The sequence below is a fragment of the Actinoplanes sp. NPDC051861 genome, from assembly GCF_040681145.1.
Lineage (GTDB): Bacteria > Actinomycetota > Actinomycetes > Mycobacteriales > Micromonosporaceae > Actinoplanes.
In genome coordinates, this window is record NZ_JBFAYE010000014.1 from 202,713 (window position 1) to 260,383 (window position 57,671).

The 57,671-nt window shown below is 67.3% G+C and carries 50 protein-coding genes and 4 tRNA genes (1 of these 54 only partly in view); 35 read left to right on the forward strand and 19 right to left on the reverse strand.

The annotated features are described in order from the left end of the window. Positions 1 to 192: 192 nt before the first annotated feature. Positions 193 to 1,386: a histidine kinase gene (locus tag AB0M02_RS30955; protein ID WP_364233153.1), complete on the forward strand. Its 1,194-nt coding sequence runs from the start codon at positions 193 to 195 to the stop codon at positions 1,384 to 1,386. After that, a complete protein-coding gene (locus AB0M02_RS30960; RefSeq protein WP_364233156.1) occupies positions 1,383 to 2,123 on the forward strand; it encodes a LytTR family DNA-binding domain-containing protein in 741 nt (246 codons plus the stop codon). Before AB0M02_RS30955 ends, AB0M02_RS30960 begins: the two co-directional genes overlap by 4 nt. A 629-nt stretch (positions 2,124 to 2,752) precedes the next feature. On the opposite strand, the gene AB0M02_RS30965 is transcribed toward AB0M02_RS30960, so the two are convergent. Then, a tRNA-Ser gene (locus AB0M02_RS30965) sits at positions 2,753 to 2,837 on the reverse strand. A 68-nt stretch (positions 2,838 to 2,905) separates the two neighbouring features. Between AB0M02_RS30965 and AB0M02_RS30970 the strand changes: the two genes are divergently transcribed. The 4 genes from AB0M02_RS30970 to AB0M02_RS30985 all read left to right on the forward strand — a co-directional run bounded on the left by AB0M02_RS30970 (position 2,906) and on the right by AB0M02_RS30985 (position 6,751). Next, positions 2,906 to 3,868 carry an NAD(P)H-quinone oxidoreductase gene (locus AB0M02_RS30970; RefSeq protein WP_364233157.1) on the forward strand — a complete coding sequence of 321 codons (963 nt, stop codon included), beginning with the start codon at positions 2,906 to 2,908 and terminating at the stop codon, positions 3,866 to 3,868. Between the two features lie 263 nt (positions 3,869 to 4,131). Continuing rightward, a complete protein-coding gene (locus tag AB0M02_RS30975) occupies positions 4,132 to 4,608 on the forward strand; it encodes a DUF4352 domain-containing protein (RefSeq protein WP_364233159.1) in 477 nt (158 codons plus the stop codon). A gap of 237 nt (positions 4,609 to 4,845) precedes the next feature. Then, the gene (locus tag AB0M02_RS30980; protein ID WP_364233161.1) at positions 4,846 to 5,943 is read left to right on the forward strand and encodes a C40 family peptidase; all 1,098 of its coding nucleotides are present in this window, start codon (positions 4,846 to 4,848) and stop codon (positions 5,941 to 5,943) included. A gap of 277 nt (positions 5,944 to 6,220) precedes the next feature. Next, a complete protein-coding gene (locus AB0M02_RS30985) occupies positions 6,221 to 6,751 on the forward strand; it encodes a YbhB/YbcL family Raf kinase inhibitor-like protein (protein ID WP_364233164.1) in 531 nt (176 codons plus the stop codon). Between the two features lie 331 nt (positions 6,752 to 7,082). On the opposite strand, the gene AB0M02_RS30990 is transcribed toward AB0M02_RS30985, so the two are convergent. Next, positions 7,083 to 7,796, reverse strand: a complete 714-nt coding sequence (locus AB0M02_RS30990; protein WP_364233166.1) for a class I SAM-dependent methyltransferase — start codon at positions 7,794 to 7,796, stop codon at positions 7,083 to 7,085. A 312-nt stretch (positions 7,797 to 8,108) separates the two neighbouring features. After that, a complete protein-coding gene (locus tag AB0M02_RS30995) occupies positions 8,109 to 8,573 on the reverse strand; it encodes a hypothetical protein (RefSeq protein ID WP_364233168.1) in 465 nt (154 codons plus the stop codon). On the opposite strand from AB0M02_RS30995, the gene AB0M02_RS31000 reads away from it, so the two are divergent. Then, positions 8,574 to 10,064 (forward strand): hypothetical protein, encoded by a 1,491-nt coding sequence (locus AB0M02_RS31000; RefSeq protein ID WP_364233170.1) that lies wholly within the window; start codon positions 8,574 to 8,576, stop codon positions 10,062 to 10,064. A gap of 164 nt (positions 10,065 to 10,228) precedes the next feature. On the opposite strand, the gene AB0M02_RS31005 is transcribed toward AB0M02_RS31000, so the two are convergent. After that, positions 10,229 to 10,951 (reverse strand): hypothetical protein, encoded by a 723-nt coding sequence (locus tag AB0M02_RS31005; RefSeq protein ID WP_364233318.1) that lies wholly within the window; start codon positions 10,949 to 10,951, stop codon positions 10,229 to 10,231. A 333-nt stretch (positions 10,952 to 11,284) separates the two neighbouring features. On the opposite strand from AB0M02_RS31005, the gene AB0M02_RS31010 reads away from it, so the two are divergent. Then, positions 11,285 to 12,820 (forward strand): peptide deformylase, encoded by a 1,536-nt coding sequence (locus tag AB0M02_RS31010; RefSeq protein WP_364233173.1) that lies wholly within the window; start codon positions 11,285 to 11,287, stop codon positions 12,818 to 12,820. On the opposite strand, the gene AB0M02_RS31015 is transcribed toward AB0M02_RS31010, so the two are convergent. Next, a complete protein-coding gene (locus tag AB0M02_RS31015) occupies positions 12,817 to 13,926 on the reverse strand; it encodes a globin domain-containing protein (RefSeq protein WP_364233176.1) in 1,110 nt (369 codons plus the stop codon). The two genes, AB0M02_RS31010 and AB0M02_RS31015, sit on opposite strands and share 4 nt — an antisense overlap. A gap of 75 nt (positions 13,927 to 14,001) precedes the next feature. Between AB0M02_RS31015 and AB0M02_RS31020 the strand changes: the two genes are divergently transcribed. Then, entirely contained in the window at positions 14,002 to 14,775 is a 774-nt protein-coding gene (locus AB0M02_RS31020) for a CPBP family intramembrane glutamic endopeptidase (protein ID WP_364233177.1), read from the forward strand. On the opposite strand, the gene AB0M02_RS31025 is transcribed toward AB0M02_RS31020, so the two are convergent. Further along, positions 14,733 to 15,623 (reverse strand): hypothetical protein, encoded by an 891-nt coding sequence (locus tag AB0M02_RS31025; protein ID WP_364233179.1) that lies wholly within the window; start codon positions 15,621 to 15,623, stop codon positions 14,733 to 14,735. The genes AB0M02_RS31020 and AB0M02_RS31025 overlap by 43 nt on opposite strands. A 397-nt stretch (positions 15,624 to 16,020) precedes the next feature. Between AB0M02_RS31025 and AB0M02_RS31030 the strand changes: the two genes are divergently transcribed. Together AB0M02_RS31030 and AB0M02_RS31035 are read left to right on the forward strand one after the other, a co-directional pair. Beyond that, positions 16,021 to 16,111 (forward strand) — tRNA-Ser (locus AB0M02_RS31030). 35 nt (positions 16,112 to 16,146) lie between these two features. Further along, positions 16,147 to 16,219 (forward strand) — tRNA-Arg (locus AB0M02_RS31035). A gap of 250 nt (positions 16,220 to 16,469) precedes the next feature. On the opposite strand, the gene AB0M02_RS31040 is transcribed toward AB0M02_RS31035, so the two are convergent. The 5 genes from AB0M02_RS31040 to fxlA all read right to left on the reverse strand — a co-directional run bounded on the left by AB0M02_RS31040 (position 16,470) and on the right by fxlA (position 22,973). Next, the gene (locus AB0M02_RS31040) at positions 16,470 to 17,180 is read right to left on the reverse strand and encodes a hypothetical protein (protein ID WP_364233182.1); all 711 of its coding nucleotides are present in this window, start codon (positions 17,178 to 17,180) and stop codon (positions 16,470 to 16,472) included. Between the two features lie 171 nt (positions 17,181 to 17,351). Further along, positions 17,352 to 18,578, reverse strand: a complete 1,227-nt coding sequence (fxlM, locus tag AB0M02_RS31045) for a methyltransferase, FxLD system (protein WP_364233184.1) — start codon at positions 18,576 to 18,578, stop codon at positions 17,352 to 17,354. Positions 18,579 to 18,594: 16 nt separating this feature from the next. Further along, complete coding sequence (locus AB0M02_RS31050) at positions 18,595 to 19,743, reverse strand: lanthionine synthetase C family protein (RefSeq protein WP_364233186.1); 1,149 nt, start codon at positions 19,741 to 19,743, stop codon at positions 18,595 to 18,597. Further along, entirely contained in the window at positions 19,740 to 22,742 is a 3,003-nt protein-coding gene (locus AB0M02_RS31055; RefSeq protein ID WP_364233187.1) for a lantibiotic dehydratase, read from the reverse strand. The genes AB0M02_RS31050 and AB0M02_RS31055 overlap by 4 nt, the downstream gene beginning before the upstream one ends. Before the next feature lie 66 nt (positions 22,743 to 22,808). After that, positions 22,809 to 22,973 carry an FxLD family lanthipeptide gene (gene fxlA, locus AB0M02_RS31060; RefSeq protein ID WP_364233190.1) on the reverse strand — a complete coding sequence of 55 codons (165 nt, stop codon included), beginning with the start codon at positions 22,971 to 22,973 and terminating at the stop codon, positions 22,809 to 22,811. Between the two features lie 176 nt (positions 22,974 to 23,149). On the opposite strand from fxlA, the gene AB0M02_RS31065 reads away from it, so the two are divergent. Together AB0M02_RS31065 and AB0M02_RS31070 are read left to right on the forward strand one after the other, a co-directional pair. Next, the gene (locus AB0M02_RS31065; RefSeq protein ID WP_364233192.1) at positions 23,150 to 24,478 is read left to right on the forward strand and encodes a hypothetical protein; all 1,329 of its coding nucleotides are present in this window, start codon (positions 23,150 to 23,152) and stop codon (positions 24,476 to 24,478) included. Then, on the forward strand, positions 24,475 to 25,008 hold the full coding sequence (locus AB0M02_RS31070) for an NUDIX hydrolase (RefSeq protein WP_364233194.1): 534 nt from the start codon (positions 24,475 to 24,477) through the stop codon (positions 25,006 to 25,008). Before AB0M02_RS31065 ends, AB0M02_RS31070 begins: the two co-directional genes overlap by 4 nt. Positions 25,009 to 25,189: 181 nt before the next feature. On the opposite strand, the gene AB0M02_RS31075 is transcribed toward AB0M02_RS31070, so the two are convergent. Then, a complete protein-coding gene (locus AB0M02_RS31075) occupies positions 25,190 to 25,666 on the reverse strand; it encodes a GNAT family N-acetyltransferase (protein WP_364233195.1) in 477 nt (158 codons plus the stop codon). 9 nt (positions 25,667 to 25,675) lie between these two features. Continuing rightward, the gene (locus tag AB0M02_RS31080; protein WP_364233197.1) at positions 25,676 to 27,097 is read right to left on the reverse strand and encodes a helix-turn-helix transcriptional regulator; all 1,422 of its coding nucleotides are present in this window, start codon (positions 27,095 to 27,097) and stop codon (positions 25,676 to 25,678) included. Positions 27,098 to 27,378: 281 nt separating this feature from the next. Here AB0M02_RS31080 and AB0M02_RS31085 point away from each other — a divergent pair, with 281 nt between their 5' ends. From AB0M02_RS31085 to AB0M02_RS31110, 6 genes are all read left to right on the forward strand, one after another. Beyond that, positions 27,379 to 28,041 carry a hypothetical protein gene (locus AB0M02_RS31085; RefSeq protein WP_364233200.1) on the forward strand — a complete coding sequence of 221 codons (663 nt, stop codon included), beginning with the start codon at positions 27,379 to 27,381 and terminating at the stop codon, positions 28,039 to 28,041. A 59-nt stretch (positions 28,042 to 28,100) separates the two neighbouring features. Then, positions 28,101 to 28,877, forward strand: coding sequence for an SAM-dependent methyltransferase (locus AB0M02_RS31090; protein ID WP_364233320.1), 777 nt, complete (start codon positions 28,101 to 28,103; stop codon positions 28,875 to 28,877). 34 nt (positions 28,878 to 28,911) lie between these two features. Continuing rightward, on the forward strand, positions 28,912 to 30,111 hold the full coding sequence (locus AB0M02_RS31095) for an SAM-dependent methyltransferase (RefSeq protein WP_364233202.1): 1,200 nt from the start codon (positions 28,912 to 28,914) through the stop codon (positions 30,109 to 30,111). Between the two features lie 1,026 nt (positions 30,112 to 31,137). Continuing rightward, positions 31,138 to 31,893, forward strand: coding sequence for a hypothetical protein (locus AB0M02_RS31100; protein WP_364233203.1), 756 nt, complete (start codon positions 31,138 to 31,140; stop codon positions 31,891 to 31,893). 49 nt (positions 31,894 to 31,942) lie between these two features. Then, positions 31,943 to 33,421 (forward strand): APC family permease, encoded by a 1,479-nt coding sequence (locus AB0M02_RS31105; RefSeq protein WP_364233205.1) that lies wholly within the window; start codon positions 31,943 to 31,945, stop codon positions 33,419 to 33,421. 24 nt (positions 33,422 to 33,445) lie between these two features. Continuing rightward, complete coding sequence (locus AB0M02_RS31110) at positions 33,446 to 34,066, forward strand: GNAT family N-acetyltransferase (RefSeq protein WP_364233207.1); 621 nt, start codon at positions 33,446 to 33,448, stop codon at positions 34,064 to 34,066. A gap of 14 nt (positions 34,067 to 34,080) precedes the next feature. On the opposite strand, the gene AB0M02_RS31115 is transcribed toward AB0M02_RS31110, so the two are convergent. Then, entirely contained in the window at positions 34,081 to 34,572 is a 492-nt protein-coding gene (locus AB0M02_RS31115) for a hypothetical protein (protein WP_364233209.1), read from the reverse strand. Positions 34,573 to 34,918: 346 nt separating this feature from the next. Here AB0M02_RS31115 and AB0M02_RS31120 point away from each other — a divergent pair, with 346 nt between their 5' ends. Further along, entirely contained in the window at positions 34,919 to 35,479 is a 561-nt protein-coding gene (locus AB0M02_RS31120) for an HD domain-containing protein (protein ID WP_364233211.1), read from the forward strand. Positions 35,480 to 35,573: 94 nt separating this feature from the next. Here the strand turns inward: AB0M02_RS31120 and AB0M02_RS31125 are convergent, their stop codons facing one another. From AB0M02_RS31125 to AB0M02_RS31135, 3 genes are all read right to left on the reverse strand, one after another. Then, the gene (locus tag AB0M02_RS31125; RefSeq protein ID WP_364233213.1) at positions 35,574 to 36,737 is read right to left on the reverse strand and encodes a site-specific integrase; all 1,164 of its coding nucleotides are present in this window, start codon (positions 36,735 to 36,737) and stop codon (positions 35,574 to 35,576) included. A 166-nt stretch (positions 36,738 to 36,903) separates the two neighbouring features. Beyond that, positions 36,904 to 38,361 (reverse strand): tyrosine-type recombinase/integrase, encoded by a 1,458-nt coding sequence (locus AB0M02_RS31130; RefSeq protein WP_364233216.1) that lies wholly within the window; start codon positions 38,359 to 38,361, stop codon positions 36,904 to 36,906. Further along, entirely contained in the window at positions 38,358 to 38,690 is a 333-nt protein-coding gene (locus AB0M02_RS31135; RefSeq protein WP_364233218.1) for a hypothetical protein, read from the reverse strand. The genes AB0M02_RS31130 and AB0M02_RS31135 overlap by 4 nt, the downstream gene beginning before the upstream one ends. An 893-nt stretch (positions 38,691 to 39,583) precedes the next feature. On the opposite strand from AB0M02_RS31135, the gene AB0M02_RS31140 reads away from it, so the two are divergent. The 11 genes from AB0M02_RS31140 (at position 39,584) to AB0M02_RS31190 (ending at position 52,856) form a co-directional block, all read left to right on the forward strand. Continuing rightward, positions 39,584 to 40,411 (forward strand): replication-relaxation family protein, encoded by an 828-nt coding sequence (locus tag AB0M02_RS31140; protein ID WP_364233221.1) that lies wholly within the window; start codon positions 39,584 to 39,586, stop codon positions 40,409 to 40,411. 225 nt (positions 40,412 to 40,636) lie between these two features. Then, positions 40,637 to 41,692 carry a beta family protein gene (locus tag AB0M02_RS31145; RefSeq protein ID WP_364233224.1) on the forward strand — a complete coding sequence of 352 codons (1,056 nt, stop codon included), beginning with the start codon at positions 40,637 to 40,639 and terminating at the stop codon, positions 41,690 to 41,692. A gap of 391 nt (positions 41,693 to 42,083) precedes the next feature. After that, the gene (locus tag AB0M02_RS31150) at positions 42,084 to 44,093 is read left to right on the forward strand and encodes a site-specific DNA-methyltransferase (RefSeq protein WP_364233226.1); all 2,010 of its coding nucleotides are present in this window, start codon (positions 42,084 to 42,086) and stop codon (positions 44,091 to 44,093) included. Further along, positions 44,090 to 46,600: a DEAD/DEAH box helicase family protein gene (locus AB0M02_RS31155; protein WP_364233229.1), complete on the forward strand. Its 2,511-nt coding sequence runs from the start codon at positions 44,090 to 44,092 to the stop codon at positions 46,598 to 46,600. The genes AB0M02_RS31150 and AB0M02_RS31155 overlap by 4 nt, the downstream gene beginning before the upstream one ends. A gap of 413 nt (positions 46,601 to 47,013) precedes the next feature. Then, complete coding sequence (locus tag AB0M02_RS31160) at positions 47,014 to 48,060, forward strand: hypothetical protein (RefSeq protein ID WP_364233231.1); 1,047 nt, start codon at positions 47,014 to 47,016, stop codon at positions 48,058 to 48,060. A gap of 53 nt (positions 48,061 to 48,113) precedes the next feature. Continuing rightward, positions 48,114 to 48,998 (forward strand): hypothetical protein, encoded by an 885-nt coding sequence (locus AB0M02_RS31165; protein WP_364233234.1) that lies wholly within the window; start codon positions 48,114 to 48,116, stop codon positions 48,996 to 48,998. A gap of 43 nt (positions 48,999 to 49,041) precedes the next feature. Next, the gene (locus tag AB0M02_RS31170; RefSeq protein ID WP_364233237.1) at positions 49,042 to 50,019 is read left to right on the forward strand and encodes an ImmA/IrrE family metallo-endopeptidase; all 978 of its coding nucleotides are present in this window, start codon (positions 49,042 to 49,044) and stop codon (positions 50,017 to 50,019) included. 157 nt (positions 50,020 to 50,176) lie between these two features. Further along, entirely contained in the window at positions 50,177 to 51,166 is a 990-nt protein-coding gene (locus tag AB0M02_RS31175) for a hypothetical protein (protein ID WP_364233239.1), read from the forward strand. A 218-nt stretch (positions 51,167 to 51,384) separates the two neighbouring features. Next, positions 51,385 to 51,618 carry a hypothetical protein gene (locus tag AB0M02_RS31180; RefSeq protein WP_364233240.1) on the forward strand — a complete coding sequence of 78 codons (234 nt, stop codon included), beginning with the start codon at positions 51,385 to 51,387 and terminating at the stop codon, positions 51,616 to 51,618. Further along, entirely contained in the window at positions 51,615 to 52,367 is a 753-nt protein-coding gene (locus AB0M02_RS31185) for a hypothetical protein (RefSeq protein ID WP_364233242.1), read from the forward strand. Before AB0M02_RS31180 ends, AB0M02_RS31185 begins: the two co-directional genes overlap by 4 nt. A gap of 404 nt (positions 52,368 to 52,771) precedes the next feature. Next, positions 52,772 to 52,856 (forward strand) — tRNA-Arg (locus tag AB0M02_RS31190). Between the two features lie 426 nt (positions 52,857 to 53,282). On the opposite strand, the gene AB0M02_RS31195 is transcribed toward AB0M02_RS31190, so the two are convergent. Together AB0M02_RS31195 and AB0M02_RS31200 are read right to left on the reverse strand one after the other, a co-directional pair. Beyond that, entirely contained in the window at positions 53,283 to 53,966 is a 684-nt protein-coding gene (locus AB0M02_RS31195; protein WP_364233244.1) for an SDR family NAD(P)-dependent oxidoreductase, read from the reverse strand. A 132-nt stretch (positions 53,967 to 54,098) separates the two neighbouring features. Next, the gene (locus AB0M02_RS31200) at positions 54,099 to 55,202 is read right to left on the reverse strand and encodes an ROK family transcriptional regulator (protein WP_364233245.1); all 1,104 of its coding nucleotides are present in this window, start codon (positions 55,200 to 55,202) and stop codon (positions 54,099 to 54,101) included. A 56-nt stretch (positions 55,203 to 55,258) separates the two neighbouring features. Between AB0M02_RS31200 and AB0M02_RS31205 the strand changes: the two genes are divergently transcribed. The 4 genes from AB0M02_RS31205 to AB0M02_RS31220 form a co-directional block, all read left to right on the forward strand. Next, a complete protein-coding gene (locus tag AB0M02_RS31205) occupies positions 55,259 to 56,320 on the forward strand; it encodes a Gfo/Idh/MocA family oxidoreductase (RefSeq protein WP_364233247.1) in 1,062 nt (353 codons plus the stop codon). Next, positions 56,320 to 56,469 (forward strand): hypothetical protein, encoded by a 150-nt coding sequence (locus AB0M02_RS31210; protein ID WP_364233248.1) that lies wholly within the window; start codon positions 56,320 to 56,322, stop codon positions 56,467 to 56,469. The genes AB0M02_RS31205 and AB0M02_RS31210 overlap by 1 nt, the downstream gene beginning before the upstream one ends. A 288-nt stretch (positions 56,470 to 56,757) precedes the next feature. Then, the gene (locus tag AB0M02_RS31215) at positions 56,758 to 57,168 is read left to right on the forward strand and encodes a DUF6153 family protein (RefSeq protein ID WP_364233251.1); all 411 of its coding nucleotides are present in this window, start codon (positions 56,758 to 56,760) and stop codon (positions 57,166 to 57,168) included. A gap of 86 nt (positions 57,169 to 57,254) precedes the next feature. Then, positions 57,255 to 57,671 carry the 5' portion of a DUF305 domain-containing protein gene (locus tag AB0M02_RS31220; RefSeq protein WP_364233253.1) on the forward strand. 222 nt of this gene lie beyond the right edge of the window, so the window shows 417 of its 639 coding nt (coding positions 1-417); its start codon is at positions 57,255 to 57,257; its stop codon lies beyond the right edge, outside the window.

Sequence of the window (57,671 nt, forward strand, 5' to 3'; positions counted from 1 at the left end):
GCTGCGCACCCCAACTTCACACGCTGGGCGTGGCGGGACGTTGCGTGGGGAGTTCGGCCGCGCTGCGCGCCTCAACTTCACACGCTGGGTGTGGCGCGATGTTGCGTGGGGAGTTTGGCCGCGCTGCGCGCCTCAACTTCACACACCGAGCAATCCTTGGCATTTGGGGGCGGAGCGGCGAGTATCTCCAGCGTGGCTGGTCAGGTGGGTAGCGTGCTGGCGGTGGTGGCTGTTCTTGTCGCGCTTGCCGCCGCCGTTGTCGCGGTGCTCAGGTTGCGGGCTCGGCGGGGGATTGCGACGGCCATGCAGCGGGCCACCTACGACGTGTTGCACACGGCTGAGCTCGCCGCCGAGCCGCTCCGAGCCGGGCTGACCTCGGCGACGGCCGGAAAGGCTGTTCGCCACCTGCGGACTCTCGTCGGCGCGACGGGGCTGGCGATCGTCGACGGGCGGACCTGTCTGGCGTTCGACGGGCGGGGGACACACCACGAGGAGCAGCTGACCTCGGCCGCGCGCAGGGCCATGAAAGCGCGGCGTTCCGTCGTACTCAATGGCTCTGATCTTCCTTGTGATCGCATGGATTGCGTGGTCCGCGGAGCTGTTGTGGCACCTCTTGCCGGTCCCGATGGCGCAGCCGAGGCGGCCCTCGTGGCCGTGAGTGACGACCAGCCGGCGCCGGGGCTGGTGCAGGCGACGCTGGAGGCCGCGCGCTGGGCCGGATCACAGCTTGCCCTCGCCGAGCTGGACTCCTCCCGGGAGCGGCTGGCCCGCGCTGAGGTCCGTGCCCTGCGCGCCCAGATCAGCCCGCACTTCATCTACAACGCGCTGACCGCGATCGCCTCGTTCGTCCGCACCGACCCGGAGCGCGCCCGCGAGCTGATCCTGGAGTTCGCCGAGTTCACGCGGTACTCGTTCCGCGCGCACGGCGAGTTCACCACGCTCGCCGAGGAACTGCGCTCGATCGACCGCTATCTGACCATCGAGCGGGCACGGTTCGGTGACCGGCTGCAGGTCAGGCTGCAGATCGCGCCCGAGGTGCTGCCGGTCGGCCTGCCGTTCCTCTGTCTGCAGCCGCTGGTGGAGAACGCGGTGCGTCACGGACTGTCGCGTAAGCCGGGCGTCGGTATGGTGAGCATCGAGGCGCGCGACGCGGGCGCGGAGTGCCACATCACGGTCGAGGATGACGGTGTCGGCATGGATCCGGAGGTCTTCGGGCGGGACGGCCACGACAGTGAGGACGGCCAGCACGTCGGTCTGGTGAATGTGGACGAGCGGTTGCGGTCGGTCTTCGGCGACCACAACGGTCTGGTGGTGGAGACCGCGCTGGGCGCGGGGACGAAAGTGAGCATGCGAGTGCCGAAATTCCATCCGCAGGTCCGGGCATGAGCAGCCTGGTCGTGCTGGCCGTGGACGACGAGCCACCGGCCCTCGACGAGCTCGCCTACCTGTTGAACGCGGACGGCCGGGTGGCGCACGTGCACCGGGCGGGTGACGCGACCGAGGCTCTGCGGGTGCTGCGCGACACCGAGGTGGACGCGGTCTTCCTGGACATCCGGATGCCCGGCCTGGACGGCATGGAGCTGGCCCGGATACTGCGCCGGTTCGCCCAGCCGCCGGCGATCGTCTTCGTGACCGCCTATGACGACGGTGCGGTGGACGCGTTCGACCTGGGTGTCACCGACTATGTGCGCAAGCCGGTGCGGGCCGAGCGGCTGGGCGAGTCGCTGCGGCGGGTTGCGGGCCTGCGTTCGGCGCCGGCTCCGGCCGTGCCGGCCGACGAGCCGGCGATTCCGGTGGAGCTGGCGGGCACGACGCGCATGCTGCCGCGGTCGTCGGTGCGGTGGGTGGAGGCGCAGGGCGATTACGCCCGGCTGCACACGGGGGAAAATTCGCATTTGGTACGCGTATCGCTCGCAACCTTGGCGGAGCGCTGGGCCAATGCCGGTTTTGTCCGCATCCATCGCTCGTATCTGGTCCAGTTGAGGCTGGTCACCGAGCTGCGCCTCACCAACTCGGGTTACGTGGTGGCCGTCGACGGCGTCGAGCTGCCGGTCAGCCGGCGCCACACCAGGGAGCTCAAGGACCGCCTGATCCGTGCCGCCAAGCACGACTGGACCCGCTAATCCACACCGTCATCCACAGGCCCAGGCCCTTCTCCACAGAGTTATCCACAGGGCCTGCAACTTGCACGAAACATCAGCCCGTCTCGGGCTGAGGGTGGCAGCGGTACCGACCGGCTGGGTCGGCGGCGAGGCCCGGAGAGAACGAAGATCTGACATGGGGCAGGCTACCGATGCGGCCGGCATCAAACGTCGTCGAGACGCCCGGCGCCGGCTACACCGTTTCACATAGCGGCTCGCATGGTCACCGGCCATCCGGAGCCTGCGGCATGCTTGGCGGGCTGTCTCTGCTGTTGGACGGCGCCTGCTGACGGCTCACCCGAGGGATCATGTCCAATCGGTCAAGCCGAGCTCGAATGACCCCGGCCAGGTGCTCCGCATGCTCTCGGTCGTCGCGGAACAGTCTGAGGGTGCAGGCGAAGTGCATCGAAGACCAGGGCGAAGCGCGCGGCGCCGGATCGAGGCGGCGTTGAGCAGGGGTACGAACTGGCCGGCTGACCCACTCGTTGCCGCGCATTTGTCGCAGCGAACGAGATCGAGCGGGCTGCCGTGAGACTCCAGATCTGACACCACGAGCCCCCGCTGGCCTGCTTTGCGCAGTTCAGCGGGGGTTTCTGCTGCTCGTGACCCTGCGGAGGGCGTGGGATTCGAACCCACGATGAGTTTCCCCATACCGGTTTTCAAGACCGGCGCCATCGGCCACTAGGCGAGCCCTCCCCGTAGTGCCGCTCCAGTCTGCCACCCGCCGACAATTCGTGTCGTACCGGTGGGGCAGAGTCGGGGGCATGCGCGCGATCGTGATCGAGGACAAACAGCTCATCTGGGCCGAGGCCCCGGATCCGGAGGCCGGCGACGGTGAGGTCGTGGTCGATGTGACCGCGGCCGCCGTCAACCGGGCCGATCTCATGCAGCGGCAGGGGCTCTATCCGCCGCCCGCCGGCGCGCCGCCCTATCCAGGGCTGGAGTGTTCCGGGGTGATCAGCGCGGTCGGGCCGGGCGTGACCGGTCATCACGTCGGTGAACGGGTGTGTGCGTTGCTTGCCGGGGGCGGTTACGCGGAGCGCGTTGCGGTGCCCGCCGGCCAACTGCTGCCGGTGCCGCCCGGCCTGTCGCTCGTTGAGGCCGCGGCACTGCCCGAGGTGGCGTGCACGGTGTGGTCCAACGTGGTGGATCGGGATCGGCTGCGGCCGGGTGAGACGTTGCTGGTGCACGGCGGCGGCAGCGGGATCGGCACCTTTGCGATCCAGCTGGGTGCGGCGCTGGGCGCGTCGGTGCTGGTCACGGCCCGTGCGGGAAAGCATGAGCGGTTGCGCGCGCTGGGTGCCGACCTGACCATCGACTATCAAGAGCAAGATTTTGTACGGGTGGTGCACGACTTCACGAGAGGTCGCGGAGCCGACGTCGTGCTCGACATCATGGGCGCGAAGTACCTGGACCGGAACGTCGACGTGCTCGCCGTCGAGGGGCGGATCTCGATCATCGGGATGCAGGGCGGCCGTAAGGCGGAGCTGGATCTCGGAAAGCTGATGGCGAAGCGGGGCCGGGTCTCGTCCACGTCGTTGCGGGCCCGTCCGCCGGCGGACAAGGCGCGGATCGTCAGCGGTGTGCGGGAGCAGGTGTGGCCGCTGGTCGCTGCCGGACTGGTCAAGCCGGTCATCCACACGACGTTTTCGCTGGCTGAGGCGGCTCAAGCGCACCGTCTCATGGAGTCGAGCGACCATCTGGGAAAGATTCTCCTGCTGCGCTGATCACTCGTTCGGGGGAACAATTCGGGAGGCAATGGTCCGATAAGTCCGTATATGCGGCGAGTCGCAACCGTCTGTGGCCGTCGCGAACCCAGCATGGACGGACAGTGCGGCCGGGTCCCGGCCGTGACGCCGCAAAAGGATCGCTGGGGGACACCGTGACCTACACACCGCACCGTTCCGCGCCCACCCGGACTCTCGTGCCGCTGGACGACGAGAGGGACAACCGCTGGCGGACGCGGATCTGGATCGCCGGTGGTGTGGTCGTGGTGCTCGCGCTGGTCGCTTTCGGCGTCTGGGGCGTGACGACCGCCGACCGTCGCCCGATGGCGGTGGGCGACGCGGTCCCGGGTGGAGCGCTCGCCGGCAACTTCGAGTTCGCGGCCGGCGATCTGCGCTGCGGGGTGGAGTCGGTCGGCCCGGACGGACTGGATCAGCGCGCTTCCGGGCAATTCTGCCTTCTTCACGTCACGGTGAAGAACATCGGTGGTGAACCGGAGCTGTTCGACAGTGGTGCACAGCGGGTCTACGACGCCAACGGCGTAGCCTACGCCGTCGCCGATCAGGCCGCGGTGTTTCTCAACGATCGCAACCCGACGCTGCTCAACGAAATCCCGCCCGGCGACAGTGTCGAAGGTGTTCTTCCGTTCGACGTACCCAAGGATGCGCAGCTCACAGAGGTCTCGGTGCACGGTTCGATGTCCACACCGGGCGTACGGATCCCGCTTCCTCCGGTTCGGTGACCGTCGCGTTTATCTTTTCGAGATTGGGGGATCAATTATCTGAATCGGCCCCCAGCGCATTCGATGGTGTGTTGGCATGGTCCACGGAATACGCACGGTTGTCCGGGTTCCCATTGCCCACCTTCGACGGCGGCAAAAGCGTGGCAGGCAGCATCGTCCACGCACGGATGGGATTCGCGCGAGTGCCCCGGGCCTATTTCGGAGGCAACACTGCACGGTACGTCGACGCGCCGCGCGTTGACCGCCGGCGCTCTTGCGCTGGCCGTCATCGCACCGGCCCTGGACCCGGTCGAGCACGCAGCGGAGGCCGTCATCACGCCGCCGCAGGCCTTGCCGACCACACCGGAGCTTCCGGATCTCTCGCCCGGCGACGAGATCCAGGGACGACAGCTCCGCAACCGAGATTGGCAGATTCCGCTGCGCGCGGACCTGGACGAACGGGCTGCGGCCGTACAGCGGGCGTCCCGTTCGATGCCACGGCGGCCCGCGGCCCGCGCCGCCGCACGACAGCGCCCGGTGGTGGCACCGGCCGCGCGGCAGGCGGTGAAGCTGAACAACCGCCCGGCCGCGCAACGCTTCATCACCCGCGACGGGTTCACCAACCGGGAGTCGGCGAGTGAGGCGGCCCGTGGCACCGCACGCGAGGTGGCGCGTGGCACCGCGCGCGAGGCGCGTGGAACGGCACGTGACGCGACCCGTGAGGCGGCGCGCGATGTGACCCGTGAGGCGGCGCGTGACGCGACCCGTGAGGCAGCGCGTGACGCGACCCGTGGACGGGCGGATGCGGTGACCCGTGGAGCGTCGGGCGGGACCGCGCGTGGGGCGGCTCGCGGGGCAGCCGACGGAGTGGTCCGTGGATCGGCGCACGCGGCGGCCGGTGACACCCGTGCCCATCGTCGTGTGGCCGTCCAGCAGAAGCGGACGACGGTCTCCAAGCGCAGTGGGATGTCGGTTCGCAAGACCACCCGGAGCACCTCGGCGCGCCGCCTCAAGACCAACCCCGGCCGGCGGATGGACGCGGTCATCGCCTTCGCCCGCTCGCAGGTCGGCAAGCGCTACGTACGGGGCGGCGAGGGGGCGGGTGGCTTCGACTGCTCGGGGTTCACCAAGCGCGCGTACGCCCGTGCCGGTCTGCGGCTCCCGCACTCGTCCGGCGCGCAGGCCCGGCGTGCGCGGGCCATCTCCCGCTCGCAGGCCCGCCCCGGCGATCTGGTGGTCGGGCGTGGCCACGTGGGCATCTACATGGGCAACGACATGATGATCGACGCGGGCAACCAGCGCACCGGTGTCGTGTACCGCAAGCTCTACCGGGGACTCAAGGTGGCGCGTCTGTAGCGGCGCCGGACAGAGCAGTGGGCACCCGCCGGACGACAGGTGCCCACTCGCTCTATCGCAACCGGGCGCGGGGATCTCTGCCGCACACACCCGGTCGGATGTCTGACAGAAGCATTACCGACGGGGCCTCTGGGCATGCGCACCACCTGTGCGTTTACACGTACGAGTGACGGCGCGTCGCAATGCGGGCGAAAGGCGCTTGTCACGTCAGCCGGTTAGTCTCGGCCCATCGTGGGAAAACTCGATCAGTTAGTCACCACGCCGCCGGAGGCCCATCATGAGTCTTGACCGTGCCCTGGCTCCCGACCCGTACGATCTTCTGCCGCCGGTCCCGTCCTTCACGGTGACCAGCGCCGACGCGACGGACGGGCAGCCACTCGACGAGCTCTTCGTGCACACGAGTGTTGGCGGGAAGAATCTCTCGCCGCAGTTGTCCTGGTCGGGGTTCCCCGACGAGACGCGGGGTTTCGTGGTCACCTGTTTCGACCCGGACGCGCCGACCGGGAGCGGGTTCTGGCACTGGGTGCTGGTCAACCTGCCGGTCAACGTCACCGAGCTGCCCCGGGGCGTCGACCCGTTGCCGGAGGGCGCGTTCTGCGTGCGCAACGATTACGGCGAGCGCAACTACGGTGGTTCGGCGCCGCCGCCCGGAGATCGCCCGCACCGCTACGTCTTCGCCGTGCACGCGATCGACGTCGACCGTCTCGAGGTGACGCCGGACGCGTCGCCGGCCTACGTCGGCTTCAACCTGGCGTTCCACACCCTGGCCCGAGCCACCGTCCGCCCCACCTTCCAGGTCCGCGGCTAACCCCCGTGTGAACTTCAGCCCCGCTCCCCACCCAAAAGTCACACGCTGCCGTGGTTGCTGGCGGTGTGTGGACTTCAGCCCCGCTCCGCACCCGAAAGTCACACGCTGCCGTGGTTGCTGGCGGTGTGTGGACTTCAGCCCCGCTCCGCACCCGAAAGTCACACGCTGCCGTGGGTGCTGGCGGTGTGTGGACTTCGGCCCCGGTCCGCGCCCGAAAGTCACACGCTTGAGGTGGGAGCGTGCCGGGGGCGGCCGGGAGGTGTGTGCGTTCTGCGGAGATGCTAAAGGCCGCCGGGTTAGCGGCGGCCTTTGCGGTGTTCGGCGGGGGGCGTCAGCGCGGCGACTTGGCGACGCAGAAGACGGACTGGCCGAACGGGGGCTTCACGAGGCGTTCGGCGGCCTTGGTCACCGGCAGCACCAGGCTGTCGTAGACCTTGACCATCGGGCCCTCTTTCGGCGCCAGCTTGAAGATGCTGGTGGCGCCGTAGTAGCCGATCAGGCCCAGCGCGTTGGCGTAGTGGAGCTTCTCGATCTCCAGACCGGCCTCGATGAAGGCGGCGGAGAGGGTCTTCTTCGTGTAGCGCCGGATGTGGCCCGTTGCGATGTCGACCTGGCTCATGGCGAACATGAACGCCGGCACGATGATGATGACCCGGCCGCCGGGGCGGACGAGGTCCTTCATGCTGCGCAGGGCGCCCACGTGGTCCTCGATGTGCTCGAGAACGTTGTAGGAGACGGCGGCGCTGTACTCCCCGTTCGCCTCGGGTGAGGGGAGGAGCATCTGCTTCACGTCGATGTTCGGGTGGTCGGCCATGCGCTCCTTGAGCAGCACGAGCCGGTCCGGGTCGGCCTCGGTCGCGGTGAAGCGCGGGAGGTGCTCGGCCCACTCGACCGCATAGTCACCGAGGCCACTGCCGACTTCGATGGGGTTGTCCCCGAGGTATGGGAGCGCGAGCTCGACGAACCACCTGCGGTGGTTCACAGCCGTGGCAAGGCCTTCGAGCACTTCGGACTGGATCCGCTGGTCTCCAGTGATGTCTGCCATAGGTGAGGTTCCCTCATCTTGCCGATCTGAGTTGCAGCGGGACCGGTGAAGTTAACCATCTGACGCGCCTAACCGAAAGTTGAGCGCCGGGCGCCGCTGATTTTTTGGCCTGATTGAGACATAGCAGGGTTGGGTACTCCGGTGGGTTACGCCTACTGAAGTCCACCAGATGGACACCTTGTGCGGGACACGCGAAAAACACGCGTACATATCGGCTCTATCACGCCTCGGGCGCTCACCGCTGGGTTCTTGAGAACCTCGGTTAGGCTCGCCGATGCTATGACGATTACGGGTTTTGACTCGACAGGCCAGTCAACCGGCGAGAACGTTCTCCCGCCCCGCCAAGTGACCCCCGCCGACGACCTGGACGCGGAGCTGATCGCCCTCGGGGGCGGTGTCACCCAAGCCTCTCCAGCGGTCGCCACACCGGTTGAGGAGAGCGAGGCTGAGCAGGCAATACAGCCTGCGGAGCGCCGCCGTCGGTGGCGCGTGCTCACGTGGCGCGACGTCCTGGCGATCTCGACTTTCGTCGCTGTCGCGCTCTTCGTCACAGCACCGTTGTGGCTCAATCTTGATCATGAACTGCGCGATGATCCGCAGGATCAGGCTTTCTTCGAGTGGATGCTGGCGCACGGTGCACGCGTGCTCACAGATGGCGTCTATCCGTTCTTCTCGGACCGCCTGAATTACCCCGACGGGGTGAACATGATGGCCAACACCTCGGTGTTGGCCGTTTCGTTGCCACTGACGCCGATCACTCTTCTGTTCGGTCCGCATGTGGCCTTCAACGTATTTCTCACCGGCGCATTGGCATTAACCGGGACTTCGTGGTATCTGGTGCTCTCCCGCCGCTTCGTGACCTCCCGGCTGGCCGCGTGGGTGGGTGCTCTCTTCTGCACCTTCGCGCCGAGCATGGTGTCGCACGCCGGCGGTCACCCGAACATCGTCTCGCAGTTCCTGGTTCCGCTGATCATCTGGCGCACGCTGGAGCTGCGCCGGCCGCGCCGCGCGATCCGCAACGGGCTCCTGCTGGCCGGGCTGCTGATCTGGCAGGCGTTCATCAACCTCGAGATCCTGTTCATGACCGCGGTCGGCCTCGGCATCTTCTGCGTCGTCATGGCCGTGGTCCGGCGCGGGGTGCACCGCGGTGAGTTCCTCACCTTCGTCCGTGCCCTCGGCGTCACCGCCGCGGCCACGCTCGCCGCGCTGGCCTATCCGCTGAGCGTCCAGTTCTTCGGGCCGCAGAGCTACCAGGGCCTCGCCGAGTTCGTCCGCAACTTCGGCGCCGACCTGGGTTCCTTCACGGCGTACGCGAGCCGCTCCGTCGCCGGCAACAGCGCGGTGGCGACGGCCCTCGCGCAGAACCCTGCGGAGGAGAACGCCTTCTTCGGCTGGGGACTGGTCATCCTCTTCTTCGGGCTGGTCCTCTGGATGCGGCGGAGCGCACCGGTGGTGACCATCGGCGCGATCGCGGTTTTCTTCGCGGCGATGTCGCTCGGACCGCGCATTTACCTGAACGGCATCAACACCGGCGTCCCGGGCATCTGGGCGATCATGCACAGCATCCCGGTCCTCGACTCGGCCGTGCCGACCCGCTGGGCCATGGCGATCGCGCCGATGGTCGGCATCGTGCTCGCGCTCGGCTGCCAGCGCGCCGCCGACCTCATCAAGTCGCAGCCGCACTCCCGCGGCCCGGTCCGGGTGGCGATGATCACAGCGGTCGCGATGGCGCTCGTGCCGCTCGCGCCGACCCCGCTGCAGACCGTCGCGATGTCGCCGGTCCCCGAGTTCGTCACCTCCGGCGCCTGGCGGCAGTACGTGGACGACGACCACACCCTGGTCGCCCTGCCGCTGCCGGACAGCAGCTACCCGGATCCGCTGCGCTGGACCGCCTACACCGGGCACGACATGCGCATCGCCGGGGCGTACGCGTTGCTGCCCAACCAGAACCCGCAGAACCCGGACGACCGCACCGCGATCTTCTCGCCGCCGTGGCGCCCGACCAGCGGCCTGATCACGTCGATCCGGCAGGGCAACCCGATCCCCGAGGTGACCGCCGAGCGGCGCGAGATGACCCTCGCCGACCTGCGGTTCTGGAACGCGGGGGCGGTCGTCCTGACACCGCAGCCGCGCGACATCGAGATGCTGCGCACGATGTCCGACCTGCTCGGCTTCCGCCCGACCTGGACCGGCGGCGTCTGGCTGTGGGACGTCGGCGCCATTGTGGACGACCCCGACGCCGTGCTGACCGCGGAGACTCAGCCCTGACCAAGGGTGCTGACCGCGGAGACGCAACCCTGACCGCGGAGACGCAGACCTGACTTGAGTGCCGCCGGTGCCGGGAGAACCGTTCCCGGCCGGCGGCGGCGTGCGGCCTGGCGCCGCACGTTGCCGGTGCGGTTCTTACGAAGCAGGACGCGTAGCGCGTACGTTTAAGGGGTTTTGATGCAGCAACCCGGGCAGACCTTGGGCTGAGGCAGGGTGAAGGCCAGGCAGCAGGTCTTGCGGCGCACGTCGAGTTTGCCGCCTCGCCCGGAGTACAGCTCGATCAGATCGCGCACACCCAGCGTGCCCAGCAGGCGGTCGATGCTCTCCGCCGACGAGCCGGGCAGGACGTCCGCGGAACGCAGAACGCCGTAGGCGATGCCGGAGGCGAGCGAACCGAGCAGCGTGCGCTTGCCGAGGCGGACCCGGCCGTGGATGGCCTCCAGCAGCGGAGTGAGGTGCTCGTCGAGGATCGCCCGGCGGAACTCGGCCAGCAGCGCGTCCTCGTCGGCGACCACGCGGACCTGGGGCAGGCCGCTGAGCGCGAGAGGGTCACTCGGAAGGACGGCGACCGGGATCGACGGGCGGACACCCAGCGTGATCAGCGGGCGCGGGTCGTCGAAGTGCATCAGGGTGTCACGCGCGGTGAGCAACGGGACGCGGCGCGCGGAGGCCCAGCCGAGCACGGCGGGCAGGGTGAGCCAGTAGGTGTAGGCCTTCCAGGCCAGCGCGGCGGCGGCATGCGGCTGAGCGTTCCAGCGCCGGCTTGCGGAATCGAGCAGGGTTTCCAGATGTACGCCAGTGAGCTCCGCGGTCGACGACCAGGCAGTCTGGTCGTGCACGATCAGGTCGGGCGCCAGCCCGGGCAGCTGGGTGCTCGTGCCGAACATCGCCCGGAGCGTTGCGGTGACCGGGGCGAGGGGGGAGAGTTCCAGGGTGATGGTCACGGGCGGATGCCTGCCCGCGGCGACAATGGTCGCTGAGTCACCGTGTTTCTCCTCGTCGAGGTGTGGTCCAGGACGACCTACCGTACCTGGTTAAGGGTAGCCTAACCACACTCTGAGGCGGGATCTTTCGGACGAATACCCTGAGCAAGAATTACTTGACGTAGCGTTGCGCCCTTGCCGGATTTGTCAAGGTACCTGTCGGCAACGCGCTACTAGCCCCTTACGGACACTCCCGGCGGCGACACTGAGATTGCCGTCGCGAAGGGGACATCCGTGATGACCACCTCGCCCATTGAACGGGCCGCAGATCAGTTCGTTACGGCGCTTGCGCAATGGCGGGTCGAGCGTGGGATGACAAAGAAGCAGCTCGCCGCGCGGATGGGCTTCGACCCCTCCTACGTGAGCCACGTCGAGGGACGGCGACACAAGCCCACCGAGGATTTCGCCCGCAGGGCCGAGGCTGTGCTCAACGCGGGCGGTGCGATCTGGCAGCGATTCCAGGAGTACGACGAACTGCGCCACGCGCGCGGAGGCGGCTCGGCCATGCACCGTGACCCACCGGTGCCGGTCCAGTGGCTGCCGCCCGGCACCGGGCTCGTCGTCGAGCAGGAGATCGCCGAACTGCGGTACACCGAGGGCGCGTACCGGTGCGTGGTCAAGCGGGCCCTCTACAACGCCGGTGTCGAGCCGGTCACCCGGTACCTCGTGAAGATCGCGGTGGATCGCTATCCGCACGATCCGGCCGGTTCGAACCGGCACCACCGGGAGAACCCGCTGACGTTCGAGGAGATGGACGTCGAGGCGCGGGCCGGCGAGGGTGACGCCGCCGAGTCGATGCAGTGGCGGGTCAAGCTGGACCGGGACGCGGCCAAGGAGATCTGGCTGCTGTTCGCCAACGAGCGCGGGCAGTTCCCGCTCTATCCGGGCGAGCGGACGACTATCGATTACGCGTACACGGTCGGTGAGGAGAAATGGGGCCAGTGGTTCCAGCGGGCCGTCCGGCTGCCGACGCGCTCGCTGACCGTCCGGCTCAACTTCCCACAGAGCTTCGAACCGCAGGTATGGGGTGTGGAGGCGTCCCTCGCCGCCGAGGTGCCCGTCCGCACCCCGCTGGAACGCCGCATCGAGGGAGGTCGCGCCATCTTCGAGTGGTCCACCGACGCGCCCCTGCTCAACGCCCGGTACCGCCTGGAATGGCGGTACCGCGGCGCCGACGCTCCGAAGTACGACGAGATCGGGCCGCCGGAGCCGGCCCTGCCCCGCGCCTCGCACCGCATGCGGGGCATCGGCATCATCCAGCGCGGATCCGACCTGCTGCGGCAGCGGGCCCGCCACTTCCAGCTGCCCCGGGAGGGCGCCGCCGCCCGGGAGGCCGTCACCCGGCTGCTGACCTCGCTGGGCCGGCTGCAGGATCTGCACGAGTTCAGCAAGGGTGTCGGCCTGGCCGCACCGCAGATCGGCGCGCCGGTCGCGGCCGCCGTGGTACGACCACCGGACGTCGACGTCGACCCGGTGGTGCTGCTCAACCCCCGTGTCGTCGGTGAGTCGGCGGACTCCGACGAGCAGTACGAGGGCTGCCTGTCGTTCTTCGACTACCGCGGTCTGGTGGCACGCCCGTTGCGAATCGACGTGGAGCACGCCCGCTTCGACGGGACGCGGGTGGTCACCACGTTCGAGCGGGCGCTGGCCCGGTTGATCAGTCACGAGATCGACCACCTGGAGGGCCGGTTGTACGTCGACCGGATGGACGCCGAGTCGAAGCTGGTTCCGGTGGCGCAGTACCAGCAGACAGGTCGTCCCTGGGACTACTAGTCGGTAAAGCTGTCGTACTTTATCCGTACAGAGGGGACCTGTAGCTCGGAGAGGGTCTTCAGGGTGGCCTTCACCATGCGACCCGAACCGGAGACGAAGAAGTCGTGCTCCTGCCACGGGCCGTACCGGGCGACGACGTCCGAGATGTTGCCCTGCTCGCCCGGGAAGCCGGGATCGTCGCTGCACGCGGTCACCACCGACAGCCACGGGTAACGGGCGGCCAGCCGGTTGAGGTCGGCCAGGTCGTACAGGTCGTCACGGGTCCGCGCACCGAAGAAGACGTGCACCCAGCGGGTCCGGTTGTAGCGGGTCAGCTCCTCCAGCAGCGACTTGATCGGCGCCAGGCCGGTGCCCCCGGCCACGAACACGGCGTCCCGGGTCGATCTTCGGTCCAGAGTCATCGAGCCCATCGGCGCGGCCATCTTGATCATGTCGCCGACCTGCAGGCGGCGGACCAGGGCGCTGGACACCCAGCCGGCACCCACCGCGCGGACGTGGAACTCCAGCGTGTTGTCCCGGCGCGGAGCGTTCGCCGGTGAATAGGTGCGCCACAGCCGTGGCTGGTACCTCGGTGCCTCGATGCTCATGTACTGCCCGGCCCGGAACTCCAGCGGCTGCATCGGCAGGACGGTGAAGACCGCGATGTCCCGGGCGCGGCGCTCGTGTGCGACCACCTCGCCGTACCAGTAGGGCGGATTCGGGTCGGCGTCCGCGCCGGCCAGCATCTTGGAGGCGATCACCGCGTAGGCGTCGGCCCACGCCTGGTCGTACTCGACGCCCCACTGCTCACCGGCGAAGTACCGCATCGACTCGATCAACGCCCCGCCCACGACCTCGTAGTGCTCCGGCTCCACGTGGAACTTCCGGTGATCCCGTCCCAGCGCGCGCAGGTACTCGTCGAACTTCTCCGGATCCTCCAGCGTCTGCACCGCGGTCACGATCGCGTTCAGCAGACGCGCACGCTGCACGTCCATCTGGACCGGGAACAGATCCCGCAGGTCCGGGTGCGCCAGGAACATCCGGGCGTAGAAATAGCCGGCAACCTTGTCCGAATGCTCCTCGACCAGGCTCCAGCTCTCCTTGAGCAAGCGTGCGAGGTCTCCCATGCATTCAGGGTGGTCAGCACAGTCAGGAACACGACGCACCTGAGGTGCGACTCGTCACGCCTCTAAAGTTGGCGCGTGACTCTTGAGCGTCAGCAGGCCACCCGTCCGGGGTACACGGCCGAGATCGTCATCGTGTTGTTGCTGTCGCTCGGGCAGTCGGCGGTCTATGCCATCGTGTCGCTCAGCGCGAAGCTCACGGCCGACAAGCCCCTCGCCCAGCAGACCGCCACGCTCAACCCGACCGTGTCGCCGCGGCCCTACCTCGACCTGACGTACCAGCTGCTCGGCATCGTCTTCGCGCTGATCCCGGTCATGCTCGTCATCTACCTGCTGCTGCGCGACAACATCTCGCCGAGCCGCGAGCTCGGCATCGACTATCGCAAACCGGGCTTCGACATCGGCTGGGGCGTGGGACTTGCCGCCGGCATCGGGATACCAGGCCTTCTTCTGGTGTACGCGGCGCTACAGCTCGGCGTGAACGCGCAGATCGTCCCGTCCGGGCTCCAGCCGTACTGGTGGGCGGTGCCGGTGCTGATCCTGGCCGCCATCGAGAACGCCGTGCTCGAAGAGGTGATCGTGGTCGGTTACCTGATCACACGCCTGCGGGCACTGTCCTTCTCCACCGTCTGGATCGTCGCCTGCTCGGCTGTCCTCCGCGGCTCCTACCACCTGTACCAGGGCTTCGGCGCGTTCGTCGGCAACGCGGTCATGGGCGTGGTGTTCGCCCTGTTCTTCCTCCGGTACAAGCGCGTGATGCCGCTGATCGTGGCGCACGCCATCCTCGATGTGGCCGCCTTCGTGGGCTATCAGCTGTTGCCGGACTCCTGGCTGTCCTGGCTGTCGCTGTAGAGCCGCCGGGCTTTCACCGCCAGCGACTCGATCGTTGAGCGTGCGGTCAGCGCCGCCGCGACCAGGCTGGTGCCGGGGAAGACCCGATTGGTGAGACGCAGCGCCGCCCAGGCGAGGCCGGCGCCGGCAAGCCGGCCCGGATCCAGCGGGGCGAGACGCAGGATGTCGTCCGCGCGGCGTGGGTGGGTCGGATCGATTCCGTACGCGGCCGCGAGATGCAGGATGAATTCGGCGTGGGTGAACGCCGCCGCTCCTGCGAGGGTGATCGGGGTGTACGGGCCGGTGGTGGCTGCCAGGGTGGCCCGGATGGTCGCCGATCGGGTGAAATGGTGGGTTGCGAGGCGGGCCAGGTCTTTCGGGGTTGCTGTGGGGTAGTGGGCTCGGAGGTGGTCGGCCCAGGACTGGGCTCGCGGTCCGAGAGTCTGGACGGCTGCGCGGGCCAGGGTTTGCGGGGCCTCTGCGGGGGTGGCCAGGAGGGTGGGCAAGAGGTCCTGGAGCGTGGGGTCTTCCGCGGGTCTCGCCGGTGTGCTGACCTCGGTCTTGACTACCGCCTTCACCGGTTCCGGTGCCTTCACCGGTTCCGGTGCCTTCACCGGTTCCGGTGCCTTCACCGGCTCCGGTGCCTTCACCGGCTCCGGTGCCTTCACCGGCTCCGGTGGGGCTGGGGTGGCCTTTGCCGTGGGGGTGGCTTTCTTGGCCGGGGTGGCTTTGACGGCGGGCGTCGTCTTCTTGGCGGGAGCCGCCTTCTTGGCCGGGGTTGCCTTCTTGACGGGGGCGGCCTTCTTGGCGGGCGCCTTCTTAGCGGGCGGCGCGTCGGCCGTCTCCACGTTTTCCGCCGGAGCTTCCACCGCCGGAGCTTCCACCGATGGGCGGGACGGCTGCGGCGGGACCGCCTTTCGAGTGGTCTTGCGGGGGGCGCTTTCACCCGTACCGTCAGAAGAGTGAGCTTCGGCACCCTGGCCGGGTTGTGGGGGTTGGAAAGTCACAGCCGGGGCCGCGCGCCGGCGTGCCGGCGCTGCGCCAGGGGGATTCGGCTCGGGCGCGCTGAAGGGCGCCCGCGGATCGCGTGCGCGCGGGGCGTCCCGGCGGGTGTTCTCCTCCATCGAACGAAGCGTAGCCGTTCTTGCAACGTTTCGCCTGTTGGCGGCCGGTCAGGAAGATCAGCGGCGTGCCAAGTGGCGGCCTCTTTGTGCGGCGTCCTCGGGGTCCGGTATTCTCAAGCCTCGGTGACCTCCGGGCCACCGGGGAGACTTCGCCTAGTCTGGTCTATGGCGCCGCACTGCTAATGCGGTTGGGGTTTTAAAGCCCCTCCCGGGTTCGAATCCCGGAGTCTCCGCGCAAAAGTCGGTGTGTATGCTGGCTGAGCACTGAGCGCCCGTAGCTCAATGGATAGAGCATCTGACTACGGATCAGAAGGTTAGGGGTTCGAGTCCCTTCGGGCGCACTTCTTATAAATGGCCGTGAGCTGCGGAAACGCGGTTGGCGGCCATTTTTGTGTCCCAGGTTTAGGCCCCGATCCTCCCGCCATGTGGGATGTGGTGATCCGATGGTGATCGGCTGTTCCGGAACGGCCTGTCTTCACCCGTGCTGACCAGTGCTTTTCCGTCCATAGCGGTGTGATCGCGCGGGCGCTCGGACTCGCCACGGTCGAACCATGCACGTGCGAGCCGATGCTGCTGTTTCTTTCTTCTATGTCAGCGATGTCGCGCCATGCTGGCTCGGATCGCGATGACGACGCGGTTGCCGGCGTGTCGATCGACGGCGCTGTGCAGCCCGAGATCGGTTATCCGACCGTCGCGGGCTTTCCACTGTCCGGCTCCGGCGTCGCGACCGAGGAGGGAACCGAGGGAGTCGATCGTGGCCTTCCAAAGGTTCGGCCACGCGCGGCGGGGTCCAACTACGAAGGCGAGTTGGAGCGTGACGCCACCGTCCGGCAATGGGTGGGCGGTGGTGATCTGATCCCGGATCTGTTCCTTGAAGGCGGTGCTCTCGGCTGCGGCTGTCGTGTTCACCTCGAACGAGTACGTTCCGCCCGGGTCAGAAGCCACTCGGCCCTGGCCTACTGCGATCGAGGATGTGGGCGCGTGCCGCTTGGTTGCCCACACCGAGACGAACTGCCGCCCAGTGCTCGCTGTCAATCTCGGGACCAGGGGGAACAGGTAGTTGTCCAGGTCGTGGTAGCTGAGCAGGGAGACGCTGTCCGGTAGGCCGACGTCGAGCTTCAGCGCGAGGGGATCGGGCGTCGCGCTCACCCGCTGGGCAATGACGCGGTGCACCCCCGTGATGAACGCGGCCAAGCGGACCTGACCGGGTGAACCGGACCTATCCCAGCTGGCGAGAGCAGGCTGGCCGCTGAGGGGTTCGTCCACCGTCTCCGGCTGCGCGTTGAAGACGGGCACGGTCATCAATCGAACCTATCGCCCTGGCTTTGGTCGTTCCACGAGGAGATTGTCAGCCAGTTGGGCAGTGGTGTGCGCCCAGCCAGCTGCCAGGGTGGCTGAGTAGGTACGACGAAGCGCTGGCTGAGAGGGCTGGTCCACCTCATACCCCGCTTCGGATCAAGCGCCGCTACCGCATCATCGATCACCGACATGGCCGCCCTGTGGGTACTGAAGCGTCATCGTGGCATGCGTCTTGGCGATCGTGCCGGAAGCCGTACCGGTTTCGGCATGTGCGTCGGCGCGTCGTTGGACGGTGATGTGCGGGGTGGCGGTGCGCGTGGTGTCCCAGGCCTTGACCTGGTTGACGATCCGCTCAGCGAGGGCGGTTGCGGCCGGCCCGTGTCCGGTCGCGCCGAGTTCCCACAGACCGTCGTCGGCCGCGCGTCGCAGTGCCAGGTAGGCGATGGAAGTGTCCTCGACGAGGGCGGCCGTCAATGCCGGGATTGCTGGATTGCAGATGCCGGCGTCGATCGCCTCGTGGGTGGCGCGGATCCGGCACGTCGCTGGGTCGGTTACGGTGAGGCGCAGCCATACTCCGTCGAACGGCTCCTCGCCGTCGACGGTCACCGTTGACCAGATTGATGCCTGTTCGCCGCGGTGCAGGGTGGTACCGATCGCCGACGGGTTGATGTTCTGGTCGGTGTCCCAGGTCAGAGTGACACCGTCGGTCGCCTCGTGGGTGTGTTCGCCGGCCTGTCCGACGAGGGGCACGAAGCCGCACAGTTGCATTGAGTCCGACTCGAGCCGGCCGTCGGTGTAGGCGAAGGCGATCGACCGGGTCTGGCCGCGCCACCGTAGGGGCACGACGATCCGGGCGCCTGGACGCAGTTGCTCCCACCAGGCGACGGGGATGTCCCAGGTGCCGACGGTCAGGATCAGCCGGTCGTACGGCCCGTGCTCGACGTCGCCGAGGGTGCCGTCGCGGGTGATGACGGTGACTGCCTCGAATCCGGTGGCGTCCAGGTTCTTGCGGGCCCCGGCGGTGACCTCCGGGTCGATGTCGACCGTGGTCACGTTCCTGCCGTCGCCGGTCAGGGTTGCCAGAAGGGCGGCGTTGTAGCCGGTGCCCGCGCCGACCTCGAGGATGTTGTGTCCCGGCTGCACGTCCAGCTGGTCGAGCATCATCGCGACGATCAGCGGTTCGGAGGCGCAGCTGAGCGCGGCACCGGTGCCAGCTCTCTTGGTGATGACGGCGGCTTCGCCGTACGCGTTTTCCAGTGGGTGCCCTGTCACGAAGGCGTGCCGTGGGATGGTGCGCATCGCTTGTTCGACGGCTGGGGTCAAGGCCCATCCGTCGGCGCGGATCCGGTCGACCATGAGGTCGCGCAGGGCCTCGGGGGAGGGCGGTGTTCGCGTCGTCATGGGTGTCCTTTCGGGTTTACGCGAGGAGCAGGCAGCTGTCCCACGACGAGACGGGGGGCCAGTAGGTGTTCGCGTGGTGAACCAGGTCGATGCCGGTGCTCCCGAGCAACAGATCGTCGCCTGAGATCGGCTGGGATCGCTGACCCTGTAGCTGGCGGAGGCGCTGGACGGGGAACATGTCCGGATCGCGGGCGTCGTCGGCGACTCGCCGGGTGGTGTGCACCAGCCCGGCCCAGCCGTGGCACAGCGTCCCATTGTCCAGTGCGGCCAGCTGCTTGTCGTCGGTGACACAGCCGAACAGCGCCAGTTCAGCGGATCGGGTGCGGTTGGAGTCGTTGAGGGCGAGGCCGGCGAGCTGTATCGCCCGCGTGATGCCGGGGGTGCCGTAGCACCAGGACGGGCGGCCGGGACCGTCCTGGTGGGTGCTGCCGAACCGGGCGTCGGCGACGGTGACGAGCTCCGGCCACCACGCGGTCGCACCGGCGCTCTGCTGCCACTGGTCGAGCCAGAGCAGGATCCGGGTGATCGCTTCGCTGCTGGCCGGTACCGTGATGCCGCGTAGCGCGGCTAAAGCCAGCAGGGCGAGTGGCCCGGTGATGCCGTGCGCGATGCCTATGTTGGCGTGTCCGCCGGGCCACTGGGGGTCCGGGCGGCCTGAAGGCGCGTCACTGGTCCACCAGCCCGGCTGTCCCGGGCTGCTCGGGAGCGGTTCGGTGAGTCGGGCGAGATACCTCAGCACTTCTCGCAGCGGATGGGTATGCCCGCGATGCAGCAGGTACGCACCGATGCCGGTCAGCCCGCGGATCAGGTCGTACTCGCTCATACGTGGTGGCTGGCCGCTGTCGATGCGGGCGTGCGCGCGGTGGATCCGCTGCTGGGTGACGGCGATGATGTGCCGGTCGAGCTCCTGTAAGGCCGGCTCGAAGTCGCCGTGTGCGGTGCAGTGCAGGGCGAATGCGACGGCCGGTGCCCCGTACGACATGTTGGCGGTATCCGGGTGGGCGCTGATCGGATCGGCGAGCAGCGTCGCCGCCCACGCTGCGGCGGCTGCGGCGTCTCCGCCGGTGCGGGCCTGCTCGATCGGCAGCAGTGCCATGCCGGCGGCCCCGTCGTAGAGCGACTGCCGCCAGCCGGTGAACGGATCGGCGACCGGGGGCGCGATCATGCGGTGCCTGCCTGTCGCCGGGCATGGCGGGTCACGCCGATCTGGCGAGCCAGCCGCCAGCAGACGGCCTCGTGCTCGGTGTCCACACCGGCGATCCTGTTGTGATGCATGTGCAGCAGCGACTCCAGCACCCGATCCGTGTCATCCGGCGCCACCTGCCGGTAGGCGGCTACCGCCGTACTCCGGCGGGTCCAGGCGTGGCGTAGCTGATCCGGAGCCGGTAACCCTCGGAGCCCGGCGAGAGCAAGGCGGTTCACTGCCTGGCTCAGATCGCGGGGAACCGGCCGATGCGCCGGCCTGGTGCGCAGCCAGTCGGTGGCGGCATCACCGAGGAACGCGTCGGCGATGGCCGTCATCCCCAGGGCGATCAGTACCGATGGATGCACGGCGCTGTCCGGGATCTGCCGCATCGCCGCTACGACGGCCTCGGAATCGGTGACGAACACCGTCTCTGCGGCGTCTCGTGCGGGGCCCTCGCCGTATCTGCCGGTCTCGGGCGCATACGTGTCGACCGTGAGGGTGCGGAGCAAACCGTGCCGGTGTAGGTGGTCCGCCCAGTCCGCGACCGTCGTCGCGTACCGGCCGTACGGTGCCGTTCCCGCCGGGCGTAACCGGAGCCGCAGATGATCCGGCACGTGTCGGTTGCGGTAACGGACGAACCACATCGCCGCATCGTCGAGGCGGGCCTGCAACGCGGGCACCTCGTGCGCGATGATCTCGTTCATGCGTTCCGGGACGACGAACAATTGCACGTTGTACCAGCGTCCACCGCCTGGCGGCTCCAGGTCGGCAACCGGTGCCGGCCGCCGCACGACGGGAGGTTTGGAGCCTCGCCGGGTGCGCTGTAGCGGCACCGCCACCTCGTGAGCGTGCCCGTCGATCCACGCGTTTTCGATGACCGCGTCGGTGAGTACCGCCGAACCGCGCCGTTCTACGTACTCACGCAGGATCTCGACGTGCAACCGAACATCGAGGTCCAGCCGCAGTGAACGATCGTCGTCGCGGAGATCCACCACCGGTGGGCACCGCCATTGCCGCCGCCAACCTGCCAACGCCTGGTCCCATGAGGCTGGATCCTCGGCTGGCAACTGCCCGACGGCGATCCGCCACCGGGCGGGGGCCAGGATCGTCCTGCCGTACCGCACACGCGGCAAGAAAGGCAGCTCGTCGGTGCCGGGTCCGAAATCCAGCACCGTCCACCAGGCGCAGAAACCCCGATCGATGTGCGCTAAGAACCGGGCCAGTGGGGGCGGCTGCTTGTCCAGCGCCAGCGCGTGGAACACCTGCGGTTCCACGACCCGGCCGCTCGGGACGTGCACCAGGTACAACCGGTCCGGGGTGCCGAGTACCGCCAAGTCTTCGATCTTGACCGTATGGTCACGCCGGAACTCGGCCATTGACACGACGTCCGGCAGATACGCCGGCACCCGGCACACGTTCTCCGAGTGTGCGAAAGCGGGCGGAAACGACAGCTGCACTGGCAGGGCACCGTCGGTGCTCGGGGGCAGTTCCGCGTAAACGGACTCCAGCCCACTACCAGTAGTCGTCGTAGTGAATCGGGAGGTGAGGACCCCGCCGGCCCGTGCGGGACCGACCGTGACCGTGTAGTCGCCGGCGTGCAGGTCGTCCAGGTGATCGGCGTGCACACGAGCGGCGATCTCGATGTGTGGCGGCACCGCGGCGTCCAGCGTCGTGAGCCCGGTGATCTCGGTGATCATCTCGTCGGTGAGGAGCACTTCGTCGGCTCCCTCGACCACCGCCCGCCACACCACCTCGAGCAGACGCTGATCGCGTTCGGTGGAGGTCGGCGGGTCCAGGGCGGGCAGCACGCTGCCCGGATACCCGGCCGGCAACCCGATCCCGGATCCGGGATCGGTGACCCGGGCAACGGGGACGAGCACACCTGTGCCGTACTGGTCGAGAAACGCCGTGTGGTAGGCGCGCCACGCCGGAAGGCCGTCGGGGTGGCGGCCCAGCCGCATCAGCGCCTCAGCCGCTGCCTGCACTTCAGCGACCACCGGTTCCGGCAACCGGACCTGCGCGTCGAGAACCAGGTCGACGGCCAGCGCGGTCCGGCCCGTGGCCGTCAGCCGACGGATCAGATGTTCCGCCTGCTCCCGTAAACGAGCCTGAACACTCGGATCGACGGCATCGTTGTGTTCGGCCAACACCCCATGCAGCAGGGCCAAGTCGACGGCCAGCACCGAGACGTGCGGCAGCACGGCAGCGCCCGTCATCGTCAGCTGCTCCAGCAGATAGGCCAGCGGATCGGTGACCGTGTACGGCGCCCTCAGACAGGTGATGAGCAGCCCTTGGCTCACTAATTGAGCCAGCATCTCCGTGACCGGAGCCGTGTCCGACGTCCCGAACGTGGCTGCGATCTTCTCAGCCAGCCGGGCGAACGGGATCGGATCAGCGGCCTCCCTCATCGTCACGTCGATCGCTTCGGTCCGGCGGATCCGTACCCGATCCGGTCCGACCGGCGCCTCCAGCCAGCGACCCCACCCAACGACCAGATTGTTGGACACCACCTCGAGCCGGGCCAGCACCTGAGAGTCGGACTCCAGCCCGTTGACGACGTCGGCGAGGCACTGCGTATCGATTCGGGCCACCGCCCGATGCCCGGTTCTCCACGACGCCTGCCCCACCGGTCCGATGTCGGCCGCACTGACTCCGGCGAACAGCCCGAACGGTGTCGGGCGGCCGACCGCCCGCAGCACGTACCGCGTCGTCGACATCACCGCTGCACGCAGCCGGTGATCGCCGCGCGCGGCGTCGTTGATCAACGTCTGGACCTGCTGTGCCAGCACCGGACTGGCCTGCCTGATCCCAGCGGCGAGATCTGAATGCGCCCAAATCCGCTCCAGCCAGCGTCGACACGACACCGAGTCGTCCGGGTCCGGCCACTCGACCGGCAGGGCTGCGGGAGTGAGCGCAGCGGCACGCAACAGCGCGACACCAGTATGCCGGTAGAGGCCACCGGAGCGACGTTTGCGCATGTCTACCTCCTGTACAGGTGACGGATGGGGGTGAGACCGGAGCCGGCCTCGCCCCCATCGGCTGGATCAGCCGCGGCTGGCGCACGACGATGCGCACGTCTTCGCGCACCCGTCGTCGGTGTTGCAGCCCCGGCCCGCGGTCGCTCCCGGAGCCTCTGCGACGACCTCGACTGTCACAGCGAACGGGCTGTCGTCGTCTACGGCGGTGAGGTCGGTCATGACGGGGTCCATGGACTCCTCCTCTTCCGGCCCGCAAAGCGAGCCTTGAATGGATGTGAGTCCATGAAACCGAGTCGCGATGGAGATCAGCAGGGTGTGAATCGCGCAGGTGAACGGTCGTCGTTCACACAGGGTGTGAACGACGGAAGCCCTTCAGTTGATCGACGGTCGGCCCTACCCTTCGATGGATGGCGGAGGCGAACCTTCTCCTGGAGGAACTGCTCATCCGGGCCGGCGTATCGAACTCCCGCCTCGCACGCGCCATCGTGAGCGCGGCCCCGCACCTCAACTACGACCACTCGTCAGTGACCCGCTGGATCCGCGACCACCAAATACCGCGCGACCCGGTCCCGCAGATCATCTGCAACATCCTCAGCGACCAACTCCGCGTTCCGATCAGCCCGGCCGACATCGGCATGGACATGCCACGCGGCCAGAACCAACAGACCGCCGCTCGGCTCATCGCCGAGGCCAGCGCACTATGGACCGGCGAAACCCGAGGCCGCCTCCCGCAAGCCCTACTGACCGGCCCTCATGCCTCCGCACCGGTATGGGACTGGACCAGCCCACCGCACAGCATGGTCCTGCTACGCGACGGTGCCCGCCGCGCTGACGTCACCGACGTCGCTGACCTGCGCAAACTGCGAACCCATTATCAACAGATGTACCGCCGCGTCGGCGGCGAGCCTGTCAGGCACCTGCTCGCCCGGACGCTGACCACCAGGTGCGCACCGCTGCTGCGCAGCGCCTACGACAACCACCTCGGCCGCCAGCTCTTTCGGGCAGCCGGTGGCCTCGCCGCCCTTGCCGGGGTCTGCGCCTACGATGCCGACCTGCAGCCGCTCGGCCAGCGGCACCTGGTCACTGCTCTGCGACTCGCAAAGGCCGCCGGCGACCGCAGTTTCGGCGCCTACGTGGTGGCATTGCTCGCCAACCAGGCGTTGTTCCTCGACGACCGGCTCCTGACCGTCCAATACGTCGAAGCCGCACTCCGCAATGGCGGATCTGCCTTGGATCCCGCGTTGATCATCGACTTGCATGCGCTCGCCGGGAAGGCGTATGCCCGTATGGGCGAACGCGACAACTTCCGCACCCACCTGCTTAAGTCCACGGCCATCGCCGGGCAGTTGCCCGTCCTACCCACCGAGGCGGAGGTGTCCTACGTTCAACCCGGCCTTGTCGAAACTCAAGCGGCTGAGGCGTTCCGCCGACTCAACGACCTCACCGCTGCGGAGGAACACGCCCGAGAATCAGTCCTCACCGCGCCCGGCACGCACCCCCGCGGCCGTGTCCACCGATACGCTGGGCTCGCCTTGATCCTCGCCCAGAAGAGAAGACCCGACGAAGCCGCCGAGATGGGGAACGAGATGCTCACCATGGCTGAAGGCATGGAGTCGGGGCGCATCCATGACCGGATCCTCCAGGTCGTCACCGCGCTGCGACCCTTCGCCCCCGACCCTGCCGCGGCGGACTTCCTCACTCGTGCAGAGCAACATCTGCGCCTGAGAGGACGATGATGCGCTGGACCGTGCACAGCGAGCGGACCCTCTACCAGGACCCATGGGTGCACGTGGCCGCCGCCGACGTGGAACTACCCGACGGCCGGCACCTCGATCACCGGCTCGTTCGCACGGCGACCGCCGGTGCGGGCCTAGTGCTCATCCGGCACGGCAGTGTCCTGCTCATGTGGCGGCACCGGTTCATCACCGACACCTACGGCTGGGAGATCCCCATCGGCAGCATCGAGCCGGGCGAGGATCCTGCCTCGGCGGCGGTGCGCGAAGCTGAAGAAGAAACCGGCTGGCGCACGATCGGGCCGGTTGAGCCGCTGCTCTACGCCCAGCCATCACCAGGGCTAATGGCCTCAGAACACTTCATCTTCCACGCCTCTGAGGCCACCTATGTCGGTCCGCCTGTCGATGACTTCGAGAGTGACAAGGTGGAGTGGGTGCCGCTCAGTGACGTGCCTTCACTGATCCGAGACCGGCGCATCACTTCCGGAACCACGATGAACGCGCTTCTGTTCGCAATCGTCAACAAGGCGTAGCAGCCCGATCAAAGTCTCGCGTTCGGCTCCGCTGCTGCCGATCCTGTCGGCGACGCTCGCGGACCTGGTCGCATCGGCGCCTTCGGCGACGCCACCGTCGGCGCCGCCATGCTCGACGTTGCTGGAACTGCGGCTCGTCAACGTCGACGTGCTACCGGACAGGCAGCGGCTGGAAAGCAAGCTAGTCGAGTTGCTTGCGCATACGTACGCCCGTCAGGGCCCCGTGGCGTTCGAAAGCCGTCGTGACATACCCGGCCGCTCGATAAAGATCGACGGCGGGATGCTGGTCGGGTCCGGTGAGCAGGACGGCGTACCGGAAGCCGAATCGTCGGGCTTGGCTTTCCAAGGCATGGAGGACTGCTTTCCCATGGCCGTGTCCTTGGTGCTCCGGCGCCACCCGCATGCGGGTGATCTCGCATGTCATGGCGTCGACCTCCTGGAGTGCGCCCATGGCGATGACGGCACCGGCAAGCACGACTACGAGCAGTGTGCTGCGGCCGGTGAGGTATGTGGCGGCGACGTCCTCGAGGTCGCCTTTGTAGACATCGACGTCTGCAGGTACGCCGGCTGCGGCGAGGCCGTAGGCGTTGAGGTCGAGAACGGCTCGCTGGTCGTCCGGCTGGTAGGTGCGGATGATCACCGTGGTGTCGCTGGTCATGGCGAGTGGCTACCGTCCTGCGTCGATGGCGAGGGCTTCGTGCAGTGCTCGTACCGCGGGCAGGGCGCGCCGGTGTTCCGGTACGGCGGTGGCAACGGCGTGGCCGCGGCGCAGCACGATGGTGGGTCGATAGGCGACCGGGAGGTTGAGCAGGACCTGGCTGGCGTGGTCGACGCCGCCGGGGATGTCGCCGGCGGTGACCATGCAGAGGGCACGGTCGAGGTGCACGAGGGTGGGGTCGAGTTTCTCGCCGGGTCCGAAGGTGGCGAGTGCGTCGTCTTGTGCCCGCCAGGCGGCGTCGGTTTCGCCGATCGTGGTCAGGGCGTGCGAGCGGTAGAAGTGCAGCTGGCCGGCGGTGAAGGTGTAGGCGGTGTTGACGGATGTGCTGCTGCTGGTTTGGGTGAAGATGTTTTCGGCATGGTGCAGGGCTGCTCGGGCGGCGGCGGGTTGGTGCATGGTGGCGGCCGCGCGGGCGAGGATGGCCCATGCCATGGCGGTGATGTCGGCGGGCCGGTGGCGGGTGAGCAGTTCGGCTTCCTGAGCGGCGGTGGCGGCGCCTTGCGGGTCGCCCAGGTGCAGGCTGGCGACGGCGGCACGTGTGGCGGTCCAGGCGCGCAGGTGTGGTTCGCCGGCTTCGTCTGCGGCCAGGCGGGCGGTGTGGACCCATTCGCGGGCTTGCCGGTACCGGCCGAGGTTGACCATGGTCATCGAGACCAGGCCGGCCATGCGGGCGGTGACCGCGCACAGATCGCGGCGCTGGGCGGACGGCAGGATCCGGTCGGTGAGGATGTGCACGTCCTCGAGGTCGGCGAGCAGGCTGTCCAGGAAGGCCGCGGCCGGCTGGGTTTTGTAGGTTCGGCCGTATTCCTCGGCGACGGCTTCCTTGTGGCTGATGGTGGCGTCGGCCAGGGTCGAGGCGGCCAGGGTCTGGTCGACGCGGCGGCGCAGATGTTCGGCACGCTCGACGTTGCGGTCGTCGGGGATGGCGCTGTCCTCGCCGGCGATGGTGCGCTGCCGCGGCAGGTCTATAGGAAGCGCCGTCTTGGTGGGAGTGCTGTCGCTTGCGGTGCTCTCCGGCGGCGGGGTGTAGTCGGTACTCAGGCCCAGCTCGACCGGCCCGGTCCCGTAGACCTGGCAGAGGGCATCGCGGTAGCTGTTGGAGGGTTGTTCCTCGCCGCGTTCCCATCGCGAGACCCGAGAGGTGCCCAGTTTGTGGCCGGTGCCGGTCCGGCTGATCATGTGGCTGATCAGCTGGTCGAGGGTCCAGCCGCAGGCAAGGCGATGGGCACGCAGCCGGTGGTGGCCGCAGTGAGTCACGATCGCGTCGGCGAGTTCGCTGATGGTCTGACCGTGCTGTTGGGCTTGTCGGCGCAGCAGCACCGCGCACCCTACGCGGTGCGGAAACCGGTTGCCGGTGGCGGCATCGCTCACGAGACCAGCAAACCACGATCCGGTGGTATGTCGGCATCACGCGGCGCGCCGTTCGGCGCGGATTCGGCGGTGACCGCCGAAATGACGCGTCACCGCCCGGCCTGGCGTGGACGGCGCGCCGAACGGCGACCAGCACGGGTTGCCGCCTGCCCGCATGGTGACGACGCTGCGTGGAGTTCCCGATCACCGGCCTCGGCTACAGGGCCGGGTGCCACCAGGCATCACGGCAGCCGAAAGGCTGGACGCAGTTGCTGGGGCGTGCACGGGCGAGAGGAGTATCCGTGATGACGACAGTGCGTGATGCCACCTACGGGGATATCCGGCCGGTTGCTGGTGTGCTCGCCTCCTGCCTGTTGCCGACTCCACTGGGCAGGTGGTTGGAGCCTGAGCCCATCGTTCGCGGCAGGCGGCTGTTCCATCACTATGTCGCCCGGTTGGTCGAGGCGATCCATCACGGTGCCGCCCGTCTCGTCGAGGAACACGACGAGGTGATCGCTGCTGCGCTGTGGCTGCCCTGCCCGACCGCAGGTGCTGGCAGCGCTGCGACCGGCGGCGATGGGTTCGCCTGGCGACACCGGCAGCTCGACGACGCGACCCGGCTTCCGCACCTTTCCCAACCGCATCTGCGGCTTGCGAGGTTGGGGGTGCTGCCGCGCGGGCGGCGGCGTGGCATCGCCGCGCAGCTTCGTACCGAGCGCGAGCAGTTCCCGGGTCGCTGTCTGGCTACGGACACTTCCGTGGCCGCGCTCGCCGCCCGATGTGGGTATCGCGCTTACGGCAGGTCTCCCGTCCTGACGTTCGGCGGCGCGGCCATCGTCACGATGCTGCACCGCTCTGGTGCCCTGCCGGCTTCGACACACCGCTGGCCGCTAGGGCCGGACCTCGGATCCGCATGCACCGTCGGCGGTTTCGCGGTAGACGACGGTGACCAGGACTCCTTGTGAAAGACACGAACACCGAGCACGGCCCGGCGGATGTCTCGGGTCAGCAAGGAACGCCCGCGTTGAACAGCGGAGTTCCCCATTCGGCGCGGGTCTATGACTACTGGCTGGGTGGTAAGGACAACTTCGCTGTCGACCGGCACGTCGGTGAAGCCATGATCAAGGCGATTCCCGGTCTGCGCCACATGGCCGAGGAGAATCGCAGGTTCGTTCACCGTGCGGCCCGCGACCTCGTCGTCGAGGAAGGCATCCGCCAGTTCATCGACATCGGCACCGGGATCCCGACCCCACCGAATCTGCACGAGGTCGTCCAGGAGATCGCCGCGCCGGCACGCGTGGTTTATGTGGACAACGACCCATTGGTGCTGGTCCACACCCGTGCTCTGATGATCAGCAGCCCTGAGGGGCGTTGTGAGTACGTTTCGGCTGATCTGCGTGACCCAGCCTCGATCCTGGGCGATCGGCCGCTGCTCGACACTGTTGATCTCACCGAGCCGGTCGGGCTCACGTTGATCGCGGTCCTCATGCTGCTCGCCGACGCAGACGACCCGTGGGGCAAGGTAACCGCGCTGCGCGACGCCCTGCCTTCCGGGAGCTGCTTGGCGATTAGCCATCCGACGGCGGACTTCAACCCGGCGGAAGTGGATGCTGCGGTGGCCGCCGCGACTGATGCCGGGATGACCCTCGTCGTGCGTTCCAAGGCCGACGTGCAGCGGTTCTTCGGTGACTGGGAGCTGCTGAATCCCGGTGTGGTACCGGTCTCCGGCTGGCGTCCGGACGACTCGAACGTGGACCCGAAGGCCGCCTACTACTGGGCTGGCGTGGCCCGCAAACCGTAACCGCATTGCTCCGCAGCCTCTGTTCAGTGACCTGTTGAGTGAGGACGACGAGATGCCGCGCAGCGCCGCGACCCCTGTCAGCCGCAACGACGTGTTCGACGGGCGGCGCAGACGGTTGCCGTCACCTTTGCGGCGTGGCCAATTCATTTCGCGTCGTGAGCTGGCCGACGCGGTCAACCAGGCCCTGCACGACCTGTTTCCGCGGCACCGTCTCGACGGGCTGCTCGTCAATGAACGCTGGATCGGGCAGGTCGAACGTGGGGAAAGCCGGTGGCCGGCACCGCAGCGGCGGGCCGCGCTGCGCCGCGTATTCGGTGTCGACGACGACGCGCAGCTCGGCCTGTACAGCCCGCGCCGCACCGGTGAACTCGCCGACGACGACACCGACGCCCCGGTAGACGCGGTGCTGTCGCGGCCGGTCACGGGCACCGGCACCTGTAGTGGCCGCCGCTCCGGCCCGTTGCTCGCGAATCCGGCCCGTCGGTACAACTACTGGCTGGGTGGCAAAGACAACTACGCCGACGATCGGGCGTCGGGGGACCTGATCGCCGAGGCGTTCCCCACCGTCCGGGATGCCGCCCGCGCGAATCGCGCGTTCCTGGGCCGCAGCGTGCGGCACCTCGCCCGCTCGGGTGTCCGCCAGTTCCTGGACCTCGGCTGCGGCCTGCCGGCGGCCGAGAACACCCACGAGATCGCCCAGCGGGTCGCCCCGCAGTCGCGGATCGTCTACGTCGACAACGATCCGCTCGTCATGGTTCACGCCCGGGCGCTGATGTGCGCAGATCCCCCCGCGCGTATCGGCTACCTCGAGGCGGACCTGCGCGACCCGGAGACGATCATGCGGGCGCCGCAAGTCGCTGCGGTCATCGACCTGAACCAGCCCGTGGGCGTGCTACTGCTCGCCGTGCTGCACTACATCCGCGACGACGAACAGGCCACCCACATCGTCAAAAGGCTGCTCGACGGGCTCCCCCGCGGCAGCCACCTGGTGATCAGCCACGCCACCACCGACTTCGCCGACGCCTCGCAGGTGGCACGTTACGAGACGATGGTCGCCGCCGGCGACATCGACGTGCGCGCCCGCACCCACGATCAGGTAGGCGGCTTGCTGGCCGGTCTGGACCTGATCGACCCAGGCATCGTCGCGGTCACCCACTGGCACCCCGATCCAGCCCACGACGAGCGAATCCCGGCCGGGATCGGCGTCTACGGAGCTGTTGGACGCATCCCTTAGCCGCCGCCGAAAGTGGCGGTTCCTGCAGGGGGCACCCCGTTGTGTCCGCATCGGGCAAGACATTCAGAATCGGTCGGAGACAGTTGCATCTGGCTCAATGTCCAGTGAGACATCACGCGCCAGCAATCTCGGCAGAAGCATTTATCTACAGCCTGCTGGCCTCACCGCGCTGGTTCCTGTCGCGGCGCCGTCTCCACGCGCGGCTCCTTCCCGCGTGGAGCAGGAATCAGTTCTTCAGCTATCGCCACGGCGGCATCACTGCGTATCGGTGCAGCGGTGCAGCGTGTCGCCGCCGAGTGCGGCGCCGCAGAGCCACAGATCATCCTGGCTGGAACGCCCGAACCGTCTCCACGGAAACCACTGCTCAAGCGACCTGCGAGCGGGCCGGCCACACCCCCGGATGGCACCACCAGACCGCAAGACTGCAGCCCATTCAACAGGCACCGCAGCCCCTCTGCGCGCCGATGCGATATCAGCGTTGCGCAGCCCAGCTGGGAATCCGAATCGGGCTGTTCCTTCCACACCGCCGGCGACTACGGATAGACGGAAAGTCGGTAAGGAAGGTCGAACACATCGACAGCATTCCCTGTCACCGACCTATCTGTAATCGTTAACGGGCATTGAATGAACGCTGCCGCCGCGGTTCGAAGCCTTCTTTCTGGCGGCGAAGCGCTTACACCGTCCGAGCATGAAACCGGACCGTGTCACATGAGGGAATGCGATGAACATCGTCATCGAGCACCGAGTCTGCCGTGTCCCCGGTACGGGCCTGCCGGCATTGCCGGCCGGCCGCGGCGCCACCACACGGCACCGTGAACTCCGGCTCCCGGTTGAGCAGCAGCCCGGGGCCGGCCAGGGTAGGGCGGGCGCGCAGATCGGTTTCGCGGCCGCGGGCGCACCCGCCCTGCCCGTCGTACCGGCGGCCACCAGACAGCAGTGCCGGCCATCGGGACTGCCACCGTTTCCTTGCGCAGCGCGGCGGACAAGACGCCGCGTCACCGATGCGGTGATGGCGCGATGAAGGCGATGACCGGTTCGATCCTGTCGTCGGTCGGGCCGTCCGGCGCCTACTGGCTCACCGGGCATGACGGGGTCAAAGGGGCACGGCTGGTCGGTGACCGGCCGTTCGGGGTCGGGCTGGCGGCGGGGCTGCTCGCGGAACTGGTCCACGACCGATGGTGCAGGCTGTGGGACGGCGAACTGTTCCGCACAACCGCCGACGCGCCGCACGACACCGCGCTGTATGCACTGCTCGCCAAGATGCACGAAGACGAACAACACCGGCCACCGGTACGGCCGGCAGGACGGGCCTACGTCGGCGCCCACGCCCTGCCGCAGGACGGCGAGCAGTCGCCTGCAGGTCCGGGACAGACCCGCCCGGCCGGGCACGGCCACTCGGCACGCGACTGGATGGCGTACCTGACCAACGGGCGCGCGGAAATTCTGATCCGTGACCGGCTCGCCGAGCACGGCCTGGTGTCGCCGATCAAACACGGCCTCGTGTTCAAAACGGTGCGATACCTGCCGCGCAACAGCATCGTGACCGGGTTTCCCGCCTCCGAGGTCCGCGGCGCCGCGGAACGCGGGTACGAAATGTCCTGGCCAGCGCTGCTCCTGTCCGGCCTGTATCTGGCCACCGGTTTGGACCAGTACGCGCTGTCCACCCTCACCCCGCAACAGCAACGCGGGCTGGTCATCCAGCTCAAAGGCCTGGACGAGCCGTCACGGGAACTGCTGAAGGCCGCGCAAACCGCCGTCGGCGACGCCGCCGCCGTCCGCTAGCCCATCACATCATCCCAGCTCCGCCACCTGTTACAGGAGGAAGACCAAAGTGCCCGAATCCATTCCCCTCACCGGAAGCGCTCCGGTGTCCACCGCGCTGGCCGCCGACCGGCTCAGCGCGTTCGAGATCGGCGCGGCGATCGCCTCCAGCGTCGCCCCGTTGACCGTCACCGCGGTCATCGTGGCCGTCGCCACCGCAACCACCGGCCTGACCGGCTTCCCCATCGCGATCATCCTCATCAGCGCACTCCTGATGATCTTCGCCGTCGGCTACCTCGCGATGGCCCGGCACATCCCCAACGCCGGCGCCTTCTACGCCTACATCGCCCACGGCATCGGCCGCCAACCCGGCGTCGGCGCCGCCTGGGTCGCCCTGCTCACCTACAACTGCTTCCAACTGTGCTGCTACGGCGCCATCGGCGCCATCGCCAGCCCGCTGCTCACCGACTGGATCGGCTTCACTATCCCCTGGTACCTCCCCGCCTTGATCGCCTGGCTCCTGGTAGCCGTGCTCGGCGCGAAAGAGATCAAACTGTCCGGGCTGGTCCTGATGATCCTGGTCGCCGCCGAGACCGTCCTGGTCGTGCTGTACAGCATCGCCATCGCGTTCGGCCCCGGATTCACCTGGAACGGGACAGCACTGGACATCGGCGGCCTGTCCGGGCCGACGCTCGGCGTATTCATCGTCCTCGGCGCCACCAGCTTCGCCGGCGTGGAGCAGTCCGTGGTCTACATCGAAGAAGCCCGAAACCGGCTGCGCACCATCCCCAAAGCCACCTACCTCACCATCGCCACCATCGCCGCCGTGTACTTCCTCAGCTCCTGGGTACAGATCTCCGCCCCCGGACCGCACATCCTCGACCGCGCCGCCGCTGAAGGCCCCGACCTGTTCTTCAACGAAGCCGCCGTCGTGCTCGGCCAGGCCGCCGTGACCGTCGGCAGAATCTTCCTCGTCACCGGCCTGATCGCCGCCGCCCTGGCCTTCCACAACGCGATCACCCGCTACACCTACTCCCTCGGCCGCGAAGGCGTGCTACCGCGACGCTTCGGCATCACCACCCTCGGCGGCGCCCCCCGCAACGCCTCACTGGCCCAGACCGCCCTCGCGTTCATCGTCCTCGTCGTGTACGCGGTCCTCGACCTGGACCCGCTCGTGCAGCTGTTCTACTGGGGCTCCACCACCGGCGGCCTCGGCGTGCTGCTGCTCTACACCGCCACCAGCATCTCCGTCATCGGCTTCTTCGCCCGCGACACCCACGGCGAAAACCTGTGGCGGCGCCTGCTCGCCCCACTGATCGCAACCGGGACCCTGCTGTGGGTCTCCTACCTCGCCGTAACCAACCTCGCCGCCCTCTACGGCGTCACCCCGGGCACCGGACCCGCCATCGTCGGCCCCATCGCCATCGCGGTCGTCTTCACCGGCGGCATCATCTGGGCCCCGGTCCTCAAGACCACCAAACCCGACATCTACCAGGGCATCGGACGCGGCACCACCAGCAACACCACCGGCCTGGCCACCGTCCTCTAACCCCGCCCGAAAGGACCTTCACCAATGGGTACCGCAACCAATACCGTGCCCGAACTGCGGATCGCCGGGCCAGACGACATCGACACCATCGCCGACATAGTCGCCGCCTCCTTCCAACACATGTCCGTCATCCGCTGGCTCGTCCCCAACGATCAGCGCCGCATGCCGGTAACCCGAGCCTGGTACCGACTCCACATCGAACACGCCCTCACCGGCGCCGGACAGGTCATCATGACCAGCGACAACACCGCAACCGCAGTCTGGTTCGACCGCACCAAGCCGTTCCACGAACCCGACGACTACGCCAATCACCTCGCCGAACTGGCCGGCGACGACCTTCCCCGATTCGAGCACCTCGACGCACAAATGGACGCCCACCACCCCGGCGCAGCCCACCGGCACCTGCTGTTCCTCGCCGCACTCCCCAACACATGGGGGCAAGGATCCGGCAGCCTGCTGATGAACCACACCCACCACGAACTCGACACCGACGATGTGCCCGCCTACCTGGAAGCCACCAGCGAACACAACCGGCGGCTCTACCGACGACACGGCTACACCGACATGACCCCACCGGTCATCCCGATCAGCGACGGCATCGAGCTCTACCGCATGTGGCGGCAACCCGGAACCGGACCGGCATAACCACCACCGCCCACTCAACCTGTTCCAAAGGGCCAGCAAAGCCCCCGACAATGAGGCCCGGCGTGCACGGACCGGCCGCGACCGCACGCCGGCAGATCCAGCTCCGGCATGGCGTCCAGCAGATGCAGTCGGTCGTCATCAGCGAGGTTCCGCTGGTCGAATTGCCTGGCCCACCCGGGAATCTGAAGAATTGCAGCGGCAGCCTTGCTCGTTTGCATCAGGCGCACGCGGTGAGGGAATCGGTCGGAGGGTATACGGGCGAGGAGATTGGCAGCCACCTCGGTGGGCATCTCGTCGAGCGTGGCGGCCGCCGGTTCCGGGGCCAGGCTGCTGAGGATCAGGGCGGCGTTGGCCTCATTCATCGCGGCCAGTACCGCGGAAGCCCGGCCGGCCGGGACTCGGCTCAGGCAGGCTGCGGCTGGTTCTGCCGACATCTGCGCCAAGGGGTCGACCACCTCGTCCAGCGGCTCGGCCATGACGAGCCTGGCCGCCATGTCGGCGTTCACCAGCGGAATTCGAGCCGCGTGGCCTGCGCTGCTGCCAGCCGTGGGTGAGGCCGGGGGTGAAGGCCGAGTGGGCCGTCCCGGTAGATTTTTCCGGTCCACTTCGGCGCGCACCCACGCGCGGTCCCAGGCGGCCGGATCGGCCTTGGGGTCGAGGCATCGGACCAGTGCTCGAACATTGTCCCGGCTCGGCCCTCGCTGCTCAACGGGCGGCCCAACGTCCGCGCATCGCTCGGCGTACTACTCGATAGGCTCCGCTCGACGGGCGATCTGAGCCCCACCGAGTACAACCAGTTGGCCGGGCTTCAATACGCAACGCGCATCGCCGATCGGTAGAGAGGAACCCGACGTGTCAGAGGAGGCCGAGGCGATCGCCGCATTCGGGTACGAGCTAGGGCTGCTCAAGCGTGTACGCCGCACCGGCTGGTGGCACGCTGGCGTCCGCGACCCCGAGTCAGTTGCCGAGCACACGATGCGGACCGCCCAACTCGCTGCCCTCATCGCCGCTGAGGAGGGAGCCGACCCTGCCCGTGCAGCGTTCCTCGCCCTATGGCACGACACTCAGGAAACCCGAACCGGTGACCTGCCCCATACGGCCAACGCCTATCTGGCGAAGCCGGACCCAACTCGTATCACCAAAGATCAAACAGAACGACTTCCCGAGACAGCCCGCGAAGCCATCCGGTCTGCCGTCGACGAATACGAGGCCCGCCGAACCCTCGAAGCGGTGTGCGCGAAGGACGCCGACAAGCTGGAAATGCTGCTGCAAGCCGTAGAGTACCGGGATATCGGGGTCCAGCGAGTCGACGGCTGGATCGAATCGGCGCAGAAAGATCTAAAGACCGAAACCGGTCGTCGAGTCGCCGAAGCGGCTCTTGCGCTGTCGCCGCTCTCCTGGCGCGACCGCTAGCAGCGTCCCATCGCCGTCGGCAAGAGTGGTGATCTAATGCGGCCCCGCTGAACATTGTTCACCGGATTTCGGTATTCGAGGCTTAGACGGCCGCTCAATGATGCTCACCTTCGCCGACCAGAATTTCCAGGGCGTGGCTGACGTCGGGGGCGGTTGAGGGTTTCTGGATGTAGAACTTCTTGGTGATGCTTTCGTCGACGTGGCCGAGTTGGGCGGCGGCTTCGGTGACTAGGCCTTGTCCGCTCAGTACGGTGGCGACGGTCTTGCGGAAGACGTGGGGACTCACCCATTTCAGATCGGTCTGGCGTTGCAGGGCGCAGCGTAATGAGCGGCGCATGTTGTCCGGTTGAACGAAGGTGCCGGTGCGGCTGGCGAAGAGGGGGTCGTTCCGGTGATGGGGTTCCTCGGTTCGGCGGCGGCGGAGCATGGCCAGGGCGAAGGGCGGCAGGTGGATCGTGCGTTGTCCGGCGCGGGTTTTGGGGAAGTCTTGTCGTTCCCAGCCGGTGCCTTTGAGGAAGACCATGGTGCCGGCGACGGTGAGGGTTCCGGCGTGCGGGTCGATGTCCTGCCAGCGCAGGGCGCATGCTTCGCCGATTCGGCAGCCGGTGGCCAGGAGTAGGTCGAACAGGTCGGTGCAGGCGCGGCTTTTCTTGGGCCCGACGGCTTTGGTGGTGCGCCACAGGTGCAGGGCGTGGCGTACTCGTTCGATCTCGTCGAGGGTCATGGCCTGGACGATCTTGCGTGGTTTCGGCAGGCGGCCGACGTCGCGGACCGGGTTGGCGGGTAGCGCGCCGTGGCGGACGGCCAGGCTGAACATCTGCAACAGGGTGCTTTTGCAGCGCTGCGCCCCCGAAGGGTGGGTTCGGGCGAGGGTTTTGAGGTAGCGGTCGAGCGCACCAACGGTCGCTTGCCGGATGGTCATGTCCCCGATGCCCGGCAGGATCCAGTAGTGCAGGTTGTTGGCGTAGTGGTCGACGGTCTGTCGCTTGATCCGGTTTTCGATGAGGATCTCGTCGATCCAGGCGTCGGCGAGTTGTTCGACGGTCATGTCCGGAGTGACATCGCCGCTGGCGTCGCGCGGTGCTGCTCGTAGGTGGTCGAAATGTTCGTGTTCGCCGCGTAGCGCGTTGCACAACACTTTGTGGGCGCCTCTGAGAAGGCGTCGCTGCTCGTCGGTGAAACCGTGGGCGCGCCCGGCGAGGGTGATACTGGCTTTGAGTATGTGCATGTGAGCAGGGCTTAAATTCACGAGTGTCATCCGGCAAGCTAACCGCCCGCGAGCAGGGCAAGTATCCCGCTCCGGGAGATGACCAACGTTCAAGGTGGCACCCAACTGGGTGTCGCCGTCTGAGGGCCCGGCGTAGGCGAACGAATCGGGGTGGGCGCGAATCGGATCGTGTCAGCCGTGATTGGTTGTGGTGGTTTTAGGCCGCTTCGCGGGGGATGAGATTAGCGGCTGCGTCGGCGTTCGGCCGCCGGAGTTCGAGGATGACGGAGGTGTAGGTGTCGGAGGTGAGGCCGATGGTGGAGTGACCGAGGACTTCCTGGATCTCTTTCATGTCGGCGCCGCCGTGGCGGAGGTAGGTGGCGGCGCAGTGGCGGAGGTCGTGCAGTCGTACGGGTGGGAGGCCGCTTCGGGTGACGAGGTGGTCGAAGCGGTCGCTGATGGCTTGTGGGTGCCAGGGTTGTCCGTCGGGGCGTACGAAGAACAGGCCGGTGTTCGGCCAGGTGTCGCCGCTGACTTGCTGCCATCGGTTGCGCATGTCGAGGTAGGCGGTGAGGCCGGCGACGGTGGTGGGGCCGAGGGGGACGATCCGGTCTCCGGCGTCGCTTTTCACCTTGCGGGTAACCGGTTCGTAGCCGACGGTGGTGATCTGTTGGACGATGCTGAGGTAGGCCTCGGTGAGGTCGACGTCGTGATCGCGGAGGCCGACGGCTTCGCCGCGTCGCAGGCCGCGGTGCAGGATCAGTTCGAACATCGGGTAGAGCACGGCGTCGTGGCGTTGTGCGTAGTCGAGGAACTGTCCGGCTTGCTCGGGTCGCCACACCATGACCGGGCTGGGCCGTTCACCAGTGGTCTTCCAGAGTTCGATCGCTTTGGGTGTCCAGACGCGTGCCTTCGGTCGGGCGCCGGCTTCGAGTTCGATGCCGAGGGCGGGGTTGGTGGGGATGAGGCGGGCCCGGCGGACGGCGTCGTTGAGTGCCACCCGCAGGGTGGCGAACAGTCGGCGCATGCTGGCGGCTTCCATCGGCCGGATGCCACGGTACTTCTGGCGTTCGACGGGGTCGGTGCTGGTTCGTGCGGTCCGGATCTGTTCGTTTCGGGCGTCGAGCGCGGTGAACATGAGCTGGATGTGGCTGGTTCGCAGGCTCTGCAGCGGGATCTCGCCGAGGTGCGGGATGAGGTAGGAGCGGATGTGGTCGCCGTACCCGCGGATCGTCTTGGGGGAGAGGCCTCGTCGTCCGGCCAGCCAGTCGGTGAGGTAGTCGCCGGTGGTGGTCGGCACGCTGGCGGGGACACCGGCGCGGACGCGGGTGGCGACGGTGTCACGGTCGGGCAGGGGGACGCCGTTCTTGCACGCTTGGAGAAGGTCGCCGATCTGTACGGCGAGGCCGCTGTCGTCGCCGGCGAGAGCGAGTAGCGAGCGGGCGTGGTCGAGTTCGGTGCGTGTGGCGTCGCGGTCGTCGAAGCCGCTGCGGCGCATGACTCGTCGGTTGCGGCCGGGGCCGGCGGGCAGCTCGAGCTGGTAGCCCCAGGTGCCGTGGGTGGTGCTCCAGGAGCCGCCGGGGCGTCGTAGTTTCTGGCATCCGCTGTTGAGTCGTTTGCCGGTGTCCGGGTCTTTGCAGCAGCATCGTTTGGTGATGGATCCTTCGCTGGTCACGGTTCTCCCCGCTCGTCGTGGTCGGACGGTCTGATTCCGTCGTGGTGATCCACGCTTCGCTTGGCCGATGAGGTCAAGTCGGAGCTGGTGGGCAGGCCGAGGGCGGTGAGGATCCCGGGGATCGGTACGCGGTAGCGGGTGCCGGCGCGGATGACCGGTGCCGGGAACTGGTCGGTGCGGGCGAGGTCGTAGGCCAGGGAACGGCCGAGGCCGAAGATCCGGGCGGCGGTGGGCAGGTCGGTGACGGCACCGAGGGCGCGGATGCGGTCCTCGGTCCATACCTCGTCGCGGTGACCGGTGGAGGCGTTGTGGCTGGGAAGGGCGTTCACGATGAGAGTGCTCCTGTCGCAAGAGACGGCCGATCGAGGGGCGCGTCCCTTCCGCTGCAGGGCGGCCGGGACGCGCGTGCACCCTCAAACCGGCTCCTGTCAGCTCCGGCGAACACTTCCCGGTCTAACAGGTTTCTGACAGCGCCTCCCACGAATCTGACAGTGCGGATCAGGGCCTTGATCACCGCTGACGGCAGGTCGACGCCGAGGATCTGACAGCGTCCGCACACCGGGCTTCGTCGACGGTGCTGTCAGACGGTTGCGCACAACCGATGTCAGCGCGGCGAGCGTAATGAGACATCGTGCCGGAACGAGACGGGATAGCCGCTGACCTGCACTGTCAGAGATCCATGCTGGCCTGTCAGAAACCTGTTAGACCGGGAAGTGTTCGCCAGGGCTGACAAACCGCGTTTTGAACAGCGAAGCCGCCGGCATCCCGCCGTTCGCCGTTGCCGATCCCCGCCGACGCGGACGCCCGTTCGGGGACGACACCCGCGCGCCGACTCACGGCCGACCGCTTCCCAGCGCCCGGTCGGGAAGCACCGCGGCCGCCGCTGAGGACCAGGCCGTGACGGCTCGCCGCCGGGGTGCCGAGTCCGGCCGACCGCCGTCCACGTCGGATTGATCAGCGGTCGCGGTCCCGGCCAGCGCCTCGCCACTTCGCTTGCAAACTCAAAGGGAGAGAACTGTGCCATCCGCAACTTCGGCATCGGCAACGGTTCGAGTGTCAGCGTGGCCGTCAGTCTTGCCGTCAGGGTTGACGTCAGTCTTCAACCGGACCCTCGAACCGACCCCTCCATCTGCCTCACACCGCAGCTCAGGACGGCTGTCACCGCTGGCGACATGTGCACCGACAGACCCTGCAATCATCCGGGTCTCCCCTGGGGCGCGGCATGGATGATCCCGTCCTGCGAGTGCAGTCCCAACTCACCGCCCGCGACCGGATCCTGCTGGGCTGGCTCTACGACCACGGCGTCCTCACCACCTTCCAGGCCGCCCACGCTCTGTTCCCGTCGCTGGACTTCTGCCAGCGCCGCCTCCGTACGCTCTACCAACTGCGGCTGATAGCCCGCTTCCGCCCTCAGCGCGCCGACGGCGGATCCTACCCGTACCACTGGCTCATCGACCAGCTCGGCGCCGAAGTCGTCGCCGCAGCCCGCGACGAACGGCCACCACGCCGCGACCACGCCCGCCTCGAACGCCGCCGCTGGACCTCAACCCGCACACTCGCCCACCGGCTCGGCGTCAACCAGTTCTTCACCGACCTCGCCGGCCACGCCCGTACCCAACCCGGCGCCGAGCTCCAGCAGTGGCTACCCGAAGCCGTCTGCCAACGAGCCGGCACCTTCGTAACCGACGACGACCCGGCACTGCTGCGCGCATACGAACCACCGGTACGCCCAGACGGGTACGGGCTCTGGGTCGAGCACGGCCGCGAGGTGCCGTTCTTCCTCGAGTACGACACTGGCGCCGAACAGCTCAGTGTCTTGACCAACAAGCTCATCGGCTACGCGAGACTCTTCGCCACCCTCGACCGGTCCTGGCCGATCCTGTTCTGGCTGCATTCCGCCACCCGGGAACGCAACCTCCGGCTACGCCTCGCTGAAGTACCCGACCTATTGCGCGTCGCCACTGGCACGCGCGATGACTCAGCCGGTCCAGCCGGCCAGGTCTGGGCCAGCGTGGGATCGAGCGAGCGCTGTCGCCTGTCAGGTCTATGACTAGCGCCGATGGCCACGTCAGGCCTGCGGCACGCCTGGACCACGGCGGCAGCGGCCTGATCCATCAGCCGGGTAGATGATCGCCCTTTGCTCTGACGGTCCAGTGCAGCGAAGGCCACCGCCATCGGGCTGCTGACCTTGGGGTGGCTACCGTCCACGTTGCAGAGAGGGCACGCACTGTTGTCGCAGAATTACTTAGCGTGCACTATTGAGTGATAAGCGTGGATGGCCAGCGAGGGGTGCGCCGTGGTCTACATGCCCATACTCAAAGGCAAGGAAGGCGAGCTCAAAGCCATCGACCATCTGCCGGAAGTGCTGGCAGCGAGGGTGATGCCGATCTTCGAGGTGCCGCCAACCAGTGGGGATCCGATCAAGGATGCCCACAGCTTCGCCGACAGGGCCCGGAACGTAATACCGCGAGGGATGAGCGTGGCGGTCGACGCTCGTTACCTGGATGATCCGGACGGAGGCTGGCGAGGACCGCTGCAGGCCATCGTCGACGATTTCGCCGACTGGTGCGTCCCCATCCGGCCGGTTCTCCACCTGAACGACTCCGAGCGCCGTCTGGCAGAGGCGCGACAGGCTGCGGAGATGCATGATGGGCAGGCTGTCATCCGGCTCGGCGGCGACATCGCCGATCCTGACGAGGATGAAGCCGAAGCGGCGCTGGCTAAGCTCTGCCGGCGGGCTGGGACGACGATCGAGAAGTCTGCACTCGTTCTCGATTTCTTCGACGTTCGCTCAGAACGCGACATCGGCAGAGTCGAAGCGCTGGCGCGAAAGTGCCTGGTCTGGGCGCGGCGCTATCCATGGGAATCCATCACCGTGGCTTCAGGGGCGATGCCGGAGTCGATCAGTGACCTCCCGTACAACATCGCCACCCCCATACCCAGACGCGACCTGGCTCTCTGGAGACGACTCCAAGATCCCGACGTCATCTTCGGGGACTACGGCGTCGCCCACCCGAAGATGACCGTCAAGGGATGGCCTCCACCTCCGAACCTTCGGTACACCGACGAGGACGTGTGGTGGATATACCGATGGGCGCGCGACGGCAACGGCTACAAGAGCATGTACGACCTTTGCGCCTCGCTGGTGGCGGCGGATCACTGGCCGGCAGAAGGCCCCGCGTACTCCTGGGGCGACGCCGAGATCGCTCAACGAGCCGCCGTGCTCGGAGGCCCCGGGAACGCGGCAGGATGGCGAGCCTGGGGCACGGCACACCACCTGACCCACGTGCTGAAGATGCTCGAAGACTCGCACGACGACACCGGCGGCTGACTCCCCGGCTCCCGCTTCGCCGATCGTCATCCCCTCACTGCTGGTCGACGGCCGCCCGGAATCCCGCTTCTGATGTGGCTCGCCACCTGGGCGGCTACCCATGACCTCGACTCCGAGTAATAGCCGGGCAATCCCAGCCCAACATATCGACGGCTTGGATGACGCCATCGGAACTCAACGACGAGTAGATCGACGAGGTCCTCGGGAACGTCAGGCGGAACATGGCGTCCCACCACGGCTTTATCGGTACCGACGATTGCACTGATACCTTCGCCTAGATCACCTAACGAGCGGCGCGGCCCTTCGCGGTCAGGCCCGAGGGTTCAATCGTCGCTCGCAGTCGGGCATGCTTGTCATGAGCAGGCTGAAGACATAGCAGACAGGATGTTGCATGGCGGCGGGGTATAGCGGAGGGCTCGAACTCACCTGGACGAACAAGGACAAAGCGCTCCTGTCAACGGGTGATGGCAAGTACGACTACACATTTGTCGATCGTTCCGACTACCGGGTCTCTGAGGTTCGGCTCCTGCATGAGGTAGATCGTGTCGAAGCGGATTCCCCGGAAGATCGACCTGATGGGTTACCCGCGCCCACGACAGACAACCTCCTCATCACCGGCGACGCTATGCATGCGCTGGACATCCTCACCAAGGTCCCCGAACATGCGGACGTCTATCTCGGCAAGATCAAGTTGGTGTACATCGATCCTCCCTTCAATACAAAGCAGACGTTCACCAATTACGACGACAATATCGAGCACTCGGTCTGGCTCACGATGCTGCGTGATCGGTTGAGGCAGATCAAGCCCCTTCTATCCGACGACGGCTCGGTTTGGGTGCACCTTGACTATGCCGAGGTGCACCGTTGTCGTTCGGTCCTGGACGAGGAACTCGGCGCCGAGAACTTCGTTGCGGAGGTCGTGTGGCAGAAGGCCACGTCGCCAAGAAATGACACAACCGGCTTCTCGGTCTCGCATGACAGCGTGTTGGTGTACCGCAAAAGCGATCGCTGGACGCCGAACCGAATGAAACGCCTATCAGCGTCGAACACGTCCCGATACCGCTCCCGTGACGGCGACCCTGTGCCATGGCGTGACGGCGACGCGACCGCAGGGAAGGCCGCCACTAACCACCCGATGGTTTACGCCATCCAGCATCCGGTCACCGGCGGGCTGATGTACCCCACTCCTGGACGGTGCTGGGGTAAGGCCCAGTCCTGGTTTCTCGAGCAGATGAACGAGTACGCCAAGTACGAACTACGCGACATCAAGGACGAGGAGAAACGGGCCGTCATCTGCGGCACCACCGTCGAACAGGTGAAGCCAGGCGTGCCGGCCATCATGCTTGCGGAGCCGTTGGAGGATGCAGCCGAATCCGCCCGTACTCGGCACGAAGCTGGCCTTTGGCCAGATTTGGTTTTCCTTGACCTCAAGAAGGAAAAGATCCAGCGCAAGAAGCATCTGGCTGATGAGGGACGCGTTCCGGAGACATTGTGGTTTGCGTCGGACGTCGGTGGATCGCTGCGCGGCAAGAATCAGCTTCGCGATCTGTTCCCGGATCTCCACGCCTTCGCGACCCCGAAACCGGAGGAACTACTCCAGCGGGTTATCCACATTGGCTCGAACCCCGGTGACGTCGTGCTCGACTGTTACGGCGGCTCAGGCACGACCGCGGCGGTGGCGCACAAGATGGGACGCCGCTGGGTAACGGTCGAGCTGCTCCCAAAGACGGTCGACACCTACACCAAGCCCCGGCTGGCTCGGGTGGTGATGGGCGAGGAGCACGGCGGTATTACTACATCGACGGACCGTGTCGCAGACGTGGACCTTCCGGATGAGATGACAGCCGAAGAAGCACAAGAGTTCAACCGGCTTCTGAACAAGGTTCTGAAGGGTGTCGACATCGATAGGAAGACGCTGAATGCGGTAAGGACCGTTACGAAGACTAGGAACCAGACCGTAACTCTCTGGCACGGTGGTGGCGGATTCTCGCACCTTGAGATCGGCCCGTCGATGTTCGAGAGTATTGCCGACGTCATCGTGCTCGCCGAGTGGGCTACCCAAGGGGACCTGGCGCAAGCGATGTGCGCTCAGCTCGGCGTTCGCTACCAGCCTGACGGAATTTTTGCCGCCAAGCGTGGTCAGGTGCGTTACGTGATTCTGGACGGCTTGGTTGGGCCTGGCACTGTAGCGGCGATTCTTGATCAACTCCCTGAGAGCCAGATCGTTGAGGTTTGGGCCACCCAGATCGAGCCAGATGCGGAAGAGACGCTTCGCAAGGCACGCAAGGGATCACGGCTGACGAAGATTCCGGAGGCCGTGCTCGACACGTACCGGCGGCGGGCTGCCAAATCTTCTCCGTTTAAGCGCCGGGATCAGGAACTGGAGGGGACTGAGTCGTGAGCAGCGTTCACATTAATGATGATCACCTCTCCGAGATTGCACACCGACTCGAACTGCGCGAGCCCAATCGCGCGGCGATCGAGAGCGTTGCAGCGATGACCTCGATGCATTACGACGTCGATGCGAAGTCCGCTCCGTTCGATTGCGTCGTCGACTCGGCCACCGGAGTGGGCAAGACCTATGTCATGGCCGGCCTGATCGACTACTTCGCCGGGCTTGAGTCGCCTGCTCGGAACTTTCTACTCCTGGCTCCCGGCCGCACAATTCGGGACAAGAGCATCAAAAATTTCAGTCCGGGCCACCGCAAGTCACTGACCGGAGCAATGGCATCCGAGCCGTTCGTAATCACCGCCGACAACTTTCAGAGCCCGTCGACACGCAAGGTGATGGAAGACGGCAGCCGAACCAAACTGTTCATCTTCACGGTCCAGGCCCTCACATCGAAGACGGGTGAGGGGCGGGCCACCCACCAGTACCAAGAGTGGCTCGGTGGATCCCTGTTCGACTGGCTCAGCGGCCTCGAGGACCTGGTCATCCTCGCCGACGAGCATCACTGTTACCGCGGCCCGGCGTTCTCGAAAACCATCACTGATCTTCTGCCCGAGCTCGTCGTCGGCCTTACAGCGACTCCTGCGAAGGCGGATGAAAATCTCGTCGTCTACCGCTACCCTTTGGCCCGCGCAATAAAGGACCAGCTCGTCAAGACACCGGTTCTGGTTGCGCGCAGGGACGACCGCACCGACGACCACACCAAGCTTCTCGATGGGGTTACTCTGCTCCGCTACAAGGAGCGCCTCGCGCATGCACGGTGCGATGAAGAAGGTGTACCCCGCATCAACCCGGTGATGCTGGTTATCGCCCAAGACACGGCCGAGGCCGACCGCTACCAGGAGATGTTCGACAGCGAGTCGTTCGACAACGGTGCGTGGATCGGCCGGACACTGCTCGTCCACTCGAACCTGAAGGGTGACGAGAAGGAAGAGGCCCTGGCTGCGCTGGAAGAAGTTGAATCCCCGCAGTCACCCGTGCGCATCATCATCAGCGTCGGGATGCTTAAGGAAGGCTGGGACGTCAAAAACGTCTACGTCATCGCCTCCATGCGCGCCAGCGTTTCATCAGTATTGACCGAGCAGACCCTTGGGCGGGGTATGCGTCTTCCGTTCGGAAAATACACCGGCGTAGAGATGCTCGACACCGTCGAGGTGCTCGCTCACGAACGATACGAGGCTCTGCTCGCCAAACGACAAGTGCTAAATGAGAAATTCATCGACCACGCCGTACTAGCTGAGATTCGCCGCACCGCTGACGGTCAGCTTGTCGCCCGAAAAAAGGTCATCGACGAGGAACGAGAAGTCCTCCCCTCAGGTGACGGCGAAGCCATCGACACAACGCCATTCACTGGGCAGCACGGTGATTCAGCTTCCGGATCGCCCTCGATGGAGCCGGCCCCCGCGGGCGGCATCGCGGACTTCGAGGACGTGCTTGAAAGGGCCAAAGAAGCAGCGGATGAGACTGGGGCCAAGATACGGAAGCACTACCCCCTCCCAGGTCGCGCCGAAATCGTGATTCCGTACACTCAGAAAGTTGCCTCGAAGGCGATAGTTTCCCTCAATCAGATCCACGATGACACCCCTTTTACGGCCCTCGGCAAGGCACTCGCGACCGAGGCTGACACTGAACTACGCCGGACACTGCTGCGACCGGACGAAGGCGGCACCGTCCGCGGCGTACAAGCCGACTCGAAGGTCGAGTCGCTGGCTCTCGATATTCCCCTCGAAATTTCACGCGCCGGCCTCGTCAAAGCCATCATGCGTGCTCCTAGCGTTCGGCCAGAAGCAGGCGAGGCGCGTGCGGCACAGCGCCTAGCCGATCTGCTTATTGACGGCATGGGGACCGATGCTCAAAAGCATCTGTCCGCGTTCTGGGAGCGGGCGGCCCGGAGGCTCACCAACCTCGTCATGGAACATCTGAGGAAGGCTGCCAGCCAAGACGTTGTCTTCTCCGATGAAGTGAAGTTCCATAAGCTTCAGAAGGAGCGCCAGACTACCAAGGAACATCTTGCCGGGCATTCCGAGCCGCATTCGAAGGCTATGGCCTACGGCGGCTGGGACAAGTGCCTCTACGAATACGCCTGGTTCGACACGTCACCTGAATACAAGGCCGCACAGGCGCTTGACGGAGCTCCCACCGTAATCGTGTGGGCGCGGCTGCACATCAATGACCTTCCGATTACCTGGACGCAGGAGGGACGCGAATACAACCCTGACCTCGTCGCCATCGAGGAGGTCGATGGGGAGCGAACCTGCTGGCTCATCGAGACCAAGATGAACAAGGAAGCCAACGCAGAAGACGTCCGTGCTAAAGCTAGGGCAGCAAAAACCTGGGCCAACACAGTCAACAACAGCGGCAAGGTCGACGGTAGGTGGCACTACCTGCTTCTGACCGAAGACGATGTCCACGACGCCGGACTCGACTGGAACCAAATGAAGGCTTTCGGCTCCCGGTGAATTGACCAGATCGGCGCTCCCTCGATGGTGGGCTGTTGGCCTTTTAGGTCTTGGTCCGCTGGAGGGAGATCTGGTGATGCATGCGGAGGGCCCGACACTCCATTGGTACGTCGGGCCCTTCAGGGCAAGCGGCACGGAACTTATCTATTGCCGCATAGGGTGCATGCCCCATCCGTATTGACGAGGACGACATGCCTTGCCCAGGTTCGCGTCGCGGCAATGGACCCGCTCACCGCGAGTCAAGAGCTGAGAGGTAAGTACTCGACCTACACTTCCCCTCCGAGCCGGAGAACTACTTCGCGTCACCTCGTGTCACCTCCGTCGTTGATGAGGGTGCCCAAGCGACTGTCCGGCGCTGGGTTGCTACTCACAACCTGATAGAGCACCACAGCACTGACCGGAGGAGGGTCGGCATGCCCATCCTGGAAGATCTCGAGGCCGGTGTCGTCGAGCCGTTCCTGGCGGTGGTGTATCGCGTGGTCGGCGTGCAAGTTCGGCGTCGTCCTGGCGCGTACTGGGAGCATCAGGCTGACCCTGACCTTGACACTGTTGTAACGCACGACTTCGTTGCTGATCGTTGGGAACGGACTGTTGCCGCGGTTCTGGGGCAGGGTGGCGACGACGCGTCGATGGAGCGGCTGTTGCACACAATCGTGGAGCGCTGGCTCATCGACAGATTCCGCGAGACCGAACGCGGGTCGGTGACCAGGACGCTGGTCAAGCACTTGAACGGCCATGACGATTTCGGCAAAGTGCCCGCTGGACACCCCGGCGCTGGCCGGTGGCGGTTGGCTGGCACGCACCAGCCGCCCTGGGCTGGCAGCTTGGAGGAGTTGGTGACCGCGGCATGGACGGTGCGCGCCGCAGCCGTGCGGTGGACGAGCGATACCCGCCGAGCGCCGATCGCCAGGGCCACGGACCTGTCCGCGGTGTTACGGGTCGTGATGGCGACCGCCGCAGGCAGCGTGAGCGAGCAGCAACTCGTCGAGGTCATCGTGCGGCGATTCCCCGCTACCTTGTCCACGCCGACGTCTCCACCAGGCGCGCTGGACGAGGCAGCTGCTCAGGTCGCTGACTCTGATCCGTTGCCCGCCGATATCTGGCAGGCGCGGCAGGATGCCACCACGACCGCAGAGGATGCTGTCGTGGTAGTGCGGCAACTGACGGAGCAAGATCGTCACGTGCTGCGGCTCCTCGCGGACGTCGGGTCGGCGGAGGCGGTAAGGCAGCTGCAGAAGGAATTAGGCTGCGGTCGAAGTCGTGCCTACCAGCACTTGGAGCGGGTGCGCAGCCTTGTGCGAGAACTTACCGGAGCGTTCGACGACGAAGAGCAGGTCGTGTTGGACATGCTGACCGTGTGCCAGGCCGAGGGCGACGTGTCAGGGATGGTGGACGACGGCGGCGATGAGCCGTCGAATACCAGTGAGAGCCTGGCGAACGTGGAAGGGAGGACGTCGTGACGGACTTGCCTCAGTCTCTGCGGTTGCTGGCCAGTTCCCTGAATGTACCGTCAGTGCTCACCACCGACGGCCTTCGTCAGCGTTTCAGCGACCCAGACGGCCTCGACCCGGCGGCGGGGCAGGTGCGTCGTGCCCAGTGGGAGGACAAGTCACTGCTGGTGTTGCTGCTCGGTGCCGCACAGGAGCGGTATTGGCGGGTGGCGCCGGTGTCGATCGACCCGACTGGCGAGGACGAGAACAGTCTCGTACTCGCAGCGCAGCGCAGCGCTTTCTCGGTGGAGGTCACCGTGTGGGCGGGGCTACAGGCTTGTCTGCCGACTGCCGTGCTGAGCCGAGTGGTCGATGTCTGGGAAACCGACGTGACGACGTGGTGCGCCAGCCCGGGAGCGACGGTGCCGGCAGCTGCGCGCCGGGGTCAGTTCGCGATGCCGTATGGACCCGACGCCGAGGTCCGCGCCGATCTGCAGGACATGCTCGAAACCCTGGCTGAGGCTCCTCTCGTTCCTGTCCGTCAGACGACCACGTTCGACGTGGCCGCTGCCGCGACTCGCGTCGGACTGAATGTGCTGGTCGAAGCGCTCGGGCTGGCGATACCAGCCGTGGTGAAGATCGTCAAAGGTAAGGCGGCGGTCACCGAGGACCAGGCGGCGATCCTGGCGCGCCTGTTCGGCGTCGCCGTCGGCGATGTGCTGGCGGCGGTGAACGGGCTACCCGCTGAATTGGCTGTCGAGCTGGAACGACCACGGTGGCGCAGTGTGTGGCAGACCTGGGCGGCGCAGCTACGCCGGGCGGAGGATGCTGTCCGGTTCCAGGTCGGGGCCCGAGTGTTCGCACTCGGTTATCGGCAGACCGGCACAACGGGGACACCGAACTGGGACAGCCGGATAGCGCATTGGCTCGCGGACCACGACGTTAAGGACATGTCTGGTGGCACGTAACCGTTCGTCGGCGGCGGGGCAGGTGCAGGCGATGCTTCGCGCCTTGGACCGGGACCGCCCCGGAGTCCTCGAACGGCTGCGCGTTGACGCGCTGGCCGAACTGTCCGGCTGGCCGGACGTCCAGATCCTGCTCGTCAACGAACAGGCTGGCAGCGGCGGTTGCTCAGTGGCAGGCAGCTACGACGACGAAGCGCAACCACCAGCGCTGTGCGTGGCCCGGTCCGCGTCGCATCGGCGCTGGCAGTTCACGGCCCTGCACGAACTGGGCCACCATCTGCAGATCAACGACATCGAATTGGCCACGACGTTACTCGGCCTCGACGACGACGTGGTGGACGCCGCCTGTGACGGCTTTGCCGCCCGAGTTCTGCTTCCGGACGACGTGGTGGACGGCTGCTTCGCCGCTGGCTCCCCCTCGGCCGGCGACGTCGTGCGCCTGTACGCAGCGTCGACTGCGTCGCGGGCCGCATGCGTGGTTCGGGCAGCCGAACACCTGCGCAGCTCAGGCGCGATCGTGCTCTACGACTCGGCGGGGGTCGTCTCATTCGCGGCCGCCAACGGCGTGTACCCGCCGGCCCGCGGCAGCGACCAGGCGCACACGCCGCTCGTCGCTGCAGCCCTGAAGAGTCCAGGGCGGCCCGACGGGGTGGCCATCACCGTCGACGCCACCACGATCCGGTACCGCACCCACGACAGCGGCCCGCTTTACGGGCAGGCCGCCTGGTGCGACGGGTACCTCGTCGCCGTGCTCGTCGAACACCACGCCCCATGGCAGAAGTTCTCCCCGACCCGCACCGCGGTGACGCCGAGGAGACCGACCTGGTCTGGCTGCGAACTGTGCACCGACACTTTCGAGGTCACCAAAACCACCGAGGTCTGCTCGGGGTGCGGGCAACCACGGTGTCCAGTTGGGCACTGCCGGTGCACCCAGAACCGTGAGCGGCCCTGCGACCGCTGCCATCTCACCTGGGCGATCTCGCGGTTCCCCGGCGGCGGCACAACCTGCGCCGATTGCCTCTGACCGCCTCGATTACCGGCCGCGTGGACGATCTCCGCGATAGGCCGTCATCCAGGAGTGGAGGATCACCGCGGTCCTCCGGGCACCCCCCCGGTGCCGTGCCGCTGCGCTGCAGAGCGCGAGGAAGAGGCCCTCCATGGGACACACCAATGATCAACTGGTGGCGGTTCGCAAGCAGATCGACGCCCACGACACGCCGTTGAAGGAAGCCCGGCTCCGGCTGCAGTTGGTCCGCGACATCGTCGAAGGCTTCACCGGAGCGCTGCGGACCTACCGCAGCGGTTCGCTGGCGCACCACACCATCAACCATCCGGTGACCGACGGCGACGGCGGCCTCGTCCTCGACCGCCGCTGCTATCCGGGGCTCGGCCCGGAGGGCGGCGGTGAACCCCCAACCGAGGTCTGCGCGCAGCTCTGCGCGCTGCTAGGCCCGGAAGTCCGTCGGACCTACCCGCAGGCACGCTGCTCGACCTCGAAGCGCGGGCCGAAACTGACCTTCGGCGCCCCAATCGAGGGCCAGGACCCAACCGTCGACATGGTCGTGGCTCTCACCCGGCGTGACGGCGCCGGCCTCTGGATCCCGAACCTTCACACCAACCGGTGGGAGGCGTCGCACCCAGAGGGCCACGTCGAACTGTTCAACGCCGGCCCCGCCTCGCTGCGGCAGACTCGCCGCAGCGTGATCCGCCTCGCGAAGGCGTGGAACAAGCAGTTCACCGAACCCGGCATGTCGTCGTTCCACCTCTCCACGTTGGCGTGGGAGTTCGTCGAGCCCGGAGTCAGCATGGCCCGCGCCCTGCACGCTCTTTTCGAGCGAGCCGCAACCCGCACCGAACGCGGCCAGGCGACCCCCGACCCGGCCGGAGTGTCGGCCCCCCTGAAACTACTGCTCCCCCGGGCCACGGTAGCCGCCCGGCTACGCAAGGCCGCCAACGCGCTCGCCGACGCCCTCGCCCACGACGACGACCCGGTCGCCGTCCAGGCGGCCCTGCACCGGGTCTTCTGGAAGTACGTCGACGACCCGTACAACAACGGCCTGGCCCAGGCTGCAGCACTGCTGCGGTCCCGGCAACCGGTGTCGACGGCAGCCCTCGGGATCGGCGGGCCGACCGCAGTTATCGCGCCGACCCGCGCGTACGGCGGCCGATGACCCGGCCGGCGTGGCGAGAGCCGGCCTGGTTTGCCCGGCCGGCTCATCGGCTGCCGTTCATCGCCGCCCTGAAGGCCGCCGAGGTCCGGCCGCAGTGTGTCCGAGCGCAGCGTCCGTACCGCGGCGGCCTCGCGGTGCGATGCACGATCACCCCGCCAGGCCTCGGCGCGCGCACCGTGACGATAGTCTTCGGCCAGGGCTCCCCAGAGGTGCCCCGTGTGTTTGTGGACGGCCCCAACGATTCCCCGCACCGCTACGCCGACGGCTCGCTCTGCATGTGGTACCCGTACGACCCGCCCGAACTCCGGTGGCAGCGCTCTGACGGCCCCGTCGTGCTCCTCGGGCACATCGCGGCGCACCTCATCCGTGAACAGTGGTGGCGCCAGACCGGCGAATGGGCTGGTGACGAAGCGCCGCACCGCGCCCCGACGCACCGGCAGGAGAGCCGATGACCAGTCCCACGCCAACCTCGCCACCGATCCTGGAGCAGAGCCCTACTGCGGCGGCATCCGCCTCGGCATCTCTGCCACTGGGCAGCGTGGCAACTTCATCGACGGCGGCGACTGTAAATCCACCCCCGGCGGCTGCAACGAACGCACCGCCCCCCGGGTGGCTGGGCCCAGTACTGGCAGCACTGGTCAGCGCCGCGGTAGCCCTCTGGCTCGCTGCCGCCACCGCCCGTCGCAAGAGCCGGGAGGACGAAAGGTCCCGTCAGCGCGACCTGTTCACCGCCGCGTTCCAGGCGTACGCCGACTACCGCGAAATGCCATACGCCATCCGACGCCGCCGACACGACGAAGCCGCTGCGGAGCGCGTCCGCCTTTCCGAGATCCTCCGCGAGATCCAGGGTCGGCTCACCTACTACGAGACCTGGATCGCCGCTGAATCCGCCACGGTGGGGAACGCGTACACCGCCCTTGTGCTGCAGACGCGTACGGTCGTTGGCGGCGCGATGCGCGAAGCGTGGAATACGCCGGCCATCACCGAGGACAGCGCGATGAACATCCCCTCTACCGTCGTGGACCTGTCCTCACTAGCCGAAGTCCAAAGGGCGTACGTCACCACTTTCCACGCTCACCTTGAGACGTTGCTTCCCTTGTGGAAGCAACTCGGCACCCGGCTGGTCAGCAAGGTTCGGCAGACGTCGTCACCGCCAACGAGTGACCCGGCGTCCAATCCGCCGAGACCCCCATCGTCATGACTACCAGGCCTATGGATCAGATGCTTTCCCTTCGCGGTCGCTGTCAGTAACGGACTTCGGCGGCGGCTCGGGCTGATGGTCGCGACCGTGTCGAGGATGGTAATCCGCGGGTGATCGCATGCTGCTACGGCGGGTGTCACGACGCAGTAGCCTCGGTGGCAGGGGCGTTGGCACTTCGCCCTGAGCGGCACTGATTAAGGCGGTTTTTACGCTGTGTGATGGTGTCGCGTGGTGATCCGGTGGTGATCGGATGTCAGCGACCGCTTCAGCACGGGCGCGACCGCATCAGCACGTTCGAGTGGCGGCAATCGATCAATAAGGCGCTTCAATCATGCACTCGGCCTGGACCTGCGGAAATGTAGAGTCGCCCTGAGCTGCTAATATGTCTTCAGAAACGGCTTTGAGCCCGGAGGCTACAGAGTGCACTCGCGACCACTAGTCATCTGACTACGGATCAGAAGGTTAGGGGTTCGAGTCCCTTCGGGCGCGCTTCACGATCAAGGCCGTGACCTGCGTTTATCGCGGTCACGGCCTTTTCGTTTCCCATTTTCGGGCCGCGTCGTCCCATGATGTGGGGCCTGGGTGTTCGGTGGGTGATCGCGTGTCGATCCATCGTGGAAATGCGCGCCCGGCCATGAACTATCAGCCGATGACTCTGGCTGTTCTCGCCGATCGCCTTTCCCGGGAGACGGACGCGAAGGTGCGGTGGAAGCAGGTGTGGGGGTTCTCCGAGGAGTTCCGTTGGGCTCCCGCCGAGGACCGGCCCCGGGCTGCTTTCGGAGGAGCCGCCGTCCGTCGGCGGCGAGGAGTGGGACGTGCTGGTGGCGGGCGATCGCGGAGCACCTGGCCGTTGCCTGCACCCCTTCCGGCCGCTCCGAGGTAACGGCTGTCCGGGCTGACGACAGGCGTGCTCGACTAGTTGGCCGGCTTGGAGGACTTGGCGAACTGTGCTGCTTTGATGCGTTCGGGCAGGATGCGCTGGCGGATGGCGGCGCGCCAGGTGGCGCGGTCGCCGCCGATGACGTGGTCGCGGCCGGCCATGAGGCCGGCGAAGCCTTTGCGGGCGACGAGTTCGGGGTCGTTCTTCCAGGAGTTGTCGCCGAAGCGGGTGGCGCCCATGCCGGCTCGTTCGTGGAATTCGGTGGCGGTGGCACCGGGTAGCAGTGCGGTGACAGTGACTCCGGTGTCGAGCAGTTCCTGTCGTAGGGATTGGGCGAAGGAGTAGACGAAGGCGCGGGTGGGGCCGTAGATGGTTTCGTACGGCGTCGGTGTGGTCGCTGACAGGGAACTGGTGAACAGGATCCGGCCGGTGCGGCGGGCGGCCATGTCGCGGGCGATCGGTTTGGCGAGCCGGACCTGGGAGATGACGTTGAGCTGGATCTCGGCGAGTTCGTCGTCGAGGTCGGTGTCGATGAAGGCGGCGCCGCCGAGGCTGATGCCGGCGTTGAGCATGGCGATGGCCAATGGTTGCCCGGTGCCGGTGACGGCGGCCCAGACCTGGTCGACACCCTCGGCGGTGCGCAGGTCGGACTGCACCGGGGTGACGGTGACCCCGGTGGTGTCGGCGAGGCGGGTCGCGGAGTCGCGTACCCGGGGCACTGGCGCCGGTGATGATGACGTCGTGGCCGTGCTGGGCGGCTTGCTGGGCGAGGGCGTAGCCGATGCCGGCGGATCCGCCGGTTACCAGTGCCAGGGGTCGTTGAGCGGTCATGAGAAGGATCCTTACCCTTTTCAGGCGGCGCGGTCGGCGCCGTCGTCGCTGGTGCTGGTGTTGAACAAGGGTGCGAGGGCCAGGGCTGCCGCACCGGTGGCGATGGTGTCGGTGCGGTCGGCCGCGAGGGTGACGGTGACGCGTTGCCAGTCCGGTTCGGGCAGCAGGGCGTTGATGGTGGTCGTCACCTCTCGCGTGTACTGCTCCGCGGCGGCGAGCACTACCGGGCCGCCGAGGACGATGTGATCGACGTCGAGCAGGTGGACCAGGTTGGCGGCGGCGACCCCCACCAGCTGTGCCGCGCGGGCCGGGTCGCCGGCGTCGAGGGCGGCTCGGCACAGTGCTTCCAGGCAGCCGCGGTTTCCGCACCGGCAGGGTGGCCCGTTCAGGTCGATGACCTGGTGGCCGAATTCGCCCGCGTTGGTTCGTCGCCCGCGATAGACCCGGCCGCCGAGGACGAGGCCGGCTCCGATGCCTTGGCCGTGGTAGAGGTACGCGAAGGTGGCCGGGGTGTCCGGGCTGGACAGGGTTTCGCCGATCGCGGCGGCGTTGGTGTCCTTGTCCACGGTGACTGGCACACCGAGCCGATCGGCTGCCGCGGCGCCGAGGGCGAAGCCGTCCCAGGCAGGCAGGCCGGTGACCCGGTGCAGGACGCCGGTGGTGTGGTCGAGCGGTCCGGGGCAGGCGATGCCGACACCGACGAGACGGGTGGCATCGGCGATGTCGGCCAGGACGGCCCGTACTTCGCCGCCGATCCGGTCGAGGGTGCCGGACGGGCCGGAGGTCATGCCGTGCGGCACGTGCCGGCGGATCACCTTCCGCGCGGTCAGGTCGGTGAGCACGACGGTCGTGTCGTCACGGTCGAGGTGCACCCCGACGGCGTAGCGGGCGCCGGGATCGAGCCGGAGCAGGGTCCGCGGCTTTCCACCGGTGGAGCCGACGCGGCCGGCCTCGGTGACCAGGCCGTCGGCCAGCAGCCGATTCACGATCTTGGTGATGGCCTGCGCCGTGAGACCGCTCTGCGCCGCGAGCTCGACACGGCTGATGGCGCCGCCGCGTCGCACCAGGTCGAGGACCAGAGCGCTGTTGTGGTCACGGACGTGGGGCAGGGTCGCGCCTGGCATGCGGCCATTCTCTCGCTTCGGTTGCCATAAGTAAACGCTGTTGATTAACTGGGTTCATGAACGAGCCGCTGAGGGTCGGTCTGATCGGTTACGGTCTGGCCGGCTCGACGTTTCACGCCCCCTTCATCAGCACGACCGCCGGTCTGCACCTGAGCGCGGTGGTCACCGCGAATCCGGAACGGCAGGACCAGGCCCGCCGTGACCATCCCGGTGCCGACGTGCTGGAGCGGGTGGAAGACCTCTGGGCCCGCGCCGCGGATCTCGATCTCGTCGTGGTCGCCACCCCCAACCGCAGCCACGTGCCGCTTGCCACGGCCGCCATCGAAGCGGGCCTGGCCGTCGTGGTGGACAAGCCCCTGGCGGCCACCGCCGCCGAAGCAGCCGAACTGGCCCGGCTCGCCGCCGAACGCGGCGTGCCGCTGACGGTCTTCCAGAACCGGCGCTGGGACAGCGACTTCCGCACCGCCCGGCGGCTGGTGACCGACGGCCTGCTCGGCGACGTGCTGCGCTTCGAGTCCCGCTACGAGCGGTGGCGTCCGCAGCTCAAGGCCGGCTGGCGGGAACACGACGACCCGGCCGAGGCCGGTGGCCTGCTCTACGACCTCGGCAGCCACCTGGTCGACCAGGCGCTTCAGCTGCTCGGACCGGTCACGCAGGTCTACGCGGAACTCGACCGGCGGCGGCCCGGGGCACGCGTGGACGACGACGTGTTCGTGGCGTTGCACCACGTCGGCGGTGCCCGGTCGCACCTGTGGATGAGCGCCGTCGCTGCCGAGCCCGGACCACGGCTGCGGCTGCTGGGCGACCGGGGCGCCTTCGTGATCCACGGCATGGACGGCCAGGAGGAGGTCCTGCGCTCTGGCGGGCTGCCGACCGGGCCGGACTGGGGCCGTGAGCCCGCCGAACAGTGGGGCCGGCTGATCGTCGACGGCCACAGCGAGGCGGTGCCCAGCGAGCCCGGCGCGTACCCGGACTTCTACGCCGGCGTCGTCGCGATGCTGCGCCACGGCGCCCCGTCGCCGGTCGACCCGGCCGAGGCGATCGCCGCGCTCACCGTCCTGGAAGCCGCCCGCCGCTCGGCCACCGAACAGCGCGTCGTCATCGTCGGAGGCGCCTGATGACACCCGCCGACCAGTCAGCGCAGGCCGACCTGATCGCCCGGCTCGAAGCCGAACAGCGCGAACTGGTACTCAGCCGCTTCGATCACGATGACGCGTGGCATCTCGGTCAACTCCTGGTCGACCTGGCCCGCGAGCGGCGTTGTTGAGGCGCTACGCCGCTTCGCCGCACGCTGACCGAACAAACGTCGCCGGATTCAACAACGTGTCCGCCGGCGGTCGCGACCATCCGACTGGGCGGCAGGAGTGAGATGCCGGCCATCGGTGGGTTTGCGGGATACGGCGCAGGAGAGAGTGCTCAGAAGGAGCCAGCAGCGGCAGCTGCGCGACATCGCCCGCCGCATCGGCCAACAGGAGCGAGCACGCGCGATGTCGGGTGTTCCACGGCGTCGGGCGTCATGGCGACGACGGGCATGTCACGCGCTACCGTGGACGCCGTGACGAGGACGGCAGCGACCATGGTGGGCCGCAGCGCCCGCCTCGCGCTGCTGCTGGCGACCGCTCTCGGGCTGGCGCTCATGCACACCCTCGGCCACACGGGCGTCCGCGCCGACCCGCACCTCACGGTCAGCGGCATGGGCGCGACGGCGATGGGCACTGCCGTGGAGCAGCCGTGCCCGGACGGGCACTGCGACGGCCACGGCGGACACGGATCCGGAGCATGGAGTGCCTGCTTGGCGATCCTGACCGGCCTCGCCGTGATCGTGGTGCTGCTCTGGCTGCTCACCGCGGTCGGTGGCCGGCGTCTGCTGCCTTTGCCCACGGTGCTGCGGGCGAAGTCCCCGCGAGCGCCACCGGATCACACCACCGGGCTGACGCTCGCATCGGCAGCGGTACTGCGCATATAGCAACGCCACCTCGACGGCGGCCGGTCAGCGGTCGTGTCGAGGTGTTCGCGCGTACCCGACATCCTGCCGAAAGGTCATGACCCGCAATGATGCGTACTTCCCCGTTGCCCGCGACCGGCCTGCTCGCCGGCGCCGCCGTCATCGTCACTCTCGTGCTGGCGGCCTGTGGCGGCAGCGACCACTCGCCGGCCGGCACCGGCATGAACCACGGCGCCACCACGGCCGCGTCGCCGGCGGCCTCGGCGGTCGGCACGTTCAACGACGCCGACGTCGCCTTCGCCCAGGCGATGATCCCGCACCACCAACAGGCCGTGCAGATGGCCGACATGGCAGACGGCCTCGCCGCCGACGCTGAGGTCAAGGCGCTTGCCGCCAAGATCCAGGCGGCCCAACAGCCCGAGATCGACGCCATGACCGCCTGGCTGACCGCCTGGGGCAAACCCGCCCCCGGACCGCACATGAGCACGGGCTCCGCCATGGACCACGGCTCGATGCCCGGCATG

Bases quoted from the DNA above. Each gene is read 5' to 3' on its own strand.
- AB0M02_RS30960 (WP_364233156.1), top strand. From the start codon at position 1,383: ATGAGCAGCCTGGTCGTGCTGGCCGTGGACGACGAGCCACCGGCCCTC.
- AB0M02_RS30970 (WP_364233157.1), top strand. From the start codon at position 2,906: ATGCGCGCGATCGTGATCGAGGACAAACAGCTCATCTGGGCCGAGGCC.
- AB0M02_RS30985 (WP_364233164.1), top strand. From the start codon at position 6,221: ATGAGTCTTGACCGTGCCCTGGCTCCCGACCCGTACGATCTTCTGCCG.
- AB0M02_RS30990 (WP_364233166.1), bottom strand. From the start codon at position 7,796: ATGGCAGACATCACTGGAGACCAGCGGATCCAGTCCGAAGTGCTCGAA.
- AB0M02_RS30995 (WP_364233168.1), bottom strand. From the start codon at position 8,573: ATGCGGACCGAACAGAAGAGTGATCGGCGTCAGTGGCAACGAAACGGC.
- AB0M02_RS31005 (WP_364233318.1), bottom strand. From the start codon at position 10,951: ATGTTCGGCACGAGCACCCAGCTGCCCGGGCTGGCGCCCGACCTGATC.
- AB0M02_RS31010 (WP_364233173.1), top strand. From the start codon at position 11,285: ATGACCACCTCGCCCATTGAACGGGCCGCAGATCAGTTCGTTACGGCG.
- AB0M02_RS31015 (WP_364233176.1), bottom strand. From the start codon at position 13,926: ATGGGAGACCTCGCACGCTTGCTCAAGGAGAGCTGGAGCCTGGTCGAG.
- AB0M02_RS31040 (WP_364233182.1), bottom strand. From the start codon at position 17,180: ATGACCGTGCCCGTCTTCAACGCGCAGCCGGAGACGGTGGACGAACCC.
- fxlM (WP_364233184.1), bottom strand. From the start codon at position 18,578: ATGACGACGCGAACACCGCCCTCCCCCGAGGCCCTGCGCGACCTCATG.
- AB0M02_RS31050 (WP_364233186.1), bottom strand. From the start codon at position 19,743: ATGATCGCGCCCCCGGTCGCCGATCCGTTCACCGGCTGGCGGCAGTCG.
- AB0M02_RS31055 (WP_364233187.1), bottom strand. From the start codon at position 22,742: ATGCGCAAACGTCGCTCCGGTGGCCTCTACCGGCATACTGGTGTCGCG.
- fxlA (WP_364233190.1), bottom strand. From the start codon at position 22,973: ATGGACCCCGTCATGACCGACCTCACCGCCGTAGACGACGACAGCCCG.
- AB0M02_RS31065 (WP_364233192.1), top strand. From the start codon at position 23,150: ATGGCGGAGGCGAACCTTCTCCTGGAGGAACTGCTCATCCGGGCCGGC.
- AB0M02_RS31070 (WP_364233194.1), top strand. From the start codon at position 24,475: ATGATGCGCTGGACCGTGCACAGCGAGCGGACCCTCTACCAGGACCCA.
- AB0M02_RS31075 (WP_364233195.1), bottom strand. From the start codon at position 25,666: ATGACCAGCGACACCACGGTGATCATCCGCACCTACCAGCCGGACGAC.
- AB0M02_RS31100 (WP_364233203.1), top strand. From the start codon at position 31,138: ATGACCGGTTCGATCCTGTCGTCGGTCGGGCCGTCCGGCGCCTACTGG.
- AB0M02_RS31110 (WP_364233207.1), top strand. From the start codon at position 33,446: ATGGGTACCGCAACCAATACCGTGCCCGAACTGCGGATCGCCGGGCCA.
- AB0M02_RS31125 (WP_364233213.1), bottom strand. From the start codon at position 36,737: ATGACACTCGTGAATTTAAGCCCTGCTCACATGCACATACTCAAAGCC.
- AB0M02_RS31140 (WP_364233221.1), top strand. From the start codon at position 39,584: ATGGATGATCCCGTCCTGCGAGTGCAGTCCCAACTCACCGCCCGCGAC.
- AB0M02_RS31145 (WP_364233224.1), top strand. From the start codon at position 40,637: ATGGCCAGCGAGGGGTGCGCCGTGGTCTACATGCCCATACTCAAAGGC.
- AB0M02_RS31150 (WP_364233226.1), top strand. From the start codon at position 42,084: ATGGCGGCGGGGTATAGCGGAGGGCTCGAACTCACCTGGACGAACAAG.
- AB0M02_RS31160 (WP_364233231.1), top strand. From the start codon at position 47,014: ATGCCCATCCTGGAAGATCTCGAGGCCGGTGTCGTCGAGCCGTTCCTG.
- AB0M02_RS31185 (WP_364233242.1), top strand. From the start codon at position 51,615: ATGACCAGTCCCACGCCAACCTCGCCACCGATCCTGGAGCAGAGCCCT.
- AB0M02_RS31200 (WP_364233245.1), bottom strand. From the start codon at position 55,202: ATGCCAGGCGCGACCCTGCCCCACGTCCGTGACCACAACAGCGCTCTG.
- AB0M02_RS31205 (WP_364233247.1), top strand. From the start codon at position 55,259: ATGAACGAGCCGCTGAGGGTCGGTCTGATCGGTTACGGTCTGGCCGGC.
- AB0M02_RS31210 (WP_364233248.1), top strand. From the start codon at position 56,320: ATGACACCCGCCGACCAGTCAGCGCAGGCCGACCTGATCGCCCGGCTC.